The sequence below is a fragment of the Lujinxingia litoralis genome (genome assembly GCF_003260125.1).
Classification (GTDB): Bacteria; Myxococcota_A; Bradymonadia; order Bradymonadales; family Bradymonadaceae; genus Lujinxingia; species Lujinxingia litoralis.
This window is the reverse complement of the sequence record NZ_QHKO01000001.1, coordinates 229,203-286,873: the sequence shown is the minus strand read 5'-3', so window position 1 is coordinate 286,873 and position 57,671 is coordinate 229,203. Positions and strand designations below refer to the sequence as shown.

Sequence of the window (57,671 nt, the reverse complement as noted above, 5' to 3'; positions counted from 1 at the left end):
GCCCGGCTGGCACCCGTCGAAGGCGAGCGGGTGGCAGCAGGCCTGCGAAGAGATCAGCGCGCGGGCGCTTAACGACTGAAACCACACACGCGGGAGCTTCGAATGGACGAGCGCGCAAGCTGGGATGACTATTTCATGGCAATCGCCGCTCAGGTGGCGACCCGCGCGACCTGCGATCGCAAACACGTGGGCGCGGTGATCGTACGCCAGCGCACGATTCTCTCAACCGGCTATAACGGCAGTGTGCGGGGCCTGGAGCACTGCGATGAAGTCGGCCATATGATGGAGGGAGGCCACTGCGTGCGAACCATTCATGCCGAGGCCAACGCGATCATTCAGGCCGCGCGCAATGGGGTGGCCATTGATGGCGCTGACATCTACATCACGGCGTCTCCCTGCTGGCAGTGTTTTAAAATGATCGTCAACGCCGGGATCCGTCGCATCATCTTTGGCGAGTTCTACCGGGACGCTCGGATCTACAAGGTTGCCAGCACCCTGGGCATTGAGCTTCTGCAGCTCGGTGAGGGCCAAAAAGGGGCCGACGAAAAAAAAGTACCGGCAGAGTAAGAAAACCTGTTGACAGTAATTTTTAATCGCCCTATAAGTCTCCTTGTCAGCGGGGAACACCCCCCAAGGCCAAAGCAAGCGAAGGTAGCTCAGTAGGTAGAGCACGGCCCTGAAAAGGCCGGTGTCGGCGGTTCGAGCCCGCCCCTTCGCATCAAAGTTTAAATGCATATCAAGCCCGACCTCGATGAGGTCGGGCTTGATGCGTTAGGGCTTCTTGTTTGCGTGGCTTCGGCCGGCTTGCGCACATCCCACCCTTCGGGTAGAACGGTTCGCCGGATTAATAAGCGCACCAGAACTGCGCTTCGTCGCACCCGGGTACATGCCCTACGACGCGTGGCGATAAGACGGTGACGCCGACATAGAACAACTCGCAGTAAGGAATGATGCAATGACATACGGCTTGAGTTCGGAGCGACGCCGGTCCAAGCGCCTGGCGCGCTTGTCCTGGGCGACCTTAATGGGGCTTGCTGGTGTGACCCTTCTCGGGGCCACGGGCTGCGATACCGTGGCTCGGATCAGCTTCTCGGAGCGTCGCTTCAACAGCGTGCAGCCCATCAGCTTCAATGAAGCGGGCGGTCAGTGCGGCGGTCTTTCGGGGCAGGCCAGTCTGGGCTTTGTGCTCCTGGCCAACGACTCCACGCCGATCAAGCCTGATGATGACGTCTCCTTGCAGGCGGTAAACCTGGACCGAGAGACGGTGAGCTTTAGCACCGGGTCGGTCTTCTCGATGCCTGACCGGGTATGCGCCGGCACTGCCGAGTGTCCGGACTCGTTTGTGTGCTCCGTGGCGGACCAGGGCGGCACGGATTTCGGGAACCGGTGCCATCTTAGCACCACGGTGGAGACAGCGGGGGCACCAACCTTCGTAGGCCAGGATGAGTCCAGCCATGCTCTCGGGGTGCTCGTGTCTCGCGCGGGGTCCTGGCGTGGCTTTTTGCCTCGCGACGTGGGTGAACTGGTCCAGGTCGATGCAGAAGCTCAGCAGATCGCCGGTCCGGATATTGGTCCGAACCGCGCCCGCGCGACTGACTATAATGGTCGTCGCCACAGCGCGCTTAGCGCAGTGTTGAGCAGCTGGAATACGGTCGCTCAGATGGTACGCGAGGATGGGCGCCAGAGCTTCTTCGGGCTCTGGTCTTATGGTGGATCCAGCGCCTCGGTGTTCTCGCACGTGGATGAGGTCTCCGCGGGTAAGCTCTGGACGACGAGCAGCCCTCAGGCGCAGTCGGCGTATAAAAACCTCACGGATGCGAGCACCACCGAGGGCAACCGTAACTTCCTCTACGGCGGGATTCTCGAAGTCCTGGAGCAGGGCTTTAGCGATGCGGCTCTCGCTGACGTGGAGTCCCGCACGCTGGTGGTGATCACCGACAACCCGGACTCCTTCCAAACGAGCAGCAACAGCGCCGAGCAGGTGATCGCGCGGGCCGAGCAGATGGGGGTCTCCCTGGTGTTCGTGCACATCGACCCCGCAATCGACGCGAACCTCCTGCGTGACGACCACGTGTACTATCAGGGCAAAGAAGAGTGCGCGTCTAACGACGACTGCCGCAACTTCGAGGAGTGCCGCCAGGTCCAGTATTTCCGTGCCTCCGGTGGAGCGCCGGACTCTATCCAGTACCCGGGCGATGACAAGCTCGACGCGACCTATTGCATGCCGGCGCGCGATGAGAGCGGTCGGGTGGGGCCGATTGCCGAGTTCCAGAACATCGCCTGCAGCACCGGCGGCGCGTACCGCTACCTTCCGTCCTCCGGGATCCCGATTGTGCGCGACGCCATGAGCTATCTGCCCGCTTATATGGAGGCCGGCTGGACGGTTGATGTGGCGGTGGGAGCAGTGGAATCCGAGCTGCTCTTCCCCGGGGAGGCCTTCCGCCTGCAGACGGTGATGAGCGTGGATGTTGGCGGGACCAACGACTCGTACGATTTCGGTCAGAAGGGCAGCGTCTCGGGTGTGAACGGAGACCCCGCTTCGACCGATACGCGCGCGACCTTCTTTGTGCCCTGAGTCAGGCAGGCGACCCCTTGAAGATTGATAGTTCGAACTACGCAGTTAGGAGATAGATCGGTGAATGCCAAGCGAATTCAAGCCCCCCTGTGGGCGATGGTGGTGGCGCTGACCGTGGGGCTCTTCGCGTCACCAGCCCTGGCTCAGGAGCCGTCGGCCGCGGCGCCCGAGGAAGAGGCTTCCGGCGACGATGGTCTGCCCGAGGTTGACGAAGACGACCCGATGTACTGGGCGCAGATGCGTGATGTCTTCGTCATGCAGCAGCGCGCGTTTCTCAAAGAAGGGCGTTTTGCGTTGACCGTGTACGGCGGCGTCATCCCCAACAACATCTTTGAGCAGTATTTCCCCCTGGGATTGCGCGCGAACTACTTCCTGCTGGAGAACATCGGCCTGGAACTCGCGACCTCCTTTGCCTTGAAGCGCCCCACCGGCCTTCAGGAGACCCTGGAGGATGAAGCCGGTGCCGGGGCCGAGAGTGTGCTCATCGGCGATAGCCAGCTCTCTCATACCAACTTCGGTCTGGTCTGGAGCCCGGTCTACGGCAAACTCGCGTATTATAATGACCGCTTGATTTACCTGGACATGAACATCTACGGCGGCGCCGGCATGACCGTGGTTCAGACCCAGAGCGACTTCAACGCCGCCCCCTCCACGACGGTCAAGCCCGAGGGTGTGCTGGGGGCAGGTCTGGCGCTCTACCTGGGGGAACACGCCGCAGTGCGCGCGGACTACCGCCAGTTTATCTTCCAGAAGGTCAAGAGCGGGGTGGCGAAGCCCTCGGAGGTTTCGCTGGGCTTTAGCTGGTTCTTCTAAGGGTGCGCCTGGCGCGTACTGGGAGCCGCCCGCCGGTCGGGCGACGATGTTTACAGGTCTACAGAAGGTTCTTTCATGACGACCGCGAAGTATAAATGGAGCGCCGCTGCGGTGCTCATGGCTGCCGGGCTACTGCTGAGTGCGACGCCCGCCGTCGCGCAGCAGGGGCTGGACCAGGAACTCTCCGAGTACTGGACCAGCGACCGAGATCTGGAGGTGCTCACCGACCGCCTCTACCAGCGCGAGGGACGCATCGGGGCCGGTCTCTACGCCGGCCTGCTCTCCAGCGAGCCCTTCTTTTACTACATCCCGGTGGGAGCTCGCGTCAGCTACCACTTCAGTGACCAACTCGGTGTGGAAGTGGGCGGAGCGTTTATGGATGCTCCGGGCGTACTCAGCCATAACACCCAGTTGACCGACTTTCTCATCACCGACCGTGGTGAGGCGGCGTTTGACACCGGGCTTGATACCGAAGACCGCTTCCTGTGGCGGGCCAACGCCCTGGTGATGTGGAGCCCCTTCTACGGCAAACTCGCGCTCTTGCAGCGCAAGTTGGCACACTTTGACCTTAACGTCGCCGCGGGTCTGGGCGTCGGCGGGGTGGAGCGTCCGGACCTCGCGCGTGAAGAGCTCTCCAACGAGGTCACCATCGAAGCTGTCCTGGGAGCCGGGGCGCACTTCTTTGTGACGCCGGATCTGACCGTTCGCCTGGATGGGCGCGGTTATATCTATCGGGGCGCTGAGTTTACGGACAATCAGGACTCCTTCTTCGGTCAGATTCGTATGCCGGTGGAGTTTCTGGTGGGGGCCTCCTACCACTTCTAATGGATGACGCTCGGTCGCGCCGCAGGCAACACCGGTCAAATCGATAAACGCGCAAGCAGGAAGACAGTCTATGCAGGGACTCAATCGCAATACGCACAAGCGTGCAGGGGCAGGACAGGGTAGTCGGCGAGGTCGGTGGATCCGGCAGATCGTTGGCGCGCTGCTCTGCGTGACGCTCGTCTCCGGGCCGGCGGTCACCGCCTTTGCGTTGGATAAAAACCAGATCGTGCAGATGACGCGACTCGGTCTGGATGATCGCGCGATTATGGGGGCGATCGACTCCGCCGGCGAGGGCATCTCTCTGACGTCGGAGGATGTCGAGGAGCTGCGCAATCAGGGCGTCAGCGATCAGGTCATTGAGCACCTGCGTCGCCGCGGCATGATCCAGGGCGAAGAGACGCCGGTCGAAGAAGAGGGCGCCGGGCAAGAAGAGGAGGGCCCCATCGGTCCGGCTCCGGCACCTGCGCCCGCCGGTGGCGAGGACGACTGGGAGCGCGAGGAACGCGAGCGTCTGGAGGCCGAGCGCCAGGCCGAGATCGAGCGCCGCGCCAACGAGCTCAATGAGCAGCGCGAGGCCGAGGCCGAGCGCCAGGCAAAACTTGAGCGTGCCGCCGGTCAGCTTCCCCGTGCCGCGCAGCAGGTCCGCGACGGCAATAATATGGCCGGCGCCCGCATGTATCTGGAGTTCCTCTCCTACGGGCCTGAGGAAGGCTCGGAGAACTGGTACGAGGCGACCTTCGGCCTGGCCAAGGCGCTCTACCAGCAGGGGATTCTCTCAGGCGCGTCCACGCCGCTGCTGGAAGTGCTGATGGCCGGCGCCGACAAGCCCCACTTTGTCGAGGGCTTCCGGATGCTCGGTGAGCTCAGCCGCCGCATCGGCTACAAGCCGCCGATTCTCGAAGAACTCACGCGCTTTTACGTGGGCGACAAGAACGAGAAGTTCCAGGCTGAATTCAACTACTACATGGGCAAGTTCTTCTACGATTACAATCGTATGGATCTGGCCCTGGAGTACCTGGACCAGGTTCCCGCAAGCGCCAAAGATTACCCCGAGTCCCGCTACCTGGCCGGTGTCGCTCGCCTGGATCCGGCGGTCAACGACATCCCCGGGGCGCTTCGTAACTTCGAGGCCGCGATTCTCGCTGCCGAAGCGGCCCCCGGCGGCAACGAAGACATCCTGGAGATGGGGTATCTGGCTCTGGCGCGGGTGTTCTTTGAGGTTGGCTTCTTCGACGTCGCGCTCTTTTACTACCAGAAGCTCCCCTCGCAGTCTTCGCGTCACGCCGACGCGGTCTTTGAGTCTGCGTGGAGCTACTTCATGAAGAACGATTTCAAGCGTGCGCTGGGAACCTTCCACACGCTGCAGAGCCCCTATTACTCGCAGCGCTACTACCCGGATCTCTATATCCTGGAGTCGACGGTCTATCTGAACCTGTGCATGTTCCCCAAGAGTCAGCGTGCGCTGGGTGAGTTCCGCGCTCGCTACCTCGATCAGCGCCCGCTGTTGCAGAGCTATCTGGAGAACACCTTTGAGCCGGAAGCTTACTGGCAGCTGATGGAAGACGCCTACACCCCGGGCAAGTCCGCGCCGATTCCGGAGCTCTTCACCAACGCCGTGCTCGAGAGTCTTCCCTTCTACAACGTGCACCGCGTGGTGCGTTCGCTGGAGGCCGAGCGCAATGCGCTCAAGGCCAATATCTCTGCGCTCGGAGAGTTCGGGCAGCAGGTCCTGGAGCGAGTTGAAGAGCAACTCGAACTCAAGATCCAGGAAGGGGGCATTATCGTCCAGCAGCGGTTGACCGCTGTGGATCAGGAGCTGGAAAACTGGGAATTGCGCTCGCTGCAGATCGAGTTTGATATCGATAGCGAGGAGCGCCAGCAGCTCCAACAGCGTCTTCAGAATCCGGACTACGAGGCCCCCGAGGTCGCCGAAGCCGGGACGACGCTGATGGTCGTAGCCGATGACTGGCAGCCCTGGCCTTTCGAGGGCGAGTATTGGCTCGATGAGGTCGCGAGTTTCCGCAGCCAGATGCGCACGGAGTGCATTGAACAATGAAAAACCTTCAGACCACCCGATCGATTTTCGGAGCGCTGATCGTGGCGCTTCTCGTCAGCCCTGCCGCCGAAGTGTGGGCGCAGGATATCAGTGCCCAGGAGCGCGAGCGCGCAACCACCGACGATATTCTCGACTCGGCATCGCGCCGCCTTGATGAGCAGGCCGCCACCGAGAGCGAGCGCCAGGTCGAGTCCGATCTGGAGGCCGAAACGGACGTGACCCTCGACCAGGTCGAGGACGAGCAGCGTACGATGTCCGTGGAGGAGATCGAGGCGCTCAAGCGGCGTCTGGAGGCTCAGAACCGGCGGATGATCACTCAGCTCGACGAGATCATTGCCCGTTCTCCCTACTCCGATCAGAAGCCCGACTGGATGTTCCAGAAGGCGGAGCTGCTCTGGGAGTTGCGCAACATGGAGTACGTGCGCGCTCGCACCGAGTACAACGCCTGTCTGGATGCGGTCTACGAAGGGACGCTCGACGAGAGCGAGTGCCCGGAGCCGATGCCGGATTACGCCGAAGCGCAGACGATTTACGAAGATATTCTGCGCGAGTACCCGGACTACAATCGCCTGGATGAGGTGATTTTCCGCCTGGGAAGCGGGCTGATCGAGGCCAATCAGGGCGCCCAGGCCGTCGGCTACCTCCAGCGCCTGGTCACCAACTACCCCAACTCGCGTTATCTCCCGGATGCCTACCTGGCGCTGGGTGAGTTCTTCTTCGACCAGAAGCAAGCTGGCGTGGCGAAGATGAACTACGAGAAGGTGCTGCAGTACGAACAGTACCGCAACTACGACTACGCGCTCTACAAGCTCGCCTGGTCGCACTTCAACAACGGCGAACATCGCGAGAGTGCCGATACCTTTAAGCAGGTCATCGCGCGTGCCGATTCGGCGGCCTGGAACTTCCTGCAGACTCAGGCCAGCAACGACTTGATGCTGGCTCTGGCCGAGATCGAAGAGGGCTGGATCGAGGCGCGGGATTACTTCCTTGAAATCCGCGACATCGATTACACCTACGAGCAGATCAGCCGTATGGCGGGCTACCTGGAACTCCAGGGTAAGGATGCCGACGCGCTGGCGGCCTATGAGTGGTTCCTGGCAGAGCGCCCGGACCACCCCTCGGTGCCCGACTGGATGGACGCGATTGTGCGTTCGTTGCGTCGTAATGACTTTGCGGCCTACGAGGCGCGGGTTCAGCAGTACGTGGCCTACCTCAACCCCAACGGCACCTGGTACCGCAACAACGCCGAGGAGGAGCGCGCGCGCTCCAACGCCGATCTGCTTGTCGAAGGTAACCTGGCGCGTCTGGCCAACCACTACCACCGTCAGGCCCAGCGTGGCGGTCCGCGTGAGGACTACGCCACCGCGGCCGATTACTACCAGCAGTTTATCGACCGCTTCCCGGATCACCCGGCATCGTTCGATATGACTTTCTTCCTGGGTGAGATTTACCTCTACAACCTGGAAGACTTCGAGCGCGCGGCGCTGCAGTACCAGCTGGTGGTCGATCTCTATAAGAACGACAACGTGCCGGAAGAGGCCAAGCCCGAAGAGGTCGAGGCCCTGGTTCGCGACGCGGCCTACGCGGTGGTGAGTTCGTACAACGAGCTGGTGAAGACCAATCACCCGGACTCAATCCTGGTGGAGATGGCCGCTCGTGCCGGAGAGTCCCCGGAGGCCACGTCGCAGACAATGACCTCGGCGACCGATGCTGGAGAAACTCCCCCAATTCCCCGTACTGACTTGCTCAAGTACGAAGAAGGGTTTGTGCACGCGAGTGACCAGTTCTCGGAGATGTACCCCACCGAGGACGTGACTCCCACGGTCGACTACGTGGCTGCCGAGGTCTACAAGAGCCGCGGTCACTACGATAACTGCATCCCGCGTTACGAGAGCATCATTGAGAACGCGCCTCGCCACACCTATGCCAGCTACGCCGGTAACAGCCTCCTGGAGGCCAACTACCGTCTGCAGCGCTGGAACGAAGTGGAGAAGTGGGCGCGTCACTTGCTTGAGAACGAGATCTTCGATGTCACTCCGCGTGATAACCTCACGCAGTCCATCGCGTTTGCCATCAACGAGAAGGCGATCGACCTGAAGGAAGAGGGTAAAGTCGAAGAGGCTGCCACCGAGATGCTGCGCCTTGCCGGCGAGTTCCCGCAGTCGGAGTTCGCCTCGGGCGCGGTGTTTAACGCGGCGGCGATTTACGAGGGTGGCGGCGAGGTGAATCGCGCCGTGGAGCTTTACCAGCGCGTGGTTGACACCTACCCGGCGTCGGAAGAGGCGCCGAACGCTCTCTACGTCATGGGCTTGATCTTCGAATCTCGCGCAGACCTGGCTCAGGCCGCGACCTACTTCGCTCGCCTCGGCGAGGAGAACTACCGCAGCTTCGAGAAGGCCGGGGATGCGGTGTACAACGCCGCGGTCCTTCGTGCCGCGATGGAACAGTGGGACGACGCGATCGCGACCTATGAGTCGTACCTGGAGTACTTCGGTGAGACGGTCGAGGCCGACGAGGTCAACACCATCGAGCTGGAGATGGCCTACCTGGAGAAGAATCGCGAGAACTGGGAAGGCGCTCGTACCCGTTTTGAGAACTTCCTCAAGAAAGACGGCGTCAAGGGTGCTGAAATCGTCGAGGTGAACCTCGAACTGGGCCTCCTGGCCGAGCGTATGCAGCCGCGTGACTGGGAGAAGGTCGCCGACGGCTACTTTGCGGCCTCGGTGAGCACCTGGCAGGAACTGGATGACGAGCAGAAGCTTGCCAGCCGTGCCTTTGCTGCGCAGGCGCGCTTCCATCAGGGCGAGGCGGTCTTCCGCAAGTTTGTGGATGTGAAGCTCTCCTTCCCGGTGTCGCGTCTGACGCGACTGGCTCAGGAGAAAGCGACCTTCCAGCAGGAAGCCGAGCAGATCTTCGGTGAGGTTATCGCCATGCAGAGCCCGCGCTGGGTGGCTGCGGCGGCCTACCGCATCGGTCAGAGCTACAAGGACTTTGCCGAAGGGCTCTTCGCGCTGCCCCTGCCCGAAGGCCTGACCCCGGATCAGGAGTTTGAATACGAACTCTCGGTGGAAGACCTGGCGTTCCCGCTTCAGGAGCGTGCGCTTACCGCGTTCAACCGGGCTCTGGAACTCGCGCTTCAGTACGAGGCGTATAACGAGTGGAGCCGACTCTCCGCGCAGGAAATCAGCGCGTTGGAGCGGGAAGCCTACCCGATCACCGGGCAGGACGGTGTGAGCGTGGAGCATAATCGCACCGAGTTCTTTGCTCCGGCTCCGGTCACCGACATGTCGGTGGTGGCAGAGCGGGGCGCAAAACGCCTGGAGCGTCGCCCGAAACCCGAGCCGGCGCCGGCGCTCGATGAAAATGGCCAGCCTGTGGAATCTGCTCCGGAGGCCCCGGCCACCGAGCAAGGCGCTACTCCGGCCTCCTAAGCGAGCAAGACCATCGACGAAGACGCTTCGAGCGTTGTGCGAGGATAGACTATGAAGAACACACTCACTGACCTGACACGGCGCCCCCTGATGGGGGTTCTGGCGGCCGCGATTGCGGTGTCGCTGAGCGCGGGCTGTAGCTCGGCGCCCAAGACCGTCGACGAAGCGCCGGTTGAGGTTCCCGAGAAGACCGAGCAGGAGAAGATCTCGGAGGCGACCGGTATCTCGCTGGAGGCGCTGGCGGCGTTTGAAGAGGGTAAGGCTGCCATTGAGGCGGGTGCCACCGAGCGGGAAAGCGCCATTGCGGCGCTTGAGCGTGCGGTAGAGCTGGAGCCCACCTTTGCCGAGGCCCACTACAATCTGGGGCTCCTCTACGGTGAAATCGACCGTAGCGATGATGCCGTGAAGCACATTCAGACGGCCCGTGAGCTCGACCCGGACGTGTTTGAGTACACCGTGGCTTTGGCCAAGGCGTACGCCGAAAACGAAGAGTACGACGCCGCTCAAGAGCTCTTCTCCGAGGTCGTGGCCCGCGACCCGAACAACCTGGTGGCCAAGAATAACATGGCGGTCATTGCGCTTCGCCGTGGGGAAGAAGACCTGGCGCTGCGGTACGTTGAAGAGATCCTGCGTGAGGATACCGCCAACGTCGGCGCGCTCAACACGCTGGGGTTGGTTTACATGGAGCGCGAGAACCTCTCGCTGGCGAAGTATTCGCTGCGAAAAGCGCTTAAAGAAGACGAGAGCAACGTCGACGTGCTCAACAACCTGGGCCTGGTGTACATCCAGGAAGATAACGTGCCCCTGGCGGTAGACTCGTTCAGCAAAGCGATCGAGGCCGACGAGGACTACCTGGAGAGCCGACTGAACCTGGCGGCAATCCTGCTTGAGTACCTCGATTATGAGCGCGCCAACGCACACTTTACCCATGCTGTGCGGATTGCGCCGCATCATTGCGTGGCCAACCTGGGTAAGGGCGCCTCGGCGTTTGCCGTCGGTGAGCACGAAGAGGCCAATGAGCGCTATAAGTACTACCTGAAGGAGTGCGACAGCGATCATCTCTCCAGTCTGGAGCGGCTGGCTCAGCTTAACGAGACCTACCTGCAGCGTCCCGAAGAGGCCATCGCGTACTACGAGCGTCTGGTGGAGCTGGAAGATGACGTGAACAAGGTGGCCAACTACGAGGCCTCCATTAGCTTCATGCGCTCCCAGCTCGAGCAGTCTCAGCAGGCTCAGCCCGAAGAGGCGCCGGCGCCGGAAGAGGGTGCGGAGTGATAAGGGGTAGGGGGGCGTCGCTTTGACGCGGCGTCCTTTGCTGGCTACTCTGCAGGCAGGTGGTGCGTGTAACGCGCATGCGATGAACGAGGAGAATACGATGAAAAAAGCACTCTTTGGCCTGGTGATGGCCGCTTCGATGGTGCTGGCCGGTCAGGCCTTTGCCCAGGATGAAGGCGGCGATGAGCCCCGTTCGAAGTTCTACGACTTCGAGAATATGCTGGTTGAAGGTGAGTTTCGCTCGCCGGATCTGATGAACATGGAAGGACGTGGTCAGGCGCAGTTCCAGAGGCTGCTCAACCTCAAGACCAGCTTCCTTCCGAAGATCCAGGAAAGCACCGAGGAAGAGACGCTTCAGTAGGCGTCGCGGCTCGTTGCCGAAGCAGCACCTTTTTAGAGAGAAGGCCCCGGCCCCGCAGCTCCTGTGTGGGCGCGGGGTTTTTCTTTTCTTGGGTTGGGGAGGCGTGGCGCGTCGGTTCGGTCGGAGGGGCCACCGACGCCCGGGACCGGAGGGCGGGTAGGCAGAGAGCCAGGCGATGCAGAAGAGCGCGGGGAGTACCGAGAGGGCCGAGAGCGGGGGGGAGGAAGGGCTGACAGGCGCCGTTTTGACGCAGCGCGTCGAGGTCGCTACGCTTCAGGTCGATCGTGCATGCAGCACGCATCGGGTTAACGAGGATGACATGATGAAAAGAGCGCTTGTTGGTCTGGTGTTAGCAGCTTCGATGGCGTGGTCTGGTCAGGCTTTTGCCCAGAATGCAGATGGCGACGAACTCCGTTCAAAGTTCTACAATTTCGAAGAGATGCTGGTTGAAGGTGGGTTTCGCTCGCCGGATCTGGTGATGACGGAAGCGCATCATCGTGTGCAGTTCCCGCATCTTCGGAACCTTAAGACGGGCTTTCTGCCGAAGATTCGGGAGAGCCGCGCAGACGAGACGCTGCAGTAGGCGTCCATGCTCTCTGGCGGCGGGGTCGCTAGAAAGAATGCCCCGGCCCCTGCAGAATCTGCGTCGGACGCGGGGCATTTCTTTTCTGGAGGTGGGGATGCGTAAAGAGTTGTTTCGGCCGGAGGGGGCGCCTGGCTCCGATGGTCGGAGCGGGCGGGCTGAGGGCGTAGTTATGCGGGGATCGGGGTGGGCTGTGAGGGCCGACAACAGATTGACGCTTCGTTGAGCGCTTTGCTAGGTTGGAGACTGCTGACCGGTACTCCTAATATGATGTTGATGATCTGGACGGCCTACCGCCTGGCGGAGGCGTTGGAGAATCACGCTGATGGAGGCCGCGGGGTGGTCGTTGCAATCAAGCCCCGCGTCGGTCGGATGAGAGTTCCAGAGCGCAGATCGCTCTACCAGGGTGTTCAACCTCGCATTGAGGGTGACACAGAGCACGTCGAGTCCACGCCGGCCGCATCTCTGGCGGCATTTAAATAGGCAACGCGAAGGAGCGGTTCTCTGATGAAGATCGTTTGCGACAACTGTGGCGCGAAGTATTCCATCGCGGACGACAAGGTCCAGGGCAAGGTCTTTAAGATCCGGTGCAAGAAGTGCAGTGAGGTTATCGTGGTCCAGGGGACGACGGAGCCTCAGGAAGAGTCCAGCCCGGCATTCGGTTCGGCGTACGGCAACACCGGGGGAGCCTCGGAGTGGTATGTCGTGGTGGAGGGGGAACGTGTGGGGCCGATCACTCCGGAGGAGGTAGAGGCCTACTTTACTGCCGGCCAGGTGCATCCGGACACCTTTGCCTGGCGCGATGGACTTGATGACTGGGTGATGTTGAGCACGCTCAACGAGTTTGCCCACCTGATGCAGGATGCGGCCGGGCCCCATGAAGCGACGATGATCGCCTCGGCTCACAGTCCGCAGCCTTCCGATGACCTCGACCAAACGGCGATGATGAGTTCCAGCGAGTTGCAGAAAGGCGCAGCATTTGAAAGCAATCAGGCTTCGGTAGAGAGCGGGGGGTACGACCAACCTTCACTCGAGAGTTACTCGGACGGCGGGTACGGCAGCGGGAGCTACGATCAGGGCGAGGGCTACGACGGTGGAGGTTACGACGCCGGCGGCTATGAGGGCGGCGGGTACGACGATGGATTTGGCGGTGGTGAAGGCGGCATGTTTGCAGCCTTTGACTCCACGCCGCCCGAAGACGACTACAACGCCGGCTACGGTGCCGAGGAGCCGGCGCAGCCGGCGGCCGCCAGTGGTGGCGAGGGCATGGTGGGGGCGCGCAACGAAAACAGTGTGCTCTTCAGCCTGAGCAGCGTGGACCAGGTCAAGGCGGTGAGTAAGCCGGCGGAGGGCGCGGCGCAGGGCAATGACAAGTCGGGATTGATCGACATTCAGGCGCTCGCCAGCTCGCACTCGGCCATGAAGGGTAATAGCGGCAGTGGCGAGGAGTTTTCGCCGGGCACGATGAGCATGCCGGCGTTGATGCCGATGGGCAGTCATCGCAAGCAAAACAAAGGGTTGCTTATCGGTGTGATCGCCGGGGCTGCGGTGTTGGTCGTGGCGCTGGTGGCGGTTGTGGTGGTGCTGCTGGGCGATCGCGGCAATGAGCAGCCGGCGCAGCCGGCGGTGGCTCAGGCCCCGGCTGCGGCGCCCGCCGCCGAGGCCGCGCCCACGGCGGAGGAGCAGAAGGAAGCCGAGGAGGCGAAAGCCGCCGCGGCCGCCGCTCTGGCTGCTGCCGAAGGTGGCGACTCCGAAGAAGCGAAAGCTGAGGAAGAGAGCGAGAAAGAAGAAGCGAAGGAAGAAGCGCGGGCTGAGGCGCCGAAGAAGACTTCCAGGTCCACGTCGCGCACGCGTGAGCGCAGTGAGTCGACGCGCACCGCGTCGCGTACCGAGACGAAGAAGTCCTCGGGCAGCAGCGGTAGCGGTGTCGACTCGATCATCGGTCAGCTGGATCGCTCCGGAAGCACCTCGGGCAGCAGCGGTGGAAGCGCGCCGGCGCCGGCCAGCAACGTTCCCGATAGTCTGTCGCGCTCGCAGGTCGCCGGGACCATTCGCAAGTACAACTCGCAGATTGCGGCCTGCTCGCGGGACTCCAACTCCGGTGGGTTGAGTGGTACGGCGCGGGTGCGCTTTACCGTGCAGCCGAGCGGCTCGGTGTCGGGCGCCAGCGTGCAGGGGGCCCCGATGGCCGGCACCGACCTGGGTGGTTGCATCGAGCGTGTGGTCAACTCGATGCGCTTCCCCGAGTCGAAGAGCGAGCTGCCGATTACCTATCCCTTCGTGATGCGCTGATTCGCGACACGAAGCGTACGACCTGAAAAGCCCCGGTGAGCCTGAGCGCTCACCGGGGCTTTTTGTTCGTCAGGCGTCTGGGAGGGGCGGGGGCTCAGTCGCCGGGGTCGATCTCGGTGGCCAGGAGGCGCTCCAGGCGGTCTTCTTCCAGGGTCACGGCGATGGTGGCACCGCTGGCGATCGTGACCATGCCCGGTGCGCTGCCCCGGGGCTTTCGGACATGGCGAGCGTCGGTGTAGGTCACGTCGATGAGCGAGTCCTTGCGGCCGCGGGAGAAGTGAGCGGCCAGGGTGGCGGCGTCGATGAGCGTCTCGCTGTCGAGGGTCTGATCGCGCTCGCGTCGCACGATCACATGGGCGCCGGACCAGTCACGCGCGTGGAGCCAGAGGTCGCGCCCGCGGGCCACCCGGGTGGTGAGGGCGTCGTTATGCTTGGCGCCGCGCCCCACCAGGATGACCGCGCCTTTATGGGAGCGAAACTCGCGGTAGGGCGGGCGTGGCGCGTGTGCGCGGCGCGCCGCGCGCTGGCGCCGCGTGCGCTTGAGGAGTTGAGAGGCGCGCAACTCCTGCTCAAAGGCTTGGAGTTGGTGGAGGTCGGCGTCGCTCAGCTCTTGCAGGGTCTGCCGGGCGTCTTCCACCTCTTCCAGCGCCTCTTCGCTTTGCAGAAAGCGCGTCTCCACGTCGTCACGGGCCTCTTTGTAGCGGCGGTGCTGGTGGAAGTAGCGATCGATGTTCCACTGCAGGTCGTGGGCCGGATCGAGGGGAATTGAGATCTCCGGCATCCCCTCTTGATAGTAGTCCGGGACGCGCACCTGTGTGGCGCCGCGTTTGACCCGACCGTAGGCGCTTTGCAGGAGCTCACCGAAGATCTGATAGCGGGCCGAGGCCTCGATGCGCCCCAGGTCCTCCTCGATGTTTTTGAGGCGCCGGCGCAGGGTCCGCGCCCGGGAACGAAGATCGCTCTGGAGGCGGCGGTAGAGGTCGGTGCGGTGTTGCTGCGCCAGCGTGTCGTCGATGTGGGCGCTGAGCCAGGTGGAGCGGGAGCCATCGCCCTCCCGGGCCACAAGCTCGGGATGAGCCTGGGGGCCGCGTTCCGGCGGCGGTGGTGGCGCGTTGTAGTGCGCGCCCGGGCGCAGATCGCGCTCGCCAAGGCTGCGCCCGTGGGCCATGCCGACGATGCGCTCCTGGTCCACCACAAAGACGTTGGGGTGATGGCCTACAAGCTCGCACACCAGGGAAATCTCCCGGCGAAGCGCCCGTTCATCGTCGGGTTGGGGCTCCCAGGTCGGGTCGATGGCCGAGAGGGTAAAGGTGATGATTCGGTCCCGGGCGTCCAGGTCGATCGCTTGAATCCAGGCGCCGTGCAGCCATTTGCGAAGCTGCATCACAAAGGCCTGGGGCGGTCCCGAAACGCGTGGGCGCTCGGCGACCAGGTGCAGACGGGTGTCTTCGGGGGCCACGCTGACCAGGATGTTGTAGGTGTGGCCCGGGCTGCGCACCTGAAGGATGGCGCGGCGGGGGCCGGCGTCGAAGACTTTCTGGATGACGCCGGGCACGGCCAATGTGCGGATCTCATCGACGATGAGCTGAAGATCGGCGTGGGAGAGGTTCATGGCTGCTCCGAGCGCGGTGCGAAAACTTGGGGGGCTTTCGGCCCCGTGTTAGGCTCGCCGCGTTTGGTAGAGCCCCAAAAGTGGCGAGCACAAAAGAGTGGGAGAGCGAGACGATGAGGGCAAGTCCTATGATGCGTGTGATCTGGCTGCTGGTGCTGGCGGCGATGTGCAGCGTGAGCGTTGGATGCGCCGCCGGCAAGGCCAGGGCCGAGGCCGACCAGATTCAGAAAGATGCCCAGTTTCATTACGACATGGGCGCCGGGTACTTCGAGGCCAACGAGGTGACTCACGCTATTCGCGAGCTCACCCGGGCGCTGGAGCTGAACCCGGACCACACCCAGGCCAACTACCTGCTCGGCATCATCTACATGGGTCGACGCGATTATCGGCGAGCGGTGAACCACTTCAAAGAGGTGCTGCGCGTGGAGCCGAGCTTCCACTTCGCGCGCAATAATCTGGGGACGGTCTACCTGGCGATGGAGCGCTGGGAAGAAGCCGAGGCGGAGTTTCTGACCCTGATTGATGAGACGCTCTACACCACCCCGGAGCTCGCCCACAACAACCTGGGCTGGGCCTATTACAATCAGCGTCGTTTCGCCGAAGCGCTGGAGCACTTCCGGATGGCGGCCTTCCTGGCGCCGCAGATGTGTCTGGCTGACAACAACCAGGGGCTCGTTTACGAGGCGATGGGCAACGCGATGGAGGCGGTGCGTTACTACCGACTGGCCATTGAAAAATGCCCGGAGAACTACCAGGAGCCGCACTTCAACCTGGGCAAGATCCTGCAGGAGGCCGGCGACCGGCGCGCGCGGGCCCATTTCCAGCGTTGCGTGGAGATTCAGCCACGCAACGATCTGGCCGAGCGCTGCCGTCAGTACTTAAACGTGGGGTACTGAGTCGGGCGACCGCGGATGGGGAAGACTTCCTGATCGGGGATCTCGCGGCCGGTGTGGGTGCCCCGGGGGCTTAAGGCGTCGATGGCGCGCTCCAGCTCGTCGTCCCATCGGAGCGCCGCGCTCTGGAGGGCGTCGCGGGCCTGGGCCAGCGTGCGCGGGCCGATGATCACCGAGTCGACCAGGGGGTTGGCCAGTGTCCAGGCGGTGGCGAGCTGGCTTAAGGGGACGTCGCGTTGCTCGGCCAAAGGGCGGAGCTCCTCGACGAGCTCCAGCGATTCGGCGCGCCACTCGGCCTGGCTCAGGCGCACATCGCCCCGGGCGCGGCGCGAGCCCTCGGGGGGCGCGGCGCCGGCTCGGTACTTCCCGGTGAGCACGCCGCGGGCCAGCGAGGAGTAGGTGACCACGCCCATGCCGTAATGCTCGGCCATGGGGATGAGCTCGCGCTCAATGTCGCGGTTGAGGATGTTGTAGAGGGGCTGCACCACGTCGATGGGCTGCCAGCCGTGGGCCCGGGCCAGCCCCACGCGGTCGGCGACCTCCCAGGCCTGATGGTTGGAGACGCCGGCGTAGCGGACCTTGCCGCTGCGCACGAGATCTTCGAGGGCGCGCAGCGTCTCTTCGGGGCGCGTCTGAGGGTCGGTGAAGTGCAGGTAGTAGATGTCGATGTAGTCGGTGTTGAGGCGGCGCAGCGAGGCCTCGCAGGCGGCGATCAGGTGGCGCGCGGAGAGTCCGCGGTCGTTGGGGCGCTCGCTCATCGGGCGGCAGGCTTTGGTGGCCAGCACGATCTGATCGCGGCGCCCGGCCATCAGTTCACCGACCATCGCTTCGGAGCCGCCGCGGCTGTACATGTCGGCGGTGTCCCAGAAGTAGACGCCGTGGTCCAGGCAGAGGTCGGCGATGCTTTTGGCCTCGGGCAGCCCGGTGCGGTCGGCAAACATCATGGTGCCCAGGCAGATGCGGGAGACGTTGAGGCCGGTCTGGCCCAGGCGGCGAGTGGCGATGGGGGGGAGTTGGGTCATGATGAGATTCGGGGAGCTCGAGGAGAGGGGGGTTAGAGGGGGAATTCGTCGCGGACGCTGCGGCGCATCAGGTGTTCAAAGAGGCCCGGACTCAGGCGGTGGAGCCAGTAGGCCAGGTGGGCCGTGGAGCCGATCAGCGCCAGGCGGCGACGGTGCAGTGTGGATTCCACGATGGTGCGGGCCACTCGGGAGGCCGCGAGTTCCGGGGCGTTGTCCCGGGCGTGTTGGCGAAAGGCGGTCTTGATGTAGGCCGGGCAGGCCAGGGTGACCGAGACCTGTTGACTGGCGAGCTCCGTGCGTAGCGAGGTGAAGAACCCGTGGAGGCCGTGCTTGCTGGCCGCGTAGGCCGTGCGCCCGGTCAGCGGGGCAAAGCCCGCCACGCTGGAGATGGCACAGATACGACCTTTTGAGGCTTTGAGCCAGGGCAGCGCGGCTTCGGTGATGCGTACCGCGCCCATCAGGTTGACGTCGAGCAGGCGCTGGACCTCGTCGGTGGAGCCGGCGTCGAAGCGTTGGCGCGAGGGAATCGCGGCGTTGTTGTAGAGGATGTCCAGGTTGCCAAAGGTCGCTGTGGTCCGGGTCAGGGCCTGGTGGCAGTCCTCGGCCCGGCGCAGATCGGCGCGCAGGGCGATGGCCTCGGCGCCCAGCGCGCGGGCCATCCTCAGCGCCCGCTCCAGCGCCACCGGGTCGTGGTCCAAGAGGGCCAGGCGGTCGCCTCGCTGCGCGTGCACGCGGGCCAGCTCGTAGCCCAGGCCGCCGCCGGCGCCAGTGAGGAGCACGGTGTGAGGCCCGGAGGCCTCCCGGGCCTGACGGTAGCGCTCGAAGGCCTCCTCGGTGGTCAGGCTTGGGGTGAAGCCGAACTCGCATTTGAGGCGCGTGTTATCGAGGACCGGGCGGTGTTTGAGAAAGAGGACCTGCTCCGGGCCGTAAGGGCCGATGCCCCGGCGGTGGAGCTCTCCGAGGGCGCGTTTGACCAGGCGCTCAGGCAGGGGGAGGTAGCGCCGACCCAGGCGGTGGGCGATGGCTTCCAGGCTCAGCGTGCCGTCGCCGGTGAGATTGTAGATGCCGGTCTCTCCGGTGGCGATGCCCCGGCGGATGGCCGCCACCACATCGACGTCGGCCACGATGCAAAAGGGGGAGTCCGCGCCGCGGATGCCCGGGACCAGCGCCTGCTCAAAGAGGCCGGTGATCTGGTTGTCGGTCCGGGGACCGAGCACAGTGGAGACCCGAAAAATAAGCTGGCCTACCTCGGGATGGCGCGCGCGGGCGCGCGCCAGGTCTTCTTCGACCAGGCGCTTGTGGTGCGCGTAGGCAAAGACCTTGTTCCCACGCAGGGGGGCGCTCTCTTTGAGCGCCGGCGGGTTATCCGGGTGGTAGCCGTAGGCCGCGCCGCTGGAGGTGTAGATAAACTGGCGGACCCCGGCCGCGGCACAGGCCTGGATGACGTTGCGCGTGCCCAGGACGTCGACCTCGTACTGAAATGCTCGGGATTCGCCGGGCGGCGGGGTGACGATCGCGGCCAGATGCACCACCACGCGCGGGGTATGGGCGAGGAAGAGGGCCTGGAGGGCGTCGGCATCGCGGATGTCCTGGCGAACCTCGATCAGGCGCGAGTCGGGAGGCAGGTCGCTGGCCAGGGGGTGGATGTCGGTGGCGATGATGCGCTCAAAGCCGTCGGCATCGCTAAACAGGGTGCGCAGCAGGGCGTCGCCGATAAAGCCGGCGGCACCGGTGATGAGGATCGTGTCGGCGGCGGGGGCGTTTGTGGTGGTCATAGGCAGCGTCATTCCATCGTGCGGGAACAAGAGTGAGCTCGGGCGTGGGGGCCGCCCGAACTCAGCGGGGTGAGATGGGAGAGGTGGGGGAGAGGGCCGGGGGGCGACGGGACCACAGGGCGGCCATAAAGAGTCCGGCCACCAGGTGCCAGATGCCCCACCAGGCGGCGACCACGGCCATGCCGCCCAGGCCGGCAAAGAAGCCAAAGACCAACACCAGCCCCAGCCCGGAGTTTTGAATCGCCACCTCGATGGCCAGCGCGCGGGTATCGCGCGGGGGCAGGCGCGCCAGGAGCCCGGCGGTGTAGCCGATCCCCCAGGCCAGGGCGTTGTGCAGGGCTACCGGGAGAAAAATAACTCCGATCACCGCGATGAAGGCGGCCATGTTGGCGCGAAACGCCACCAGGATCAGTAGCGCAAAGAGCCCCAGCGCCAGGACCTTGAAGGGGCGTTCGGCGCGCCTGGCGAGGTGGGGGGCGTAGCGGCGGAGCAGCATCCCGGCGACCAGGGGCAGGCCGAGCAACACCAGGATATTGCGCAGCATGTCGGTCGGCTCCAGGCTCAGCTCGCGGAGAATGGCCCGGGTCTCGGGGGAGCGCGAGCCCCAGAAGCTCACGTTGAGCGGCGTCATGATCAGGGCCGCGCTGGTGGAGAGCGCCGTCACCGAGACCGAGAGCGCGGTGTTGGCGCGGCTTACGTGGGCGATGAAGTTGGAGACGTTTCCGCCCGGGCAGGACGACACCAGGATCATGCCCAGCTTCACGCTGGCCGGCAGATCGAGGAGCAGGGTCAGCCCCCAGGTCGCGGCCGGCAACACGCCAAACTGCGCGAGCATCCCCACCAGCGGGGCTCTCGGGTGGCGCAGCACGTAGCGGAAATCTTCGACGCGCAGCGAGAGCGCGACCCCGAACATGATCAGCCCCAGGATGAGGTTGAGCGCCAGCAGACTGGCGGGATCGAAGTGGAGATCGATCGCGTCGATGCTCTCGCGCATGGGACACCCCGGGCGGATCAGCACAGAGGGAGAGGGGGCTTGACGTTCTTAACCGTTAGGTTAGTGTTTTAGCCACTCCACCCCACAGACGTCAACGCGAGGATGAACCATGAGCGAGCCCGGAGCGAAGCTGCAGGAGATCACCCACCAGGAGCGCGGCGCCCAGACGATGTTGGCCCCGGATCTCCCGCAGGCTCGCCGCGGGGAGTTGGTGGACCGCGGGCAGCGCGTCTGCGTCATCGGCGCCGGGCCGGCGGGGCTGGCCACCGCCCGGGCGCTGGCTCGAAACGGGGTGCTCTACGATCACTTTGAGCGCGCGCAGGACGTGGGCGGGGTCTGGGACATCGATTCGCCCTTCAGCAATATGTATGAGTCGGCGCACCTGATTTCGTCGAAGAATTCCACGCAGTTCGACGACTTTCCGCTTGGCGAGGAGGTGGCCGACTACCCCTGTCATCGCACGGTGCTGGCGTATTTTCGGGAGTTCGCCCGGCGTTTCGGGCTCTACGAGCGTATTCGCTTCGGGGTGAGCGTGGCCGAGGTGGAGCGCGAGGGCGGGGGCTGGCGGGTCACCCTGGAGAATGGCGAGGCGTTTAAGTACGACGCGGTCTGCATCGCCAACGGGCACCTCAACGACCCCAACTGGCCGGAGTTTCCCGGGGAGTTTGAGGGCGAACTCTTTCACTCCTGCGACTACCGCAGCCCGGAGGTCTTTGAGGACAAGCGGGTGTTGATCGTGGGGGCGGGCAACAGCGGGTGCGACATCGCGATCGACGCGGTGCACCGGGCCCGGAGCGTCGATCTCTCCATGCGCCGCGGCTACCACATCGTGCCCAAGTACATCCTGGGGGTGCCGGCGGCCGATTTCGGGTCGGGCTCCGGCAAGCTCAAGTTGCCGATGTGGCTGAAGCAGCGGGTGGACACGGTGCTGCTGCGGCGGATCGCCCCGGACCCGCGCAAGTACGGGATTCCCGAGCCCGATCACAAGCTCTACGAGAGTCACCCCATTGTGAACTCCCAGCTCCTCTACCACCTGGGCCACGGTGATGTGGCCGTGCGCACCAACGTGGCGCGCTTCGAGGGCCAGCGGGTGCATTTTGTCGACGGGACGAGCCAGGAGTACGACGTGGTGGTCATGGCCACCGGCTACCGGCTGACCTTTCCCTTTTTAGACAAGAAATACCTGCCCTGGGGCTCGGGCAAGGCGCCCCGGCTCTACCTGAACATCTTCCATCCGCAGGAGGACGATCTCTTTGTGATGGGGTTGATCGAGAGCGACGGGGGGGGCTGGCAGATTCGCGACTGGCAGGCCGAGGCGGTGGCGCGCTTTCTGGTGGCGCAGCGCGAGGAGCCCGGCCGTGCCGAGGCCTTTCGCCGGCTCAAGCGGGGGCCGGGGCCGGATACCAGCGGCGGGGTCGACTTCTCGAAATTTGAGCGGATGGCCTACTACGTGCGCAACGCGGTGTACCGCGAGCGGATCCAGGAGCTGGTGGCCTGGTTTGAGAAGCCCCCGGCGTAGGCCCCCGTGGCGAGCCTTGAGCGGGCCGGGGGGTTAGTGCTGGGCGCGCTCTTCCAGCGCGTTGAGGAGCACATCGACCAGCCAGTGCAGGTGGGCCCGGCGCTCGTCGACGTTGGCCTGGCTCAAGGGATCACCGCCCCACATCGGCGCGAGCACCGAGGCGTAGGTGAAGTGATGCAGCACCGAGCCGGCGACGGTCTCAAAGAGGTTGCGCCGGGAGAGGGGCCCCTCGTCGGTGGCGAGCTCGTCTAGGACCTCGGAGACCCATTCAAACATCGGTTGCAGGCCGCGCTGGACGGTGGGGATATGCTCGCTGTGATCGGTGGCCGCCACATGCTGGACCAGGCGCGGCCAGGCGCGGTGATGGGCGATGAAGTCGACATAGGCGTCGATCATGGTGTGCAGGCGCTCGCGCATCGGGCCCGGGGTCGTCCAGGCCTCGCGCAGCGCTTCGGTGTGGCTCTCAAAGTAGCCCAGGAGCACCGTCTCAAAGAGCTCGTCTTTGCTGTTGAAGTGGTAAAAGATCAGGGCCTTGTTGACCTCGGCGCGCTCGGCGATGTCACGTACGCTGACGCGGTCAAAGCCGTAGGTGCCAAAGAGCTCTTCGGCGGCCAGAAGAATGCGATCACGTCCTTCGGACATGGGGACTCCAAGAGCATGTGGCGAGGCGAAGAGGCCTCAACTCAGGGGGTGGAGGTCGGCGCTGAGCTCGACCACGAAGGTAAGTTCGGGGCGGTTCTGCAGCGCGCCCATCGGGGCGCGATAAGGCTTGAGCCCCAGGTCGGCGTGGGTGAGTTCGACCTGGCCGCGGGCCTCAATGCGGGTTTGATCCACGTGGAGGTCCAGGGGGAAGTCAAACGCGTGTTGATGGCCGCGGATGGTCAGGCTGGCCAGGAGCGTGGCCGGGGAGCCGGGCTGCACGCCGCGGCAGGCAAAGCTGAGCCGGGGAAAGCGGCCGGCGTCGAGCTGCCCTTTGGAGAGCATGTTGTCGGCGGTGGCGCGGCGGTCTTTGTCGCTGACCGGAGCGCCGAGGCCTACGCGGCTGCGGTCCGGGGCGTCATCGACGACGAGGCGATCGGCGGCAAAGTGCAGCTCGAAGCTCATCGCCTCCAGCGGCGCGGTGCTCAGCTCCAGGCGCGAGGCCTCGGGAAGCGCACGAACGACGTGATCGTGGCCCAGGCGCGAGAGCACTCGGCTGGAGTCGTTGCGGACGATGACCGCGGCAAAAAAGGACGAGGGATTGAGCTCGATGTAGCCATTCATAGGGCGCTCACGAGGTCAGGTAGGAGGGGGAAGACTCCCCTCTGTGCTATACCATCGCCCCAGAGGGGGCCAGCTCAAATCAGGGCCCTCCCTCCCCCGAGTGTGGGGGAGAGAGGAGCCCCGGGGAGAGAGGGGGGCTTATTCGGCGGCGGCGTCGACGGTGTCGTAGCGGGTGGCGCGGCGCTGGAGCTGGGCGCGGCCCTCGGTGGAGATCAGCGTGCCGGTGGCGCCGCGGCCCAGGTTGGCGGCGTTGCCCTCGTCGGTGTCGATGTGCATCTCCAGGCGGTAGCTGTCTTTGACCCGCACGAGCACGTCGCCAAAGGTCAGGTCGCGATCGCCGCCGGTGATGGCGACCTCGACCACGTCGCGGTCGTGCACGCCGAAGTGCGCGGCGTCGTCCGGGGTCATGTGAATATGGCGCCAGGCGCAGATCACGCCCTGTTCCAGTTTGAGCTCCCCGGCCGGTCCCACCAGCAGGATGCCCGGGCTGTTGGCCACGTCGCCGGAGGCGCGCACCGGGGCGTCGATGCCCAGGGCGAACTCATCGGTGCGCGAGATCTCCAGCTGGTTGAGCGAGCGTGTCGGCCCCAGGATGCGCACCGCCGGGAACTCGTTTTTGGGGCCGACCACGCGCAGGGTCTCCTCGGCGGCGAACTGCCCGGGCTGGGAGAGGTCGTTGCGCGGGGTGAGCTGGTAGCCCGGGCCAAAGAGGGTCTCGACGGCCTCCTGCGTCAGGTGAATATGGCGCGCGGAGACGGCCACCGGGATCGGGCGCTGGGCCCGGGCGACCGCGTCGCTCTTGAGCACGATGAGCGAGGTGGCCTCGGCGATGGCCCGGCTCTCGTCGGTGCGGGCCACCAGCAGGTGGGTGCGGGAGTGGGGGGTGGAGATGCGCTCGACCGCCGGGCCTGAGGGCAGGCGCAGCTCGCGGTTGCGGTCCTCGTCATGGCGCGCCCCGAGAAAGTCCAGGCGCTGGGCGATGCGGTGGCGCATCAGCGCGCTGTTCTCGCCAATGCCGGCGGTGAACACGATGGCGTCGACCCCGCCCATGATCGCGGCGTAAGCCCCGATGTACTTGCGTACCCGGTGGGCGAAGACCTGGATGGCCAGGCGGCAGTGCTCGTCGCCTTCGGCGGCGCGGGCCTCGATGTCGCGCAGGTCGTTGCCGATGCCCGAGAGCCCGGCCAGCCCGCTTTTGTGGTTGAGGAGGTGATCGAGCTCCTCGGCGCTGTAGTCGTACTCCCGCATCAGGTGGAAGAGCAGGCCCGGGTCGATGTCGCCGCTGCGGGTGCCCATGACCAGGCCCTCCAGGGGGGTGAGGCCCATGGAGGTCTCGATGGAGCGACCGAATTCCACGGCGCACACGCTGGCGCCGTTGCCCAGGTGGCAGGTGATCAGGCGCAGGTCGCGCATGTCGGCATCGAGGTAGTTGGCGGCCTGGCGGGCCACGTAGGCGTGACTGATGCCGTGAAACCCGAAGCGCCGCAGCCCCGGGTCCTCGGCCAGCTCGTGAGGCAGGGCGTAGACCCGGGCGCGGCGAGGCAGGGTGGCGTGGAAGGCGGTGTCAAAGACGGCCACGTGCGGCAGGGAGGGGAGCAGGGCGCGGGCGGCGCGGATGCCCGCCAGGTTGGCCGGGTTATGCAGGGGGGCCAGGGCGCTGAGCTCCTCGATGGCCGCCTCCACCTGGTCGTCGATGAGGACCGGGCGCGTGAAGCGGGCGCCGCCGTGCACCACGCGGTGGCCGATGGCGGTGATGGCCTCCGGGTCGCTCAGGCGCTGGAGCAGGCGGGTCAGCGAGATCTCCAGCGCTTCTTTATGTCCGACCTCGCCCGGAAGTGGGGTGGGCTCCTCGTCTTCAAAGCGCAGGGTCGCCGCCTCACTCCCCACGCGGTCGATCACCATCTTTGCCACATACTCGCCGGTGGCGTGCTCGCGGACATCGGCCTTGAGCGATGAGCTGCCGCAGTTGATGACCAGGATCTGCATGGGAGGACTCCTTAAGAAGCGTTGGGGGCCCGGAGGGCGTTGAGCGAAGGACCGGGGGACGATGGCGCGCACCATTCCACACCCCGGAGCGGGGGCGCAAGGAAAGGGCCGGGCGTCGCCCGGGCCGCATATCGGTGCGTAGGGCGGTACAGGCGCGATTCCTGGCCAAGAAAGGGTGGTGTACGGCGGTACAGGTGCGATTCCCGGTCAAGAAAGGGTGGTGTACGGCGGTACAGGTGCGATTCCCGGTCAAGAAAGGGTGGTGTACGGCGGTACAGGTGCGATTCCTGGCCAGGAAAGGGTGGTGTACGGCGGTACAGGTGCGATTCCTGGTCAAGAAAGGGTGATGTACGGCGGTACAGGTGTAATTCCTGGCCAGGAAAGGGTGATGTACGGCGGTACAGGGCGTTTCTTTCTGGCGAGGAGGACCTGTACGGGCGTCGGGGGCGTTTCGTGCCGGGGAGGCGGCTGGCGAGGGGGCTTGATTGACACTTCCGGGGGCGGAAAGCTAGGTTTCGCGCACGGATGAAGGCATTCACGGGCTCATTGAAGGGCCCTAAGCCCGGCGGTCGGGCGCTTTACCTTACGCGTGTGCGAACCCTGGAGGTCGGCGATGGGAATCATTCTTGTTCTGCTCGGTGTGTTTTTGGTCGGAGTTGTGGGGCTGGTGCTCTTCGGGGTGGGGATTTACAACCGCCTGGTGACGCTGCGGAATCGCTTTCGCAACGCGTTCTCGCAGATCGATGTGCAGCTCAAGCGGCGCTACGATCTGATCCCCAACCTGGTGGAGACGGCCAAGTCCTTTATGGCCCATGAGCGCGAGACGCTGGAGGCGGTGATCGCCGCGCGCAACGGGGCGCAGGCCGCCAGCCAGAAGGCCGCGCAGAACCCGGGCGATCCGCAGGCGATTCAGGGGCTGGTCGGGGCCGAGGCGGCGCTGACCGGGTCGCTGGGCAAGCTCTTCGCGCTCTCGGAGGCCTACCCGGACCTGAAGTCCGATAAGACGATGACCAACCTGATGGAGGAGCTGACCTCCACGGAGAACCGGGTGGCTTTTGCCCGTCAGGCGTTCAACGACGCGGTGACCAGCTACAACACCGCGCGGGAGAGTTTTCCGGCGGTGCTTTTCGCGGCGACGATGGGCTTTCAGGCCGCGATGCTCTTCGAGGTGCAGAACCCGGTGGAGCGTGAGGCGGTGCGGGTGAGCTTTAGCTGAGCCGCCTTCAGGCGCCGGGCCAGGGGCGCGCGGGTCGGTGAGGGCCGCGCGCGCCGCAGTCAGACATCGCGTAACGCAGGCGGTCATCGATGGATTTCTTTGCGCAGCAGGATACAGCGAAGCGTAACACGAGCTATCTGGTGGGGCTTTTTGCGTTGGCGGTGGTGGCGCTGACGGCGGTCACCTACGTGCCGCTGATGGCGGTGAAGCTCTACCTCTTCTCGGGCAACGCGGTGGATGCCAACCTGACCCTGGTCGGCGGCGGGCAGTACGCCGGGGCGCCGGTGGCGCTGCTGGACTGGGGGGTGGTGGGGTGGTCGCTGGTGATGACCCTGGTGGTGGTGGGCTGCGGCAGTTTTTACAAGATCTCGGAGCTCAACGCCGGGGGCAGCGTGGTGGCCGAGGAGCTGGGCGGGGAGGAGGTGGACGCGGCGGCGGCCGATCCCTTGCGGCGCCGGCTCTACAACGTGGTCGAGGAGATGGCGCTGGCCTCGGGGCTGGCGGTGCCGCGGGTGTACGTGTTGCCCGATGAGCAGGGGATCAACGCGTTTGCCGCGGGCTACACGATCAACGACGCGGCCGTCGCCGTGACGCAAGGGGCGCTGGAGACGCTGACGCGGGACGAGCTGCAGGCGGTGATCGCGCATGAATTTTCGCACATTCTCAACGGGGATATGCGCCTGAACGTGCGCCTGATCGGGGTGGTGCACGGGATTTTAATCATCTCGATCGCCGGGCGCGTGCTGGTGGAGGCGGCGCTGCGCTCCGGGCGCCGCACTCGCAAGGATGGGGGCGCCACCGCGGCGCTGCTGGTGGTGGGCGGAGTGATGGCGGTGGGGGGCTGGCTCGGGGTGATGTTCGGGCGGATGATCAAGAGCGCGGTGTCGCGTCAGCGGGAGTTTCTGGCCGATGCCGCCGCGGTGCAGTTTACCCGCAACCCGGTGGGGCTGGCCGGGGCGCTCAAGAAAATCGCGGCCCATCAGGCCGGCTCCGCGCTGGTATCGCCGCGGGCCGAAGAGGTGAGCCATATGTGCTTTGGCGCGGTGAGCAAGAGCTTTAAGGCCTCGCTGCAAGGGATCTTTGACTCTCACCCGCCGATCGAGGCGCGGATCCGGCGCTGGGATCCCGGCTTTCATCCCTCGGATCTCCATGAGTTGGGGGCGGCGCTGGCCGCGGTTGAGGCCCGGCAGGTGTCGCTGGCCGGGGCGGGCAGTGCGGCGGCGGGCGTGATGATGATGGCCGCCGCTGGCGAGGTCGGGGTGGTGCCGGCGGCGGCCGGCGGCTCAGCGCCGGCGGCGGCACCCGGCGCGGCGATGGCGCCCCGGCCCACCGGGGAGACCCCGCGGGTCGGAGGCAACGACTGGGCGGCCGGGGAGCGCGAGCTCTCCTATGCGATCGGGGCCGACGAGGTGGTAGCGATGATCGGCAACCCGGGCCCGGAGCGCCTGGTGTACTGCGCCTCGTTGCTCACCGAGCTGCCGCAGCCGGTGATGCAGGCCCGCGCCGAGGTGCTGGGCGCGACCTCGCTGGTGTACGCGATGTTGATGGACCCGACACCGGTGGGGCGCCGCCCCCAGATCGACTTTTTGCGTCAGGAGGCCTCCCCCGGGGTGGAGCGCGAGGTGCAGCGGCTCTGGGGGCATGTGCGGGCGCTGGAGGCGGAGTTTCGTCTGCCGGTGATCGACCTGCTCTTGCCCACGCTGCGGCGGATGACCCCGGGGCAGTACGAGGTGTTTAAGCGTCTGGTCGGCGGGCTGATCTTTGCCGATGGCCAGGTCACGCTCTTTGAGTTTGTGGTGCAGAAGGTGTTGATGCACCGCCTGGAGGTGGCGCTGGGGCGTCCGGCGCGGCAGGGGGTGGACTTTGCCTCGTTTAACGGGCTGGCCCCGGATATCGAGCTCTTGCTGAGCACGCTGGCCGCGATCGGGCACGAGCATGAGAGCGAGGCCGCCGCGGCGTTTCGGGCCGGGGTCGACGTGCTCCCTCCCCAGATTCAGGGGCGGATGCGCTACGGGTGGCGGGGTCCGGTGAATTATCCGCAGCTTGGCGAGGTGCTCGATCGTCTCTCCCGCTCCTCGCTGGGGATCAAGCGCACGATGATCAACGCCTGTTCGCACTGCGTGCTGGGCGATGGCCGGGTGACGGTGGAGGAGATCGAGTTGTTGCGCGCGCTCTGCGATGTGCTCGACCTTCCCCTGCCGCCCCTGGTGCCCCGGGCCACGCGTCGGATGGCCTGAGCGCCGGGTGGCGAGGCCGGGTCGGGCCGGTTGATTGGGAGGAGGTGCTGTTTAGGTTCGCTCCCGAAACATCAGCCCGTAGACACCAAGACACCGAGGAGTAGTCATGAGCGTCGAGACATCCACCCTGCTTGATGGACTCAACGTGGACCTGGCCCACGAGTATCAAGCCATCGTGATGTACAACACCTACGCGGCGGCGGTGACCGGCATCCATCGCAAGGAGCTGCAGGCCTTTTTTCTGGAAGAGGTCGCCGACGAGTTTGAGCACGCGAAGTTTTTAGCCGACAAGATCACCGCGCTCGGCGGTACTCCGGTCACGAGCCCCGCCGAGGTGCGCTTTACCACCGATCCGCGGGAGATGCTGGAGAGCGTGGTCAAGGCCGAGAGCGAGACGGTCGATCGCTACGTGTATCGGATGAAACAGGCCCAGGAGTATGGCGACTATGGTCTGGCGTCGACCCTGGACGCGATGATCGCCGATGAGACGCGCCATAAAGAAGAGAGCGAGAAGCTGCTGCGCGGTCAGTGGGGCTAAAGGTCCTCAATGCCCCCTCCTCCGGTGGGGGGAGGCCGAACAGGCGCGCTACACCAACGCCGCCGACCCTCACAGGGGTCGGCGGCGTTGTCGCTCTGGTCTGTGGATCGAGGGGCGTTTTAAGTCGCGGCGGGGGGGGCGGTGGCGCTCTGCGGGGCGCGCTCGATGAGTGCAGTGTGGATCGCGTCGAATTCCGCCGGGGGGAGCTGCCAGGGGTGGGGCGGGCAGTCGATTCGGGGGACCCGGGAGGCCTGCCAGACTTCGGGTTCCGGGTCGAAGGTCATCAGGTGGACCGGCGCGTGGTAGGGCGGGTCGACGGTCAGGAGCCAGCCGAAGGTGAGGTCTTCGGCGGATTCCCAGCGGTGGAGCTCCACCCGGCGCAGCTCGTCGAGGGGCCAGGAGGTGCGATCGAGGATCAGGCGGTGCTCGGTGACGCGCAGGTCGGCTTCTTCTTCGACTTCGCCGCGGCAGATCACGTGAAAGCGGTTCCCCTGCCACATGGGGCGCCAGCGCCGGGCCAGGGGAAGGATCACCATCAGTCCCAGGGCGGCGTAGGCGGCCGGGAGCGCCCAGGGGTGGCTCTCGATGGGGTTGTCAGTCACGCCGGCCAGCGCCAGCACGCAGAGGAGGAAGAGCCCGCCGACGAAGATGCCGGGAGGGCCCAGGGTGGCGGCGATTTCACCAGCGGTGAGCACCTGCCAGCCTTCGCGCACCCGGTAGCAGCGCACGCGCACCCGATCTTCGGGAGGCGGCGAGGGCGCCGCGGAGTCCTCAAGGATCGAGGGGATGGGTTCGGGCGCGTCGTCGAAGTCGGGCTCGGGTTCCGGTTCCGGTTCCGGTTCCGGTTCCGGTTCGGGTTGCGCGTCGAGCACCGGCGCGGGTTCCGGTTCCGCTTCTTCGGTGTCGGGCTCCCCGGGTTCGCTCTCGGCGGTCGGGAGCGCTTCGGCGGGGGCCGGGGCTTCCGGGGTTGAGACATCGGGAGCTGTGACGTCGCGGGCGGGCTCGGTGGGGCCGGGCAGATCGAGGGGCTCCTGGCCGGGCGGGGGCAGCCGGGAGGTGGGGCCGGCGTCGTCGAGGGGGAGCGTGTCGATGCGGGTCGGCTCGTCGGCCGGGAGCCTGTCAGCCGGGGGGGGGGCGGCCGGGAGTTTGGCGGCCACAGGCGGGGCGCTCTCGTTCGGGACGGGGGCGGGGGCGCTTTCCCGGTCGGAGGCCAGGGGCAGCGTGGGGGAGGCCGTTTCGATGGCGAGTGCCCCGGTCTGGGGAGTGTCGTCGGGGGCCGGGGCTTCCGGGGTCGGTGCACGCTGGGCGGCGGTGGCGAGCACGTCGGCGCCGAGGAGGCCTTCGCGGGCCCGGGCGCAGAGTTCGGCCAGCTCGTCGAGGCCTTCCAAAGTGGTGTCGATGCCCTCGCGATGCAGGATCAGCAGGTCGTCCCAGACGCCCTGGAGCTCGTTGACCCGTCGGCGCTGGTCTTCCCAGAGCTCGGCGATTTCGGCCTGGGCGGCGCGGCCCCGGTCGAGGTCGCCCTCGGAGATCATCGACTCCAGGGCTTCGACGTCGGCCTCACGCTGGCTTTCGAGATCAAAGACGATGGCCTCCAGCAGGCGCTCCAGGGCCAGGGGACCCTCGTCGGCGGTCTGGCGCGCGGCCTGGCGGGCCTGTTGGATCAGGGCGTCGAGGGCGTCGAGGGCCTCGGCGGTGGACTCGCCATCGTGCTTTGCGGGCTCCTCGGCGTGGGGGGCCGGGAACCAGGAATGGATGAAGGTCTCGACCTCGGCGGCGGCCATGGCGACGGCGCGGGGGCCGATCAGCGTGCCGCTCAGGGGTTCGGGCGCGCGCAGCTTAAAGGGGGAGCGCAGCTCGGCGGCGGGCAGGGCCAGCCAGAGCGGAATGTGGCGCGAGACGCGCTTGAGACGGCCCTCGAAGTCGGTCAGGGCTCGGGCCAGCTCCGCGCGAAGATCGTCGAGATCATCGTCGAGCCCCATGCGCGTGCGGCGCAGAATATCGAGGCGTCTAAGAGCATCGTCGGTCAGGTGAGCCATGGACAACTTGCAGGGGTAAGGTCGGTGAGCTGGCGAGGTTCCCGGGTCAGGAGGGCGGAGTGTGCCACCGGGGGCTTAAGGCTGGCAAGGGCGCAGGTGCCCGGGCGCCGGGGGCGTTGGGTCGACGCCCGGTCAGGCGTTTGCGGAGTAGTAGTGAACGTTGACCAGGAGCACCATCATGTTGGCCGCGGCGTGGAAGATGACCGGGGCGATGATCGAGCCGCTGCGTTCGCGCATCCAGCCAAAGAGGAGCGAGGGGAAGAAGACCGCGGCGCGGGTGACCAGGATCGCGCCGCCCACCGGCACCAGCAAGTGGCCCAGGGCAAAGAGGGCGCTGGTGAGCCAGTTGGCCAGGGTGAGCCCGAGGAAGCGGCGGGGGTGGCCCTCGGCGTGGGTGAGGAGCTGGCCCAGGCGAGTCTGGAGGTAGCCGCGGTAGAAGTACTCTTCGGGGAGGGCGACGAGGAGGAGGTGGGTCAGGGCCCAGAGGAGGATCCAGGCGTAGCCCCGCTTAAGGGTCAGGGGCTCGCCGGGGGCCGTGTTGCCGGCGCCGGAGGTGATCGGGGCGTCGTAGGTCAGGGTGAGCGTGTGCAGGGGTTGCACCTGGCCCTCGGGGGTGCGCGGGGGGAGGGTGTAGCGCGCCAGGGGGGCGGTGGGGGTAAGCTCCCAGGTGTGGTTCTGGTCGGTGACGTGGAGGTTGGTGCGGCCCAGGCTCTGCCAGTGGACCGGTGCGTCGGCGTGGGCGTTGAGCGAGAGCGCGCCCGGCGCGTCTTCGGGGCTGGAGAGCTCCACGTGGATCGCGCGCCGGGCGGTCCAGACCCGGGCGCCGGGGGCGGTGAGTTCCGGGGGGCGCGTCTGGAGCGCGGGGGACCACTGGCGGTAGTTCTCCAGGGCCGGGACAAAGTCGCGGTCGAGGACCTGGCGCTCCCAAACGTGGTTGCCCAGGGCGAAGAGCGGGAAGATGAGCGCGGTGACGGCCAGGCCAAAAAGCACCTGGGAGGCCGGGATGGTGTCCAGATCCACGCCAAAGCGCTTCGGGTCGGCGTCGATGCGCTTGAAGACGAGGTGGGCCAGTCCGAAGAAGACCAGGCCCACCGCGGCCACGAGGTTGGCGGCCAGCCAGGGGATCGCCCCGCTGAGCAGGCTGAGCAGCGCGATGATGACCAGCGCCAGGGCAAAGACCCCCAGGGGCTCTCGCCAGCGTGGGGTGGAGGGTTCAGTCATGAGCGCCAGCCTGGGCGCCGTCGGCCGGGGTGATCTCGCGTACCGCGCGCACGCTGCGGGTGAAGATGCGCGGACCTTCGGCGCTCAGTGCCAGCGAGCCCAGGGGGCCCAGGGCGGCCCAGTTGGCGGAGGCGTCGGCCGGGTTGAGGGAGGCGACCATCGGCGGGGCGTCGCTGCGGCGCACCATCACCAAAAGCTCCTGAGCGGAGCTGGCCAGCGAGGGGTTGTCGGGGCCGACGGCCAGGTTCAGGCGTTGTTTGCCGGTGGCGGTCTCCAGGGCGTAGAGGTGCTCGTCGAGCTTGAAGACCAGAAGGCCGAGATCTTCAAAGGTCTCTCCGGAGCGGGGCTGAGGCCGCCCGGGCAGCGGGAGTTGCCAGTCGAGCTGAAGCGTCTCCAGGTTCCAGGCGCTGAGCACCGGGTCGCCCTCGCCAGGCACAAAGAACACGTGGGTGGAGGTGTGGGCATAGAAGGCCGTGCGTCCGCCGCGTCCTTCCAATTTGCGGTGGCGCATCTCCACGCCGGAAAAGGGGTAGCGCAGGGTGATCCCGTTGATGTCCACGCCTACCAGGGCGGCGCCCACGCCTACCGGCGCGATGCCGGACCAGAAGTTCATGGTGCCCTCAAAGATGGGCTCTCCGGAGTCCTGGTGCGCGCAGAGCGCCTGGGTGCCCCCCTGCCAGCGGGTGCCGGCGCAGATAAAGCGCCCGTCGACCCGGGTGAGAAAGGAGCCCCGGAAGTTCGCGTTGAAGTTCTTTCCCTGATGCTGCCGGGAGAGGGTCCGGTGCCAGAGGAGTTCGCCAGCCCCGTTGTAGGCGCTCAGGCGCAGGTCGGTGGCCGAGCCGGTCTCCGGGCGCGGGAGGGCGTAGGCGACCAGGCGCAGCTCGGGATCTGCGAGTTCGAGCCAGGCTTCGGGCTCGCAGCCAAAGAGGGCCGGGTGCGCCTGGTCGGCCTCCACCGGCCAGGCGCCCGGGTTGCCTTCGGGCTCAAAGAGTTCGTGGCAGCGGGGGTAGATGGTGGGTTTGCCGATGGAGATGGCCTGCATCGGCAGGCCTTCGGGCTGGCGCAGGTCGATGACTTCGGGGGGCGCCCAGGCGACGCCGACGGGGGTGTCGGCGGCGGCCTGAACCTCTCCGGCGGCGCTTTTTTCGGCGAGCTCGGGGGAGGCGTTGTTCTGGCAGGCGCTGAGGGGGCCGGCGCAGAGGAGGGTCAGGGCGGCAAGGGCCAGATGTCGAGTCGACAGGTTCATAGGTGTGTCCAGGGGTGCCAGGTCGTCTGCGGGTGTTCGAGCCAGGGGCGAAAGAGCGGGTCCTGGCGCAGGCAGCCGGAGTGGCCGACGATGATCAATTTCTTGCGCGCCCGGGTCAACGTGACGTTGAGGCGGCGCGGGTCACTGAGGAAGTCTCCGGGGCGCTCGCTTTTGACCAGGCTGGCGATGATGACGTCGCGCTCGCTGCCCTGGAAGCGCTCCACGGTGTCGATGTCGATGCTGTGCTCGGTGGGGGGCAACTCGGCACTGGCGAGCAGGGAGCGCAGCAGGTGCACCTGGGCGCGAAATGGCGAGATGACGCCCACGGAGAGTTCCGGGGCGTGGGTGGCGAGCTCGCCCAGGAGTGCGAGTAGGGCGTGGGCTTCCGCGAGGTTGGTGCGGGCGTTTTCGACCCCGCGCACATCGACAAAGCTCACCGGGGCGTCGGTGGTCAGGGCGTCGAGGCGGTAGGGGCCGGCGGGCATGCGGCGATCTTCGACCTGGGGGGCCGCGCTGAGCTTGCCCTGGTAGAAGGTTTCGGCCGGGAAGCTCATGATCGCGCGGTTCATGCGGTACTGGACCTGGAGCATGTGGACGGGGAGTCCGGCGGTGGCCAGGCGCTCAAAGAGGCTGCGGTCGAGCCCGGCCAGCCCGGCCTGGCGCAGGGTGTCGCTGAGCTCAAAGGGGCTCTTCTCCGAGGCGATGAAGCTCGAGAGGGCGCGCTCGCTGGAGACGATGGGCGGGAGCTGGGCGTGGTCGCCCACCAGCACGAAGCGCCGTGCCAGGGAGATGGGGCCGAGCGCCAGGGGTTCGGTGAGCTGGCTGGCCTCGTCGACGATCGTCACGTCGAAGGCCGGTTTGCCCAGGCGGCGTTCCAAAAAGGCGATCAGCGGGGCGCGCAGCGCGCTATGGGTGGTGGTGGCGATGATGGGGGGCTCTTCGGCGCGGCTGCCCAGACGGTTGAGGCTGGCGTGGGCGGCGGCCAGGTCGTCGGCAAAGTAGTCGGCCGGGTGCAGGCCGCGGGCCTCCAGGGCGCGGACGACCGCCGGGCTGCGCGAGGCCGAGCCCACGCGCAGAAAGCGTGGGGGGCGCCCCCGAAGGTCGCCGGCTTCGAGGAGCTTGATGAGCATCGTGTCGACGGCGGTGTGCGTGAGCGCGGCCAGGAGGACGCGCTGGTCGCGCTCGGCAAACTCCAGCGTCAGGTGGGCGATGACGGTGGTCTTGCCGGTGCCGGGCGGGCCCTGAATCAGGGCGCCCAGCGGGGCGCTGATCGCGGCCTCGATGGCCTGGCGTTGGGGGGCGTTGAGCTGGTCGAGGGTGGCCGGATGCAGGGAGGGGCGTCGTTCGGCGCCGGTCATCAGGGGAGCGGCGCCCGGGGTCTGCGGGCGGACCAGGACCTGGAGGAGCTCGTCGCGTTGGGAGCGGAGCACGCGGTAGAGGGCCTGGTGCGCGCTGCGGTAGCCCAGGCGCGCCGGCGGCTGGTCGGCGATGTAGCCCGGGCCGGCCAGGGCGTCGGGGAAGTGGGCCCCGCGCAGGCGCAGCTCCAGGGTGTCGCCGTCGACGCTCAGGCAGCGCCCGCGCAGGATGTGCGAGGCGTCGATGTCGCCACGGTGGATCAGGAGGCTGTCGCCGGGGGAGAAGATCTGCAGGTGTTTGCCGCGCAGGCGCGCGCGCTCGGGGTGGCCCTCGACGGCTTCCAGGTGCAGTTCCGGGGCGCAGAGGCCGGCCTCGACGCGCTCGCTCAAGCGCTGGGGCTCGAAGATGGCTCCCAGCGCGGCGTGGTCGCTCCAGCGCTCCATGGTGACCAGGCGGCTCATATGGGCGTGGTAGGCGCGGGCCTGGCGCACCAGTTGGGGATCGGTGTGGGGCCAGGAGAGCACGCCGTAGTCGGGTTGGGGCGCCAGCCCCAGAAGCTCCGACTGCATCTTGCAGCGGTCGCGGCGGAAGCGGCAGTCGCCCTGGCGGCAGAGCGCGGGCTCTTCCATGTAGTAGGGGGCGCGGTAGTCGAAGGCCGGGTCGACCTGGGCGCGGTAATGGGCCACCAGATCGTTGCGGGCGCGCAGGATGCGGCGCTCGCGCTCGATGTCATCAAGCGAGGTCTGGCGCATCGTGCCGTCGCGGGAGTAGAGCAGGTGCCCGGTCATCGGGAGCCCTTCGGCCCTGGCGAGTTCCTCCCATAGCAGGGCGTAGCTGCGGACCTGGCCGATGTGGTCATCCCAGGGTTTGCCGCTTTTGAGCTCGATGATCTGGACGCCTTCCTGCGGGCTCTCGACGACCAGGTCGATGCGTCCCTCCAGGCCGTAGCGCGAGGAGAAGCGCGTGGCCTCGACGTGGCGCCCGCTCCAGCCGACGCGGGTGGCCGTGGGTTCGTCGCCGAGCTGGCGGGTGCGCGGGGCGGTGAGGCGACGGATGTTATCAAAGTGCTCGCGGGCGTGGACCTCCAGGCTGGCCAGGGTGGCGTCGTCGACGCCGGCGGCCAGCAGGTCCAGGCGCAGGCCGGGCAGGCGCCGGGCCAGGGAGGTGTCGAAGTCCAGGGCTTCGGCGCCGGTGAGGTCTTCGAGCATCCCGTGGATCAGGTTTCCAAAGGCCAGGTGATGGGTGAGCTCGCCGGGGTCGCGGGCGTCGACGAGCACGCGCTGGGGGCAGCCCTGAGCCTTGAGCACATCGCTGACCGAGACCGGCCACTGGGGCTCCACGACCGGCAGGGTGTCGGGACCGGCGGTCAGAAAGCGGCGGCCGCGGGAGTCGGCCACCGGGGCGGCGTCGATGAGGTTGAGGCGCGCGCCCTCCCAGAGGTTGCGGGCGCTGGTGTAGACCTCGGAGTGATGGCGAGCGTAGAAGAACACGCCGACCGAGCCGGATTCGCCGTGGTCCAATGTGAAGCGCAGGCCCGGTCCCTGGCGCGGATGTTCAAAGTGGTCGAGGCCGCGTACCACACCGCCGATGATGCTGACCGGCGCGTCGTTCTCCAGGGGGGTGAAGGCCGGCGCGTCGAGGCCCTCGGAGCTGCGAAAGCGCAGGCCCGCCAGAAGCTCGTCAATGCTCTGAGGGCGGCGCGCGGGGTCGGGGCTGATCGCGCGCTCCAAAATGCCGATGGCAAAGGAGGGGATGGTCTCAAAGTTGGGGCGCGCGGCGCGGGCCTCGTCGGCGGGCATGGTCAGGCGGAGCAACACGCGGGCCAGGGACTCGATGTCGGCCAGCGGGGAGGGCTGGCGGTCGCCGGTGTGCTGCACGACCCACTCTCCGGTGCCCACGGCGCTGAGGCGCGAGGTGGCCGGGTCGAAGAAGACGCGGGCCGGGGAGAGCGCGCCGTGAAAGGTGCCGCGTCGGTGGGCGGACTTCAGCGCCAGGGCCATCGGCGTGAGCGCATCCACGGCCGCCCCAAAGGTCAGGCGATCTTGGCCGAGGGCGGCCAGGGGCTCGCCGCCGGGGTAGGGGGCGCTCAGGTAGAGGAAGTCGTCTTGCTTCCACCAGCGCTGCGGCGCGGCCAGTTGGGGATGATGGGTGGAGGCGGCGTGGCGCAGGGCCATGCCGACCTTCAGTAGGCCGCCGCTCCACGGGTGGCGCCATACGAGGGCTGGGGGGGCTTCTCCGGGGGCGTCGAGGAGCCAGAGCGGGCCGGAGGGGAGGTCCCAGCGGGGAGGTTGATCGAGGGAGGGCGTCTGAGCGGAAGCAGTGAGCATGGTTGCCGAAGTGGGGGGCCTGTGGAGCGGGCGTCGCGGCCGGCCACTCTACTGAGGCCCCCCCGGGCCAGCAAGGCAGATGCTCAGTCTTCGGCTTCGACCGCCGGGTAGAGCACGATGGTGGTGGGGGCGTGGCGTACCACGCCGCGGGCCACCCCGCCTAAGAACCACTCGGCCACCCGGGAGCGCCCGGTGCATCCGAGAAAGAGCAGGTTGGCGGTGTGTTCCTCGGCCGCGGCCAGCACCTCGTGGGAGGGGTAGCCGGGGCGGACTTCGGTGGTGAGTTGGGTGCCGAGGTCGAGCTCTTCGGCAAGGCGGTCGAGCTGGGCCTGGGCGCTGGACTGGGTTTCTTCGAGGTGGGCCACCAGAGCGGCCGGGTAGGCCGCTGGCTCGACCAGGGAAGGGGTGGACCGCGGCAGCTCCACGACGTTTAACAGGGTGAGCGCGCCGCCCTGGCGGCGCACCATGTCGGCGGCCAGCTCCACGGCGCCGGTGGCCGAGGCGCTGAAGTCGGTGGGGGCCAGCGCGCGCACATCGCCCTCCCAGGCAAATCCGTCGGGGTGTACCAGCGCCAGCGCACAGGGGGGGCGGTGGGCCAGGCGCTCGGCGGTGGAGCCCAGAATTAGCCGGGAGAGCTGGCCGCGGCCCGAGACGCCGACCACCAGCCAATCGGCCTGGTAGAGCTGCGCGGCGTGGACCAGCGCGCCCGAGGGAGAGCCGATCTGGATGTTGACCTCCACCTCGATTCCCTGAGTGTCGATGGGCTCCAGCCACTGCCGAAACTCGTCCTGGAGCTGAGCTGGAGCATCTTTATCGGCGTTTCCCGAGGCCACCCGCAGAAGCGAGAGTTCTTCGGGGCTGATCGCGTGCACTCCCATCAGGCGCACCGGGCGACCGTCTTGTTGGTGAAGGCGAGCCAGGCGAGCCGCCCAGCGGGCGGCGGGGATCGCGTGTTCGGAGAGGTCGCTGCCAAAGAGGATGGTGGTCATCGGATACTCCAGTCATTCAGAAAGCCAGAAAGCGTTGGTGGGAGATGGCTCCCTATATAGTGGGGGATATCGACCGGGAGGCAAGGGGGCTGGTTTTGCTTTACATCGCGTTGCGCCCGTCGGTAGCGTCGGCCCGGCGATCACGCGCAACCCTTTGAGGCGATATGATTCACGAGAGTATGTTCTCCCAGCAGCCCGTTTACCCGGCAGTATTTATCGGTCGCAGCGCCACGGAGCTCGCGCGTCGGTACAGCGATCGCTTTAAGCGCCTGTCGCAGGCGGGCTTTGAAATCCACGTGATGGCGGCAGACGATGGAGGCTTTGCGCTGCTGGAGCGTCAGGGCGTTAAGTGCAAGCCCATTCCGGTGGCCAGCGCGCGTAACGCGCCGGGGTTGATGGGCGCCTATTTTATCATCCAGGCTCATCTGCTGGAGCTGCGTCCGGTGCTCTTGCACGTGTGCTCGCATCGCCTGGCCTGGATCGGTGTGTTTGCGGCTCGGCAGGCCGAGGTGCCGGCGATTTTTGCGACGATGGAGTACCACTGGCTCGAAGAGGAGCCGGTGCATCTGCCCCTGGGGCCGCTGGCGCTCTTGCGGGCCAGCGCCAAGGTGCGTCGGGCCGAAGATCGGATCAACGACGTGGTGGGGTATCCCTGGCGGCGGATGATGCTGCAGGCCTACGAGCACCTGGGAGAAGACGTGGATCGCTACGTGGTGACCACCCAGTTTGATTTCCGGTTGCTGCAGGATCTCAAGGTCGTGGCGCCCTCGCGTCTGGAGGTGGCGATGGGGGGGGCCGGCGTCGATGTGACGCGTTACCACCCGGCCGAGGATCGCGAAGCGGCCCGCGCCAGGGGGCGTGAGGCGTTGGGCCTGCCGACCCACTGGCGGCAGGTCGTGGGCTTTGTGGGGCCGGTGTCACGTCGTCACGGCGCCGATGACCTGGTGGCGACGGTCAAAGCGCTGCGGCGATCGCACCCCTCGCTGGGCTGGGTCATCGCGCCGCGCGGCACCCTTGCCGACGGGCAGGCGCGCCGGCTGCGCCGGCTCGCGGATCGCGGCTGGGTGAAGCTGGTCAACGGCGATCGCAAGACCGACGCAGCCTTCTATCACGCGCTGGATGCGCTGGCGTTTCTGGGCACCGCGTCCACGCCCCCGGACGCGTTGCTGGAGGCCGGGGCGTGTGGGGTCGCCGCGGTCGCGTACGACACCCCGGCGACGCGCTCGATCGTTGTCTCCGGGCAGAGCGGGGAGCTGGTGCTGGAGGGCGATCAAACCACGTTTGCCACCGTACTGGGCGCGCGCCTGGGGGCCCCGAAGTTGCTGGCAAGCCAGGGCGATCGGGCCCGCGCCAGAATCGAAGAGCTCTTTACCCGCGAGGCAGCGGACACCCAGATGTTAGAGCTCTACGACGCGGTGTTGGGCGCCAAACTCACCGGGCGCTGAGCAAGAGCCGACGCTCAGGGCGCTTCAAACTCAAAATGGAGGGTGGGCGTGGGGGCTTTGAGCGTCTGCGTCTGTTCGATGTTGGCATTGAGACGCGCGCCGACCCTCACCGGGAACTCATCCTCGGGGAGGCGAAGCTCAACGGGGCTAAAGCCTACCGAACGTCCCTCCACCAGCACCCGGAGCGCGGGTGGCGAGGTGGTCACCCGTATAAGATGGGTGGAGGCCTGGGAGGCGGCGGGCTCCAGCGGGGCGGCTTCGGCCGGGGAGGGATGCTCGCCGGGAGCCAGGAGCAAGAATGCCGCTGCCCCCACAAGCGCGGTCGCGATGAGGCCCAGGCCCAGCAGCGGCGGGCGACTTGCCGCGGGGCGTGGCGGTGTGGGGTGAGCCCGTGGCGAGGGGGCGGCCGGCGTCGGGGAGCTCGTGCGGGTGGCAGAGGCTGTTACGGCCGGCGTCGGGGCGACCTCCACCGCGTCTGGAATGTCGCTGAAGGCTTCCGGGGGAAGCTCGTCGAGGCCGGGCTCGGAGGGCTCGGGCTCGGCCGGCGCGTCCCGGGGAAGGGGCGTGGGCCGGCGAGGCTCGGAGGAGGGCAGTGTTTGAGGGTCGACGTCGCCAAAGTTGAGTTCGTCGCCAAAGAGGCTGTCGACGTCGGCGTCTTCCGAGAGGAAATCCAGGGGCGATTGGAGGTCGGCGTCGAGAGAAAACGCGCCGACCGGCGAACTCAGCACGCTGGCGTCTTCGGCATCCAGGGCTTCGGGCGGGCTCGCCAGGGCCACGTCGGCGGCCTCTTCGGCCGTTGAGGGCTCGGGGCCGACAATAAAGGGATCGGAGGGCGCATCGGGTTCGCCTTCACTCTCGCCAGCGTCATACGCCTGAGAGGGCTCCGGCTCCGGCTCCGGTGGTAGCGCCGGCGGCTCCTGCAGAAAGTGGGACGTCTGCTGGTCAAGGATATCACTGGCGATGGCGGCGTTTGGAAGGCGCCGGGGCTGCTCTTTGGCCACCAGCATGTCGAGAAACTGACGGAAGCTCGCGCCGGCCTCGACCGTATAGGGCAGGGCCGCGGCCTCGGTGGAGAGTTGGCGCGCGATCAAGGCGATGCGGCTCTCCTCCGGGTAGGCCGGGGTGCCGGTGAGCATCTCCATGGCGAGGAGCCCCGCCGCGTAGAGATCGGCGGCCGGGGTGACCCGGCGTTCGCTCAAGATCTCGGGGGCCATGTAACGCACCACTCGCCGCGAGAGCTTCGACTCCTCAAAGGGCTCCTCACCACTGGCAAGCTCGTAGAGCCGCCAGATCTGGAAGTCGACCACGTGCAGCGTCGGCGGCCCGTTGTGGCCAGGGGTAATCCGGATCTTGGAGGGGCGCAGAAGCCCGTGGGTGAGGTTCATCTGATGGGCGTTGTCCAGCGCCTCGCAGAGTTGCTGGAGCAAACCGAGGGTGGCCTCAAGCGAGAGCCTGCCCACATGCTGGAGATAGTCATTCAGGCTCCAGCCCCGGGCCCATTGCGTGATGATGTAGGGACATCCGCCGACGCTTCCGTGCGCGTAGGGGGTGGCGATGGTGTCGGTGTTGAGCGCGCGTAGCTCGGCGGCCAGGTGGGCGAAAGCATTGGAATCGGCCGGTCCCTGGTCGCGACAGGCAAAGATCCGAATGGCCACCGGACGGTCGCCCAGGTGCAGATCGCTGGCGCGAAATACCGGTCCCCAGCGTCCATCGTGCACCCGAGCTTCGAGGCGATAGCGATCGTCGATAAGGTCGCCAATCTTTACGCGAGGTTGAACAACCATGGTGCTTCCGGCAACGTCTGGGGTATGTGGGGAGAGTGTCCGGGCGGAGCTTAACAAGGGTTTACAGTTCCGACAAGAATACTCGCCCCTGGGAGAGCCTTGCATCATGTGGGTTCTGGACGACTTACCGGTATGAGAGCGCATGAGCGACACCACGGAAACATCCTCGAGCTCCTTAAGCCTCGCTGAGGTGCGGCGGGCGCTTGAGCTTGAGGTTCGTATTGATGATTTTGGTTTCACCGGCGAAGGGTATGTGCGTCTGCAAGACGGCTGGCTCTCGGTTCATGGGGCCCTTCCCGGGGAGTGGGTTCGAGTGCGATTGCAGCCCGATCAGCGCGAGGGGGCTCGCCGGCTCTACGCCGATCTGGTGGAGGTGCTGGAGCCTTCGCCGGTGCGTCGAGATCCGCTCTGTGAGCGCGATGCGAGCTGCCGCGGTTGCCAACTTCGCCATCTGAGCGTCGATGAAGAGCTTCGCTTTAAGGTGCGCGGGATTCAGGAGGTCGTGGAGAAGTTCGGTGGCGTGCCGCCTGGGGAGCAGCCCGAGGTGGAGATTCTCACCCCGCAGCCGACCGCACGCGGCGACGCGTATCGCTACCGCACCTCGCTGAGCTTTCGTCGGGTGGGCGATCGCGTGGAGTTGGGGCTCTACAGTCCGGCCTCCGAAGCACTGATTTCGATGTCCGATTGCCCGGCGCTGACCGCGCAGACCCAGCGGGTGGTGGCGACGGTGGAGCGCTCGTTGCAGGGGCTGAACACCTTGCCCTGGGACGCTCATATGGCCCGGGAGGTCTCGGCCCAGGTGGAAGGGTTTGAGGTGGCGCCCGGGGTCGAGCAGATCCGTGTGGTGGTCCCCAATCACGGGGTGGGGCTGGTGGAGGTGCGGCTCACCGAGGCACGCGATCAGGAGCATTTCGAAGCCCAGTGTCACTCCGAAGCGCTGGCCGGATGGTTGGCTCGCCTGAGCGAATACTTGCCTCCGCAGGTGGGGCTGGCCGTGGGAAGTGGGAGCTTTCGGGCGTATCTGAAAGAGCCCACCCGCGTGCGCATTCCCCTGGGGCGGCTGCAGATGGAGGTGGGCTACGACGACTGGATTCATGCCACGCTGGCCCCGGCCGAGGTGCTCTACGAGGCGCTTGAACACTGGCTGGAGCCGACCCGCGCCGAGCGTTTTCTGGATGTGGGTTGCGGCATCGGCACCATCGCGCTGATGCTGGCCTCCCGGGTCGCGGAGGCGGTGGGGCTGGATCAGAATCAGGCCTCGATCGAGTCGGCCGAGATCAACGCGGTGGGCCAGGGCATCGACAATGCGCACTTTGTGGCGGGAGGCTGGGAGACGGGATTGCGTCGACTGGCGGCGGCTGGCGAGCGTTTTGAGCTGGCAACCATCAACCCGATGCGTGAGCCGGTCGGTCGTCGGGCGCTGGCCTACCTGAACCCGCTGGGCGTGGAGCGTCTGGTGTACCTGGGGCCTTCGCCGGCCGCGGCGGCCCGGGACCTGGGAGCGCTGCGGGAGATGGGATGGGAGATCGACCGACTGGCGGCGGCCAACCTGCACCCGGCGACCTACCACACGATGCTGGTCGCGCGCCTGCGCCGGGAGGTTTGACGGCTCAGGCTGCCGGCGGTCACCAGAGCAAAAAAGCCCCGCGCATCAGGCGCGGGGCTTTTTTGTGGTTGGTGGCGAGGTGCCCACCGATCTCAATCTTCGAGGTGCGGGCGGTAGTACTGCTCGCGGATCGTTTCCACGGCGAAGTGCAGGAACTTGTCGATGGCCTCTTCGGGCACATCTTCGATGGCGCCTTCGATCTGTCCGTAGTGGTTGATCGGGGCGTTCTTGATCTGGACGCCTTCCAGGCCGCTGACGAAGGTGTTGGCGCGCGCGCGCAGATCGTCGGAGAGATCTTTGTTGGGGTGGGGCTTGATATGAAGGAAGACCTCGCCCTTGGTGTTGAGGTCCATGACGGCGTACTTAAGCGAGCCGTAGCGGATGTTGAAGCCGCCGACCTTTCCCCCGCCCGGGGTGGCGTCGCAGCCCAGCTGGCGAGCCTTGATGATGGTCTTCATCATCGCTTCGCGCCGTTGCTCGCCACCAAGTTCCTGGGCTTTGGAGAGAATTTCGAGAGTATCCAAGTGTCCTCCTCAACTGCTGTGGGCCCGGACGATCCGGGCACCGAGAGGCGGTGACGCGGGGAGCATCGCGGGGAAACCATAAAATATCGGGGCGCCGGGATGAAAAGGACCAGGCCGGGACGCCAGAGATGTATGCGAGGATCGGTCCGATCCTTCACCGGACATACCGTAAAAACGCCGCGAAACGATCCCCTATTTCAGCGCGATGATCAAGGCGGGAGTTTTGGCCCGGGAGGTCAGCTATCCGATCGACCCGAGGTGATTAGGCTTGGAGCCAGCAGGTAGCATGGCCGTTTGTGCGGCCTGGTGATCAGGCACTCCGCAGGCCGGGGAGCCGAGGAACTGACCACAAGGGGGGGAGCTGTGAGCAAGCATGCTGGGGTGAAAGCGCAGCCGGCCGTCGGTCTGATAGGGGTGCGACCACGCACTGTGGAGTCGTTAAGAGCGATGCTTCAGGCCGGAGGCTTCCGGGTGCGCGGAGTTTTGCGGGGAGCGGTGCACGAGGCGTTGGTGGCACTGGCGAGGGAGTGCCCGGTGGTCGTCGAAGCGCTCGAAGAATCGGAGTTGGTCGAGGCGCTGGAAGCCACGGTGAGGCAGGGGCTTGGCGAGCGCGTGGTGGTGATCACCGACGCACGCGAGGTGCGGCTTCGGGTGCGGCTGATCGAGGCGGGCGTGGCGCAGGTCGTTGCCCGGCCGCTCTCCAGTGCCGAGTTGATCGCCCGGGTGGCCCGGGTGCGTCGCCTGGATTCGCCCGCGGGGCTCCAGGGGGCGCTGAAGGTCGTGGGGCTCAGTGATGTACTCATGCTCCTGCACCAGCAGCGCGCCAGCGGCGAGCTGCACGTGAGGGGGCAGACACTGCAGGCGTGTATCTGGATGGAACGCGGGGCGTTACTGGGGGCCCGCGCCTCGCAGGGCCTCTGGGGAGAGAAGGCGCTATTTCGAGCTTTGAGGGTATTTGACGAAGAGGAGGGCTTCTTTGACTTTCGTGACCCACGGATCAAGCGTGGCAATCTGGGGCTGGCTCACTTCGAAGTGTTGCCGGCGTTGATGCTTCGCGGGGCCCAGCATGCCGACGAGTTTCGAGCGCTGCGTGCCAGTCTGCCCGATGGGCCGTTGAGAGCGAGCGATGGCCTGACTTATAGTGAGCGCTGCGCCGAGGTCTTTTCGATTCTCGCTCGGGACCCGGAGCGCGTCTGGAGCGTCGATGCGTTGATCGACGCCAGTTCACTTTTGGATCTGGAGGTGGCCCGTCAGATCCACGAGGCCTTCAAACGCCAAGAGGTATGTTGTGTCCAACCCCCTCGCCACGATCCTGCAGGATGTTGATCTGCGGACTCAGCGCACTCTGGTGCTCGGTGCAACCGGGCAGCTGGGGCGGCACCTGGTACGCGAACTCAGCGACCGCGGCTGGCCCACGCGGGCCCTGCGCCGGTGGCAGTCCGAGCCCTTGTCGCCTGCGCTCGTCGGGGTCGAGGAGGTCGTGGGAGATATTTTCGATCCGGTGGCGTTGGCGCAGGCACTCTCCGGAGTCAATTACGTGTTCTACTGCGTGGCGCCCGACGCCGACACGGAGCCGGGCACGATCATGGGGCGGGCGGTGGAGGGCATTCGCCGGGTGTTTGAGGCCGGACGTGGCGCCGGCGTCGATCGCTTTGTTGTCGTGAGCTGCGCGGCCACCGTCGCCCGCGTACCTCCGGGGAGCTACGCCGATGAGCGGGGGCACTACCTTCCCGGTTCCGGAAACGATCTCTTCCTGGAGAGCAAGTACGCCGTGGAGCAAGAGTGCTACCGCTACTTCGCCGATGGCATGGACATCGTGATGTTGCTGCCCACGCTTCTGGTGGGGCCGGGGATCGATCTGACACCCTTTGCGGCGCTTGAGGTGCCCGAGGGGCAGGGGCTCAACTGTGTCGACGTGCGTCAGGTCGCGTTTGCCGCGGCGCAGGCGCTGCGATACGGGCGTAGCGGGGAGCGCTACATCATCGGCGGAAAGAACGCTACGGCCGGTGAACTCTTTGAGGGCTGGCGCCCGAAACGCCGCGGGCGCCGGCCTCGCCGGGGGCCGCGAGATCAGGCGATTGTGGTCCGAGGGCAGTGGTACAGCAGCGCCCGAGCACATCATGACCTCCATCTGGGGGAGCGCGCCTCGCCGCCGGATGCCACGGTGGATCAGGACCTTCAGGTTTGAGCATCAGGGCGACTGAGGGGGACCTCGTCCGATCTCAATGCGGCGCCGACCTGCGCGTTTGGCGCGAAGCAGGCGCGCGTCGGCCACGCTGAGCAGCGCCTCGGCGTCGCCACCATCGTCGGGATAGGCGGCCAGGCCAGCGCTAAAACTCACCGAAAAAGCGCGTCCCGATTCTCCCTCAAACTGCATCGCGCATAGCTCGTCATGGACCCGCTGGAGCGCCCGGGCCGAGGTGTCGATGGCCTCGTCGACCAGCACGACGACAAACTCCTCACCGCCCCAGCGTGCCCGCAGATCTTCGATGCGAAAGCGGTCCTGAAGCAGACGCCCCAGCGTGGCCAGTACGCGATCGCCGGCGGGATGGCCGTGGTGGTCGTTGACCCGTTTGAAGTGATCGACATCCAGGATAGCAAAGACCAGTCGCCGGTGGTGCCGGGTGACCTCGGCCATGCGCGCGGCGAGTTGCTCCAGGAAGGCGCGACGCGTCAGGAGGCCGGTGAGCACGTCGCGATCGGCGCGCTCTCGGGCCTGGCGCGCACGCGTCATTCGCACGTTGAGACGCGCCAGTAACTCGTTTCGCGAGAGGTTGCTTAAAATGAAGTCATCGGCGCCGGCCTCATACGCTGCCAGACGCGCCGACGAGGAGGCAGTGGAGCTAAAGAGCACGATGGGGAGGTCTTGCCAGCGCGGCACCGCTCGCAGGGAGCGGCACAGATCGAAGGGAGAGATTCCCGGGAGCTCGGCGTTCATCAGCAGAAGATCGGGGCGGTGCCGCTCCAGCTCATCAAAGATCGACGAGGCGTCGGGGCGATAATGCACCGCCACATCTTGCTCGCCGAGGTGGCGAGCCACTTCTGAGGCGAAATCACCCTCGGGATCCAGGATGAGCGCACACGACTGATGGGCGCGGCGGCTGATGGCCAGGCGTTGAGCAATCTGCGAGAAGCTCACCGCGCTGACAGGTTTGGCCACGATCTGTGAAGCCCCCGCCCAGAGGCCGTGGACGCGATCCAGCGAGGTCTCCTCAGGACAGGCCAGCGCCAGTGGCAGATGCTTGAGCTCTGAGGCCTCTTGAAGTCGGCGGATGTCCTCGGCCTGGCGAGCCCGTGACATCGAGGGCTGCAGGGTGAGCAAGACGCCGGCGAGCAGCGGTGTCTGCACCTTGTAGCAGGCCTCGTCGACTGTGGTCGCGCTTCGTAGAGGGATCATGAACTGCTCGGCAAAACGCTCCACCCGCTTGAGGTAGGCTTCATCGGAATCGATGACGACCACGGTTAGCGCGCGCCCCTCGCCAGCTGAATTCAGCGCCGAGGGAGGCGTCGCAAGCTGGGCTTCGCGCACGCGCTGACGCACTCGCGCAAAGAGCGTGGGAAGTCGGTGGAGTATGTCGGGCCGGGAGGCTGGCTCCGATGCCGTATGAAGTGTGCGAAGCGGCTTGCTAAGCGCGGCGAGCGCGTCGCTGACGGGGGTTAACTCAAAGTGCCGTGCGGCGTCTTCCATCGGGGCGATGGCCTGTCTTAGTGAGCGCGCGGGGAGGCGGCCGGCCATCAGTTCTTCAAGGAGGTGGCGCAGATAGGCGGTCTCGATATCGAGAGTGGCGATGAAGTCCTGACGTCGCGCGCCTTCTTCGAGCACCACCACGGATTCTTCGGAGAGGCTGCCGTAGGGAGAGGGGGAGGCATGGAGGTGGCGCTGAATGGTCAGTGCGAGCTCGGCGTCGGGCGTGCCGGGCGGCAGCCAAAGATCAGCGCTCGGGCTTTCTCCCAGGGTGAGTACAAGGGGGGGAGGCTCGGTGAGACGCCAGCGTGCGAGCACCTCGGCGTGCCCCTGCTCCAGCGCATCGGCGTCGATGACCAGCGCCTGGACAGAGCGCAAGTCGTGTTCCAGCGCGTCTGGAGGGCTCGGCGCTCGGAGCAGAGCGCAGGTATGGAGGTCGCCGAGCGCGTCTTGAAGCCGCGTGGCTCGCTCCTCATCCTTCAGGACGATTAGCACCTGCCTCAACATCTCGTGGGACTCTCGCGTGTGTCTGCGCCGACAAAGGCGGCGCAGACAGGGGGCCGATGAGCGTTAACTTCTAAAAGCTAAGCGGCCTTCACGCCTATTCCAACGATAAGGAGGGGTCAGCTCATCAATCGCGCCCGGACGCGTGAACTCACCGCGTCGAGCACCGTGACCACCGCCAGCAAAAAGAGCAGGGCCGTGGCCGCGCGGTCGTACTGGAAGTTGTTGATGTAGGTGTAGAGGTAGAACCCGATACCGCCGGCACCGACCACCCCGAGGATGGAGGCTGCGCGCACGTTGTACTCCAGCATGTAGAGGGTGTAGCCGAGCATCAGCGGGAGCACCTGGGGGAAGACCCCGAAGCGAAACCGCTGCAGCGGCGTGGCCCCGACGGTGCGCAGAGCTTGGAGGGGGCGCGGATCGATCGATTCGATCCCCTCGTAGTAGAACTTGCCCAGGTAGCCGGCCGCGTAAAAGGTCAGCGCCAGGATGCCCGGGAAGGGGCCCAGACCGACGATCGCCACGAAAAACAACCCCCAGATGATGCTGGGTATGGTGCGCAGGAGGTTGAGCACCAGGCGCGCCACCACCTGAAAGGGGCGCGCCGAGATGTTGCGGGCGGCCAGCGTGGCGATAGGCAGGGAGACGATGGCGGCCAGGGTGGTGCCGATCAGCGCCATCTGCACTGTCTCCAGCAGGCTCCGGGCCACGTTGGCGCTGACCGAGAAGTCCGGCGGCAGCATGCGCGAGAGGAAGTTTGCGGCGTGGTCAAAGTTGCCAAAGATGCGGCTTACCGAAAAGTCCACGCCCATCGCCGACCAGATGTAGAGGCCGGCGATCAGTATGGCGAGCAACACGTAGAAGGAGCCTTTGCCCCACATCCCGTCGATGGGAAGCGGCGCCGGAGTAGCGGGGCGGGCTTCGTCATCGGTGGTGCGCGCAGCCGAGGCGGGGGCGAGTTCTGTGGGGCCGAGGGCGCCATCGGTAGGCTCGTCGATCGCCAAGGCTTCCAGTACTCGGCAGCCCTGCTCGGGAGGGCCATCGAAGACGAGTTCGCCGTGATGCATAACGAGCACGCGGTCGGCAAACTCGCGGGCCATGTTCAGGTCGTGAAGCACCATGATCACCGCACGTTGGTGATCACGGGTGCCCGAGCCGGCCAGGCGATCGATGGCCCGGCCGGCCCAGTGCACATCAAGACTGGCGATAGGTTCGTCGAGCAGCATCACCTGGGGGGACTGATGAAGCAGTCGCGCGATGGCCACGCGCTGCTGCTCCCCCCCGCTGAGGCGCGAACTGCGCGTGTGAATACGCTCGCCCAACCCGAGGTCGTCGAGGAGTTCGATGGCTCGGGAACGCTCGTCGGTGGGAAAGCGCACCATGCTGGCGGCCGAGGGCTGGTGGTAGAGTCGGCCGCAGAGCACGTTCTGAATCGCGCTGAGCTGCGGGACCAGTCCGTAGTTCTGGAAGACCAGCCCCACCTTCTCGTACATCGCCCGCGGGGCAGTTTGGCCGGCCGCGATGCGAAAACCAGCCAGCTCTACGCTGCCCGCACTGGGGGCGAGGAGCCCGCTGAGTACGCGCAGCAGCGAGGACTTTCCGCCCCCGCTGCGCCCGACGATTGCCACACGCTCACCGGCGGCCACCGAGAAGGTGATCCCTCGCAGCGCCTCCACGGGCTGCGAGGTGGTCGGATAGCTCAGGCAAAGATTTTCAACCCGTACAACACTCAACTCGGTCTTCCTGCGAATGGTGATGCCCGGCGGGCTCCAGAGTTAGAAGCGCGGCTCATAGCCGACCAGGTCGCGCATACGCTTGAGTTCGCTGACGTGCTCGTCGTGACCACGGGCGACGATGCGATCGGCGCCGTACACGCTCTCCAGCAGCTCGGCGTTCTCCGGCTCGTTGAGCTTGAGCAGCGCGTCGCGCACGTTGTCTTTGACCTCCTGGGGGAGGTCGCCGCGGATGGCAATGCCGTGGGTGGGCACCGGTCCCTGGCGTTCGATGACTTTGACTTTGGCGCGTTGGTCCTCGTCCAGATACTGCTGCAGGGCGTAGTCCGAGGCGGCGGCCGCGTCGACCTGACCATTGACCAGGGCCAGCAGAGCCTGCTGATAGCCGCCGGCGTAGATCACGTTGGAGAAGTACTCCGTCGGATCCTGATCGGCCTTGAGGTAGCCCTCATCAATGACCTTGCCCAGCGGAAAGAGGTAGCCTGAGGTGGAGGTCGGCGACGTAAACGCGATCGAGCGGCCCTTGAGGTCGGCTAGCGAATCGATGTCGCTGTCGGCCAGCGCGTACCACTGCGAGTAGTAATAGGGGTGACCGTCGCGCTCTTCGACGACCAGGAGCTCGGCGCCGGCGTTTTCGTGGGCCACCAGGTAGGGCAGGCCGCTGAAGTAGGCGACGTCGGCGTTCTCGGAGCGCAGCGCTTCGACGACGGCCGAGTAGTTGGTGGGAAGAAAGATCTCTACGTCGTAGCCGGTCTCTTTTTCGATGAACTCAGCAAACTTCTCGGCGTCGAGCTGCAGGCCTTCCGGATTCTCCTGGGGCTGGAAGGCAAAGGTCAGCTCTACCTCTTCGGCTCCTTCCTGCGCCGCTTCGGTCGCTTCGGTCGCTTCGGTGGCCTCGGTGGCTTCGGGCTCGGACTTCTCGCAGGCGCCCAGCGCCAGCGCCCCACCCAGTAGGGTCAGTAGCGCCGCGTGGCGAAGAGTTGCGGTGTGGCAGGACATCGACATGCTCCATGCAGAAGATTGATCATAGGGCCGGTACGCACTGCGTCGTGCCAGCGGAACGCCGCCATTGATTAAGACCACAGGCCTTAGCGTCAAGGGGAAATTGATAATTAATATCAATTAGGTGTGATCTGGCGTCGCTCTCAGAGGCCGCGAGGCCGGCCCTGGGGCCGGCCTCGCGACGTATCTTATGCATGGCCAGTGGCCCTCGAACCGAGGGCTTGGCTGCGTGATCAGGCGCGGCTGCGCTCGACCTGATCGCGTTCAATGGCTTCGAAGAGGGCGCGGAAGTTTCCGCCCCCAAAGCCCTTGTCGCCCTTGCGCTGAATCAGCTCAATGAAGAAGGGACCGGCTTCGGGCTGATTGTAGTAGAGCGCAGCTTCCTTCATGAAGATCTGCAGCAGGTACTTCTCGTCTTCGCCATCGATGAGGATGCCGTGCTTCTGGAGCACCTCGTAGTCTTCATCGATCTTCGAAACGCCTTGCTCGGCCATCCGTCCCGGAGCGGCTTGATAATAGCTCGGCGGGGTGTGGAGGAACTCGATGCCCTTGCTTTCCATCTCTTCGATGGACGCGATGATGTCGTCGAGGTTGAAGGCCGCGTGCTGCACACCGCCACCGCCGAAGTCTTCCAGGTACTTCTGGATCTGCGAGGCGTTGAAGAAGGGGCGCGCGGGCTCGTTGTTGGCGAACTTGATGCCGCCTTCCGGATCCCACATCACGATCGACTTAAGTCCGGAGCCCGACTGACGGGTGGGATCGATGTCGCTGGTGTGGAAGGCGATGTCCCAGAACTGCTCCATGCCCAGGACGTCACGGAACCAGTCGACCAGCGGCTTGAGCGTACGCACGTTGGAGGTGAGGTGATCGATGGTGGTGAAGTTAAAGCGGTTGTTGCCGCCGGTGTTCACGACCTCGAAGCCGGGGGCGTAGCCCTGATAGCCCTTCTTCTCGACAAAACCGTAGGTGGTGTTGCCCAGGGGCGTGGCGATCTCAAAGGAGCGACGGGTGCCGCCGTCGGCTTCATGGGTCTGAATCTCTTCGATGATCGTGGCGCCGCGCTCTTCCAGACGCTTGAAGGCTTCTTCGATATCGCGCACCGCGAAGTTCACCGTGCCGATGCCGGCGGTGTGGAACTTGCGATGGTAGGCCGCCCAGCTGTCCGGCCGCTGCGATTCGACACACTCAATGATGATGTCACCGGCCTGGTAAACCTCAGCCATATCACCGGTGGCATCTTCCCACGCAGGAGTCGAGCGAGCGATCAGCGTGAAGTCCAGCATATCGACGTAGAACTTGCGGCTGCGCTCCAGATCGAGCGTGACAAAACGAAGACCATCGTAGCCGGTGATGCCCAGGTTCTTAATTTGCGACATGTGCGCCTCCAGAGTGTGGGATAAGGGAGGCCGGGAGCGTTCGACTCTCAAGGGAGACGACACTCTCAACCTGCCGGTGGGGATGTGCTGACGATCGAACTAACCTAATGAGCGCACCCTGTAAAGCGAGTGCTTCAGGCGGGACGGTGCAATCCCCAGGGGGCCTAGTCTGGCGTCAATCAAAGTGCGGATCAAACCAGGTTTTATCATCGAAATGGCGGCGCAACGCCTGAAATATCTCCGCTGCCAGGTGAACCCCCCGGGCGTCAAAGCTCGTGGAGGTATCAAAGAAGCGTGAGGTCTCTCCTCGCTTCTGGTGGCGGTACTCCAGGGCGCGGGCCAGCATCTGGATTCGGTCGGCCACCTTGACGATACGTGCTTCCAGCGTCTGGCCCTGGCGGTACTCCTGAAAGGCCGAACGCCAGGAGGGCAGGGCCTCCAGAATGTGATCTGCCGCGCGATCTTCGGCCTGGTCGACCACATCCTTCCCAATGAGTTCCTTGACCGGCCGCGGGAGGTCGGTGAGCATCGCCTCGCCGAGGTCGTGAACCAGGGCAATGCGTAACACCCGCTCGACGTTGGCGCCCGGGGGAGGCTGATGGTCGGCAAGCCACAGAGCGATCAGTGTGACGCCGTGGATGTGAGCGGCGATGGATTCAGGGCGATCGACTCCGCAGATCTGCCAGCCGGTGCGCGGGAGCGATTCCAGGCGTTGGTCACGGCTGATAAGACGCAGAAGTTGTTCGACATCGGGGCTTGTCTGGGACATGTCAAGAGGGCCTGAGAAGGTCGGGCGAACGAGCAGCGCGGCAAACCACCCGGAACGAGCGTTGGTAGGAGTGCGATTAAAGAGGCTCTAGAGATTGAACAGCAGGAAGGCGATGACAAGCACAAACGCGGGTCGAGTAGCGTTGACCGGTGCCGACAATCTTGTAGGGGGGCAGGTCGCGCGGGCGCTTTGTGAGGAAGGCATCGGTGTGCGCGCGCTCGTCCCGCCCGAGGCCCCACGCTGGCACCTGAGCGATCTGGCGATCGACTGGCGAACGCTCCGCAACGATGAGGGCGAAGCGGGTTGGAGTGAGGCCTTGCACGGGGCCGGGGCCCTGATCGTGGCGGACACCCAACGCTGGTCGGGCCAGACGGGCCAGGCTGCGGAGGCGCGCCAGAGAAGCGTGGCCCGGCTTCGCCGAGTGCTCGACGCCGCACAGCGCGCACACATTCCGCGGGTCGTCGTGGTCTCCGGAGAGCAAACCCTGGCCGACGGTTCCGCCGAAGGGGCGGCTCGGCTTCCCGAGGATTTCGGGAGCCCTCAGACTCAGGGGCTGCTCGCGGTCGAGTCGGAACTCTACCGTTACGTCGCGCAGGGAATGAACGTGTGCCTGGTGGTTGCGGGCCTTCCGCTGGGGCCAGGGGATGTGCGCGGCGATCAGCTCGGCCTCTTTGCCCCCGATATGCCGATGCATGAAGGCGTGCTTCACCCCTGTGATGCCCGTGATCTTGCACAGGCGATCGTTGCGGCGGCCCGAAAAGGCAGGGCAGGGCGGCGTTATCCGGTGTTGGGCAAGCCTGTACCCCTGGAAAAACTCACGGAACTTCTAGACGCGCATGGCGGTTGCGCCCGTCCTGCTGCGTCGAAGCGACATTGGCCCCCGGACTGGGCACTGCGTGCGCTCCCGCTCCTCAGCGACCAGGCTGCCGGCGAGCTGGGCGTGCGTTCGCGCCCCCTGGCGTTAACGATTCGTGATACCGCCCGCTGGTACCGCCAGGCCGGCATGCTTCGGTACTGAAGATGGTCGGAGGTCCAACCTAAAGAGGCCGGGACGGATCGGAGACTTCTCCTCAATTCTGGCGGGCTTGAGCATGGTCTGATAGGTTCTCCTTTCTCACCGACGCCCCTGACGGGACCGGGACGCAACCCTTCGTGTTGCTGGAGTGTCCGTCTTTATGCGCTCGTCCCCTTGCCCTCGGCAGGGCGCCTGGTGTAGGAATATTCCGCACTGCAGATGTCAAGTCTAACCCGCAGGCGTACCTAGCGCCTGGCCACTTTATCAGGGCACTCGGCGAGGAGAGAAAGGAATGGCCAAAAAGAAACTACTCATCGCGGCGGTAATCGTCGGTATGTTTGCTGCCTTCTTGCTGTACCTTTACACAGCACAGATCGAGGAGGAAAAGGACGAGCTGCTGGCGAACCCGCGTGACGTGGTCGTGGCGGCTCGTGACATTCAGGCAGGGACGCTGCTGAGCCGCGAACTGGTCAACACCAAGTCGGTTCCCGGGCAGTTCCTTCCGGCCAACCCGCTTCTTAGCCAAGACCTGGATATCTATCTCGATATGCCGGTGAGCGAGTCCATTAAAGAGGGCTCGATGATTCTCACCAGCGACTTCGCGGTGGCCGAGGTCGCGCGGACCCTTTCGGCGCGTATTCCGGCTGGCGAGCGGGCGATGACCATCCCGGTCGACGCGATCTCCGGGGTTTCCGGCCTGCTGCGGCCTGGTGATCGGGTCGACATTCTGGGAACCTTCCCGGTGGGTAACGAAGATAACCTGATTCCGGAAGCCAGCGGTCAGGAGAGCATCGGATATGTCACGATGAACCTCTTGCAGAACGTGACTCTGCTGGCTGTCGGCCAGGAGATCTCGGACATTCCCTCCGGAGATAGCCGGGGCAACCGTGGTCAGTACAGCACGGTGACGCTCTCGCTGACCCCCAGTGAAGCCGAGCTGCTGGTGATCTCGCAGACCCGTGGCAAGCTGATGTTGTTGCTGCGTCATCGCGATGACATCGAAGCGGTGACCGTGACCAAGACGACCCTTCGCGAGGTGTTGGAGGAGCTGGAGGTCATCAACCGTAAGCGTCAGGTTCGCGTGCAGAAGCGGCCCAAGTGTGCTGCCGGCCAGAAGCTGACCAACGGTCGCTGCGAAGATACCATCGAGTTCCTGCGCTAAGCGGTGCGCGGTAGCGACATCTGAGTGAGATGCCAGGGCGACTTCCCCAGTTTTGGGAGTCGCCCTGACGTCTTTTTTGGGGCAAAAGGATGTCGCGCATAAGGGCGATGAGCCCGGGGTTTTTGATTGCGTTTTGCCGCGCATCAGGAGAAACTGCCGCTGTTATAAAGCCTAGTCGAACTGGCAGACCGACCTCGTTGTGCGGCTTGCTTAAGTGATTGCAATGGGATGCAGCTGTAAGGAGAACCATGAAGACGCTTTTTAGGTTAGGGGCGCTGTGGGCGGTCTTATGTGTGGTGGTACCCCTGTTGGTGGTGCCGCTGGAGGACGCGCATGCGCAGAATACGGTGGTGCCCGATATGGAGTTCACCATCGCCGTCGGGGAGACCCTGACGCTGGATGCCCGAGGAGTACGCCGCGTCTCGATTGGGCTGCCTGAGATCGCCGACGCACAGACCAGCAGCGATCAGCGCTTTCTGTTCATCAGCGGAAAGTCTGAGGGGGTGACCACGATCAACATCTTCGCCGGCTCCGGAAATGAGCAGCGAACGCTGTTGATTCGCGTCGTGGGTGTGAACCCGACCGCGCTGGCCGAAGAAGTTCGTTCGGTGCTGGGCGATCGTGCCGGGGTCGATATCCGGGTGGTGAAAGGGCGCGTCCTCATTGAGGGCGAAGTCTCCAGTGAGATCTTCCAGCGTAAGATCGATCGTCTCACCGAACTCTATCCCAATCAGGTGCTTAACTTCGCCACCTACCGTGAGGCCTTCGTGGAAGGCGCGCGCATGGTGGCGATCGACGTGTACTTTATCCAGTTGGCCACAACCAACCAGGACAACCTGGGCGTACGCTGGAACCAGTTCATCGGCATGAACCTCACCGGCGGCAGTGGCGATGTGCCTCTCTTCTACAACGCCAGCGAGCTGGGGCCGGGCGTGCTTCCGGCGGACTCCGTCCTCCCACCGCGTCCCATGGCGTTGACCGGGGGCAGCGGTCTGACGACCTATTCCTCGATCGTGGGTAACCTGAACTTCGCGCTCGACCTGCTGGTCGACAGCGGCATGATCAAAACCATCCAGCATGCCACGATGATCACCGAGGCCGGCACCGAAACCAATTATCTCTCCGGGGGCACGCTGCTGATTCCGATCTCGACGGATACCAGTATTGGTATCGCCGAGAAGGAGTACGGGTTGAAGATGAAGGTGACGCCGGTGCTCGACTTTGAGAACCGCGTTAAGCTTACCATCGAAATGGTCTACTCCGAGCTGGATTACGCCAACGGTGTTCAGGGGCTTCCGGCGCTGCGCAACAACGAGATCACCAGCACCGTCAATATGCAGGAAGGTCAGTCGGTTCTGGTCAGCTCTCAGGACAACGTGGTGTTCACCTCCAACGAGCGGGGCTTGTGGCTTCTGAGCCGTATCCCTATTCTCGGGTGGGCGTTTAAGAGCCGCAGCATGCTCAACCAGGAACTCAATAACGCTCTCTTCCTGACCCCCCGGGTGTACGAGCCCGGTACCGATTACCACCGTACCCTGGTGCAGGGCGTCTTCCAGGAACTGCTGGATGCCGGTGCTCAGGCTGAGGATCTGCCCGAACTCACCAACGCGCAGCCTCAGGGTGAATAAGAGGCCAGAAGTCCCATGAAGCAGATTCGCGTCCTTGATAACCGCGGCCAGGAATACCTCTTTCCGCTGGATAAACCGGTGATGGAGGTCAGTATTGGCCGCAGTCAGAACAACGACATTGTTCTGAACAGCAAAACGGTCAGCCGTCGCCATGCCATCATTAAGTTGATGGGAGAGCGGGTGATGCTGGTCAATCAGTCCGCTAACGGTGTTTTTGTTAATGGCGAGCGGGTTGAGCGCGTACGCGAACTGCGCCTGGGAGAGTTTGCAGCGATTGAGCCCTATCGCTTCTGCGTGGAGGCTACCGGACCCGGGGCGCAACCCTCTGTGGCGCCCCGGGGCTACGGGCCGGGTAATGGCCGTGCGAACCAGCCACCGGGAGGGCGCGCGGGAACTCCGGCGGCCATGTCCTCGGTGTCGGCAGCCACCGCGACGGCTGCGCTGCCGGAGCGTCGGCCGGTTGCACCCGCTCCCAAAAAGAAAAAGCCCGCGGAGACCGTTGAGGAGCTGCTGGGCGATCTCGCGCCGAATCCCGACTATCAAGAACAACGCGTGAGTCTGCGCGGCGAAGAAGTCGTGATTCACGAGAAGAAGGTGCGTCAGGCGTTCATCGGGTTTAAGTCGGAGCTGCACGATGAGCTCAAAGAACGCCTCGACCTGCATAGCTTTCAGATCACCGACTACAGCTCGCCGCGCGTGGTGCGTCAGGTCTCCGAGAAGCTCAAGGAGCTGATCGCCCGGCGTCAGCGGGAGATTCCCCGGCCCTACACCCCCGATCAGGTCTTTAAAGAGATGATGGATGAGGTCTGCGGTCTGGGGCCCATCGAAGACCTCGTAAAGCACCGGGGCGTCTCCGAAATTATGGTGGTCGATCGCGAGCATATCTATGCCGAACTCAACGGCAAGATTGTGCTTACAGACCGTATCTTCAACGACGAGAAGTCGATGATGACGGTCATTGAGCGTATCGTCATTCCGCGTGGTCGGCGCATCG

43 protein-coding genes and 1 tRNA gene (2 of these 44 cut by a window edge) are annotated in these 57,671 nt (G+C 65.6%); 25 read left to right on the top strand and 19 right to left on the bottom strand.

Annotated features, from left to right (window positions below; translation table 11 throughout):
- The 12 genes from DL240_RS01195 to DL240_RS20635 form a co-directional block, all read left to right on the top strand.
- Positions 1 to 79: the final stretch of a hypothetical protein gene (locus tag DL240_RS01195; RefSeq protein ID WP_111728027.1), read on the top strand. 524 nt of this gene lie to the left of the window's left edge; the window shows 79 of its 603 coding nt (coding positions 525-603); its start codon lies beyond the left edge, outside the window; the stop codon is at positions 77 to 79.
- Between the two features lie 23 nt (positions 80 to 102).
- The gene (locus tag DL240_RS01190; protein WP_111728026.1) at positions 103 to 567 is read left to right on the top strand and encodes a deoxycytidylate deaminase; all 465 of its coding nucleotides are present in this window, start codon (positions 103 to 105) and stop codon (positions 565 to 567) included.
- A 78-nt stretch (positions 568 to 645) separates the two neighbouring features.
- Positions 646 to 718 (top strand) — tRNA-Phe (locus DL240_RS01185).
- A gap of 237 nt (positions 719 to 955) precedes the next feature.
- Positions 956 to 2,575 (top strand): vWA domain-containing protein, encoded by a 1,620-nt coding sequence (locus DL240_RS01180; protein WP_111728025.1) that lies wholly within the window; start codon positions 956 to 958, stop codon positions 2,573 to 2,575.
- A 60-nt stretch (positions 2,576 to 2,635) separates the two neighbouring features.
- Entirely contained in the window at positions 2,636 to 3,388 is a 753-nt protein-coding gene (locus DL240_RS01175; RefSeq protein WP_111728024.1) for an outer membrane beta-barrel domain-containing protein, read from the top strand.
- A 75-nt stretch (positions 3,389 to 3,463) separates the two neighbouring features.
- Complete coding sequence (locus tag DL240_RS01170; RefSeq protein ID WP_111728023.1) at positions 3,464 to 4,213, top strand: outer membrane beta-barrel domain-containing protein; 750 nt, start codon at positions 3,464 to 3,466, stop codon at positions 4,211 to 4,213.
- Between the two features lie 70 nt (positions 4,214 to 4,283).
- Positions 4,284 to 6,269 (top strand): hypothetical protein, encoded by a 1,986-nt coding sequence (locus DL240_RS01165; protein ID WP_146618031.1) that lies wholly within the window; start codon positions 4,284 to 4,286, stop codon positions 6,267 to 6,269.
- Positions 6,266 to 9,700, top strand: a complete 3,435-nt coding sequence (locus tag DL240_RS01160) for a tetratricopeptide repeat protein (protein WP_111728021.1) — start codon at positions 6,266 to 6,268, stop codon at positions 9,698 to 9,700. The genes DL240_RS01165 and DL240_RS01160 overlap by 4 nt, the downstream gene beginning before the upstream one ends.
- Before the next feature lie 51 nt (positions 9,701 to 9,751).
- The gene (locus tag DL240_RS01155; RefSeq protein WP_111728020.1) at positions 9,752 to 10,975 is read left to right on the top strand and encodes a tetratricopeptide repeat protein; all 1,224 of its coding nucleotides are present in this window, start codon (positions 9,752 to 9,754) and stop codon (positions 10,973 to 10,975) included.
- 100 nt (positions 10,976 to 11,075) lie between these two features.
- A complete protein-coding gene (locus DL240_RS01150; RefSeq protein WP_111728019.1) occupies positions 11,076 to 11,336 on the top strand; it encodes a hypothetical protein in 261 nt (86 codons plus the stop codon).
- 175 nt (positions 11,337 to 11,511) lie between these two features.
- Entirely contained in the window at positions 11,512 to 11,919 is a 408-nt protein-coding gene (locus tag DL240_RS19870) for a hypothetical protein (RefSeq protein WP_111728018.1), read from the top strand.
- Positions 11,920 to 12,426: 507 nt separating this feature from the next.
- Positions 12,427 to 14,211, top strand: a complete 1,785-nt coding sequence (locus tag DL240_RS20635; protein WP_111728016.1) for a GYF domain-containing protein — start codon at positions 12,427 to 12,429, stop codon at positions 14,209 to 14,211.
- A 94-nt stretch (positions 14,212 to 14,305) separates the two neighbouring features.
- Here DL240_RS20635 and DL240_RS01130 read toward each other — a convergent pair whose 3' ends face one another.
- A complete protein-coding gene (locus DL240_RS01130) occupies positions 14,306 to 15,823 on the bottom strand; it encodes an NFACT RNA binding domain-containing protein (protein WP_111728015.1) in 1,518 nt (505 codons plus the stop codon).
- Positions 15,824 to 15,951: 128 nt separating this feature from the next.
- Between DL240_RS01130 and DL240_RS01125 the strand changes: the two genes are divergently transcribed.
- Positions 15,952 to 16,719, top strand: coding sequence for a tetratricopeptide repeat protein (locus tag DL240_RS01125; protein ID WP_158542271.1), 768 nt, complete (start codon positions 15,952 to 15,954; stop codon positions 16,717 to 16,719).
- Here the strand turns inward: DL240_RS01125 and DL240_RS01120 are convergent.
- The 3 genes from DL240_RS01120 to DL240_RS01110 all read right to left on the bottom strand — a co-directional run bounded on the left by DL240_RS01120 (position 16,695) and on the right by DL240_RS01110 (position 20,507).
- A complete protein-coding gene (locus DL240_RS01120) occupies positions 16,695 to 17,738 on the bottom strand; it encodes an aldo/keto reductase (RefSeq protein ID WP_111728013.1) in 1,044 nt (347 codons plus the stop codon). The two genes, DL240_RS01125 and DL240_RS01120, sit on opposite strands and share 25 nt — an antisense overlap.
- Before the next feature lie 32 nt (positions 17,739 to 17,770).
- A complete protein-coding gene (locus DL240_RS19865) occupies positions 17,771 to 19,513 on the bottom strand; it encodes an SDR family NAD(P)-dependent oxidoreductase (RefSeq protein WP_199589692.1) in 1,743 nt (580 codons plus the stop codon).
- 61 nt (positions 19,514 to 19,574) lie between these two features.
- Entirely contained in the window at positions 19,575 to 20,507 is a 933-nt protein-coding gene (locus tag DL240_RS01110) for a bile acid:sodium symporter family protein (protein ID WP_111728012.1), read from the bottom strand.
- A 109-nt stretch (positions 20,508 to 20,616) separates the two neighbouring features.
- Here DL240_RS01110 and DL240_RS01105 point away from each other — a divergent pair, with 109 nt between their 5' ends.
- Entirely contained in the window at positions 20,617 to 22,026 is a 1,410-nt protein-coding gene (locus DL240_RS01105; RefSeq protein ID WP_199589691.1) for a flavin-containing monooxygenase, read from the top strand.
- A 33-nt stretch (positions 22,027 to 22,059) separates the two neighbouring features.
- Here the strand turns inward: DL240_RS01105 and DL240_RS01100 are convergent, their stop codons facing one another.
- The 3 genes from DL240_RS01100 to DL240_RS01090 all read right to left on the bottom strand — a co-directional run bounded on the left by DL240_RS01100 (position 22,060) and on the right by DL240_RS01090 (position 25,275).
- The gene (locus tag DL240_RS01100; RefSeq protein WP_111728011.1) at positions 22,060 to 22,668 is read right to left on the bottom strand and encodes a TetR/AcrR family transcriptional regulator; all 609 of its coding nucleotides are present in this window, start codon (positions 22,666 to 22,668) and stop codon (positions 22,060 to 22,062) included.
- Positions 22,669 to 22,704: 36 nt separating this feature from the next.
- On the bottom strand, positions 22,705 to 23,289 hold the full coding sequence (locus DL240_RS01095) for a YceI family protein (RefSeq protein WP_111728010.1): 585 nt from the start codon (positions 23,287 to 23,289) through the stop codon (positions 22,705 to 22,707).
- A gap of 138 nt (positions 23,290 to 23,427) precedes the next feature.
- Positions 23,428 to 25,275 carry an acetate/propionate family kinase gene (locus tag DL240_RS01090; RefSeq protein WP_111728009.1) on the bottom strand — a complete coding sequence of 616 codons (1,848 nt, stop codon included), beginning with the start codon at positions 25,273 to 25,275 and terminating at the stop codon, positions 23,428 to 23,430.
- A 613-nt stretch (positions 25,276 to 25,888) separates the two neighbouring features.
- Here DL240_RS01090 and DL240_RS01085 point away from each other — a divergent pair.
- The 3 genes from DL240_RS01085 (at position 25,889) to DL240_RS01075 (ending at position 29,266) form a co-directional block, all read left to right on the top strand.
- Positions 25,889 to 26,491: a LemA family protein gene (locus tag DL240_RS01085; protein ID WP_111728008.1), complete on the top strand. Its 603-nt coding sequence runs from the start codon at positions 25,889 to 25,891 to the stop codon at positions 26,489 to 26,491.
- An 89-nt stretch (positions 26,492 to 26,580) separates the two neighbouring features.
- Positions 26,581 to 28,728 carry a M48 family metallopeptidase gene (locus DL240_RS01080; RefSeq protein ID WP_111728007.1) on the top strand — a complete coding sequence of 716 codons (2,148 nt, stop codon included), beginning with the start codon at positions 26,581 to 26,583 and terminating at the stop codon, positions 28,726 to 28,728.
- A 106-nt stretch (positions 28,729 to 28,834) separates the two neighbouring features.
- Positions 28,835 to 29,266: a ferritin-like domain-containing protein gene (locus DL240_RS01075; RefSeq protein ID WP_111728006.1), complete on the top strand. Its 432-nt coding sequence runs from the start codon at positions 28,835 to 28,837 to the stop codon at positions 29,264 to 29,266.
- Between the two features lie 119 nt (positions 29,267 to 29,385).
- Here the strand turns inward: DL240_RS01075 and DL240_RS01070 are convergent, their stop codons facing one another.
- The 5 genes from DL240_RS01070 to DL240_RS01050 all read right to left on the bottom strand — a co-directional run bounded on the left by DL240_RS01070 (position 29,386) and on the right by DL240_RS01050 (position 38,444).
- Positions 29,386 to 31,305, bottom strand: a complete 1,920-nt coding sequence (locus tag DL240_RS01070; RefSeq protein WP_111728005.1) for a hypothetical protein — start codon at positions 31,303 to 31,305, stop codon at positions 29,386 to 29,388.
- Between the two features lie 132 nt (positions 31,306 to 31,437).
- On the bottom strand, positions 31,438 to 32,526 hold the full coding sequence (mrtP, locus tag DL240_RS01065; protein ID WP_111728004.1) for a myxosortase MrtP: 1,089 nt from the start codon (positions 32,524 to 32,526) through the stop codon (positions 31,438 to 31,440).
- Entirely contained in the window at positions 32,519 to 33,772 is a 1,254-nt protein-coding gene (gene plbQ, locus DL240_RS01060) for a PLuB system PQQ-binding repeat protein (protein ID WP_111728003.1), read from the bottom strand. Before plbQ ends, mrtP begins: the two co-directional genes overlap by 8 nt.
- The gene (gene plbH / locus DL240_RS01055; protein WP_111728002.1) at positions 33,769 to 37,455 is read right to left on the bottom strand and encodes a PLuB system helicase-like protein; all 3,687 of its coding nucleotides are present in this window, start codon (positions 37,453 to 37,455) and stop codon (positions 33,769 to 33,771) included. The genes plbQ and plbH overlap by 4 nt, the downstream gene beginning before the upstream one ends.
- Before the next feature lie 83 nt (positions 37,456 to 37,538).
- Positions 37,539 to 38,444, bottom strand: a complete 906-nt coding sequence (locus tag DL240_RS01050) for a universal stress protein (RefSeq protein ID WP_111728001.1) — start codon at positions 38,442 to 38,444, stop codon at positions 37,539 to 37,541.
- Between the two features lie 164 nt (positions 38,445 to 38,608).
- On the opposite strand from DL240_RS01050, the gene DL240_RS01045 reads away from it, so the two are divergent.
- Positions 38,609 to 39,889, top strand: a complete 1,281-nt coding sequence (locus DL240_RS01045) for a glycosyltransferase (protein ID WP_111728000.1) — start codon at positions 38,609 to 38,611, stop codon at positions 39,887 to 39,889.
- 14 nt (positions 39,890 to 39,903) lie between these two features.
- Here the strand turns inward: DL240_RS01045 and DL240_RS01040 are convergent, their stop codons facing one another.
- Positions 39,904 to 41,673, bottom strand: coding sequence for a protein kinase domain-containing protein (locus tag DL240_RS01040; RefSeq protein WP_158542269.1), 1,770 nt, complete (start codon positions 41,671 to 41,673; stop codon positions 39,904 to 39,906).
- A gap of 142 nt (positions 41,674 to 41,815) precedes the next feature.
- Between DL240_RS01040 and DL240_RS01035 the strand changes: the two genes are divergently transcribed.
- On the top strand, positions 41,816 to 43,279 hold the full coding sequence (locus tag DL240_RS01035) for a class I SAM-dependent RNA methyltransferase (RefSeq protein ID WP_111727998.1): 1,464 nt from the start codon (positions 41,816 to 41,818) through the stop codon (positions 43,277 to 43,279).
- Positions 43,280 to 43,371: 92 nt separating this feature from the next.
- On the opposite strand, the gene DL240_RS01030 is transcribed toward DL240_RS01035, so the two are convergent.
- Complete coding sequence (locus DL240_RS01030; RefSeq protein ID WP_111727997.1) at positions 43,372 to 43,803, bottom strand: hypothetical protein; 432 nt, start codon at positions 43,801 to 43,803, stop codon at positions 43,372 to 43,374.
- Between the two features lie 447 nt (positions 43,804 to 44,250).
- Here DL240_RS01030 and DL240_RS01025 point away from each other — a divergent pair, with 447 nt between their 5' ends.
- Both DL240_RS01025 and DL240_RS01020 read left to right on the top strand, forming a co-directional pair.
- Entirely contained in the window at positions 44,251 to 45,129 is an 879-nt protein-coding gene (locus DL240_RS01025; protein ID WP_111727996.1) for a DUF4388 domain-containing protein, read from the top strand.
- Entirely contained in the window at positions 45,092 to 45,991 is a 900-nt protein-coding gene (locus DL240_RS01020) for an NAD-dependent epimerase/dehydratase family protein (protein ID WP_158542268.1), read from the top strand. The genes DL240_RS01025 and DL240_RS01020 overlap by 38 nt, the downstream gene beginning before the upstream one ends.
- Positions 45,992 to 45,994: 3 nt before the next feature.
- On the opposite strand, the gene DL240_RS01015 is transcribed toward DL240_RS01020, so the two are convergent.
- The 5 genes from DL240_RS01015 to DL240_RS00995 form a co-directional block, all read right to left on the bottom strand.
- Positions 45,995 to 47,995, bottom strand: coding sequence for a GGDEF domain-containing response regulator (locus DL240_RS01015; protein WP_111727994.1), 2,001 nt, complete (start codon positions 47,993 to 47,995; stop codon positions 45,995 to 45,997).
- A gap of 116 nt (positions 47,996 to 48,111) precedes the next feature.
- Entirely contained in the window at positions 48,112 to 49,725 is a 1,614-nt protein-coding gene (phnE, locus tag DL240_RS01010; protein WP_111727993.1) for a phosphonate ABC transporter, permease protein PhnE, read from the bottom strand.
- A gap of 42 nt (positions 49,726 to 49,767) precedes the next feature.
- Complete coding sequence (locus DL240_RS01005) at positions 49,768 to 50,724, bottom strand: phosphate/phosphite/phosphonate ABC transporter substrate-binding protein (RefSeq protein ID WP_158542267.1); 957 nt, start codon at positions 50,722 to 50,724, stop codon at positions 49,768 to 49,770.
- Between the two features lie 236 nt (positions 50,725 to 50,960).
- Entirely contained in the window at positions 50,961 to 52,103 is a 1,143-nt protein-coding gene (locus DL240_RS01000; RefSeq protein WP_199589690.1) for a 4-hydroxyphenylpyruvate dioxygenase family protein, read from the bottom strand.
- 175 nt (positions 52,104 to 52,278) lie between these two features.
- Complete coding sequence (locus DL240_RS00995) at positions 52,279 to 52,872, bottom strand: HD domain-containing protein (protein ID WP_111727991.1); 594 nt, start codon at positions 52,870 to 52,872, stop codon at positions 52,279 to 52,281.
- 112 nt (positions 52,873 to 52,984) lie between these two features.
- Here DL240_RS00995 and DL240_RS00990 point away from each other — a divergent pair, with 112 nt between their 5' ends.
- The 4 genes from DL240_RS00990 to DL240_RS00975 all read left to right on the top strand — a co-directional run.
- Positions 52,985 to 53,890, top strand: a complete 906-nt coding sequence (locus tag DL240_RS00990; protein WP_146618026.1) for a Rossmann-fold NAD(P)-binding domain-containing protein — start codon at positions 52,985 to 52,987, stop codon at positions 53,888 to 53,890.
- A gap of 289 nt (positions 53,891 to 54,179) precedes the next feature.
- Entirely contained in the window at positions 54,180 to 55,049 is an 870-nt protein-coding gene (gene cpaB / locus DL240_RS00985) for a Flp pilus assembly protein CpaB (protein ID WP_111727989.1), read from the top strand.
- Between the two features lie 248 nt (positions 55,050 to 55,297).
- Entirely contained in the window at positions 55,298 to 56,677 is a 1,380-nt protein-coding gene (locus DL240_RS00980) for a pilus assembly protein N-terminal domain-containing protein (RefSeq protein ID WP_111727988.1), read from the top strand.
- Positions 56,678 to 56,692: 15 nt separating this feature from the next.
- A protein-coding gene (locus tag DL240_RS00975) for a TadA family conjugal transfer-associated ATPase (protein ID WP_111727987.1) crosses the window boundary here: on the top strand, positions 56,693 to 57,671 show its 5' portion. The gene runs 869 nt beyond the window's last position; the window shows 979 of its 1,848 coding nt (coding positions 1-979); the start codon lies at positions 56,693 to 56,695; its stop codon lies off the right edge, out of view.

Excerpts from the sequence above, each read along its gene's own strand:
- DL240_RS01190 (WP_111728026.1), top strand. The coding sequence starts at position 103 with ATGGACGAGCGCGCAAGCTGGGATGACTATTTCATGGCAATCGCCGCT.
- DL240_RS01180 (WP_111728025.1), top strand. The coding sequence starts at position 956 with ATGACATACGGCTTGAGTTCGGAGCGACGCCGGTCCAAGCGCCTGGCG.
- DL240_RS01170 (WP_111728023.1), top strand. The coding sequence starts at position 3,464 with ATGACGACCGCGAAGTATAAATGGAGCGCCGCTGCGGTGCTCATGGCT.
- DL240_RS01165 (WP_146618031.1), top strand. The coding sequence starts at position 4,284 with ATGCAGGGACTCAATCGCAATACGCACAAGCGTGCAGGGGCAGGACAG.
- DL240_RS01160 (WP_111728021.1), top strand. The coding sequence starts at position 6,266 with ATGAAAAACCTTCAGACCACCCGATCGATTTTCGGAGCGCTGATCGTG.
- DL240_RS01155 (WP_111728020.1), top strand. The coding sequence starts at position 9,752 with ATGAAGAACACACTCACTGACCTGACACGGCGCCCCCTGATGGGGGTT.
- DL240_RS01150 (WP_111728019.1), top strand. The coding sequence starts at position 11,076 with ATGAAAAAAGCACTCTTTGGCCTGGTGATGGCCGCTTCGATGGTGCTG.
- DL240_RS19870 (WP_111728018.1), top strand. The coding sequence starts at position 11,512 with ATGCAGAAGAGCGCGGGGAGTACCGAGAGGGCCGAGAGCGGGGGGGAG.
- DL240_RS20635 (WP_111728016.1), top strand. The coding sequence starts at position 12,427 with ATGAAGATCGTTTGCGACAACTGTGGCGCGAAGTATTCCATCGCGGAC.
- DL240_RS01130 (WP_111728015.1), bottom strand. The coding sequence starts at position 15,823 with ATGAACCTCTCCCACGCCGATCTTCAGCTCATCGTCGATGAGATCCGC.
- DL240_RS01125 (WP_158542271.1), top strand. The coding sequence starts at position 15,952 with ATGATGCGTGTGATCTGGCTGCTGGTGCTGGCGGCGATGTGCAGCGTG.
- DL240_RS01120 (WP_111728013.1), bottom strand. The coding sequence starts at position 17,738 with ATGACCCAACTCCCCCCCATCGCCACTCGCCGCCTGGGCCAGACCGGC.
- DL240_RS19865 (WP_199589692.1), bottom strand. The coding sequence starts at position 19,513 with ATGACCACCACAAACGCCCCCGCCGCCGACACGATCCTCATCACCGGT.
- DL240_RS01110 (WP_111728012.1), bottom strand. The coding sequence starts at position 20,507 with ATGCGCGAGAGCATCGACGCGATCGATCTCCACTTCGATCCCGCCAGT.
- DL240_RS01105 (WP_199589691.1), top strand. The coding sequence starts at position 20,617 with ATGAGCGAGCCCGGAGCGAAGCTGCAGGAGATCACCCACCAGGAGCGC.
- DL240_RS01100 (WP_111728011.1), bottom strand. The coding sequence starts at position 22,668 with ATGTCCGAAGGACGTGATCGCATTCTTCTGGCCGCCGAAGAGCTCTTT.
- DL240_RS01095 (WP_111728010.1), bottom strand. The coding sequence starts at position 23,289 with ATGAATGGCTACATCGAGCTCAATCCCTCGTCCTTTTTTGCCGCGGTC.
- DL240_RS01090 (WP_111728009.1), bottom strand. The coding sequence starts at position 25,275 with ATGCAGATCCTGGTCATCAACTGCGGCAGCTCATCGCTCAAGGCCGAT.
- DL240_RS01085 (WP_111728008.1), top strand. The coding sequence starts at position 25,889 with ATGGGAATCATTCTTGTTCTGCTCGGTGTGTTTTTGGTCGGAGTTGTG.
- DL240_RS01080 (WP_111728007.1), top strand. The coding sequence starts at position 26,581 with ATGGATTTCTTTGCGCAGCAGGATACAGCGAAGCGTAACACGAGCTAT.
- DL240_RS01075 (WP_111728006.1), top strand. The coding sequence starts at position 28,835 with ATGAGCGTCGAGACATCCACCCTGCTTGATGGACTCAACGTGGACCTG.
- DL240_RS01070 (WP_111728005.1), bottom strand. The coding sequence starts at position 31,305 with ATGGCTCACCTGACCGACGATGCTCTTAGACGCCTCGATATTCTGCGC.
- mrtP (WP_111728004.1), bottom strand. The coding sequence starts at position 32,526 with ATGACTGAACCCTCCACCCCACGCTGGCGAGAGCCCCTGGGGGTCTTT.
- plbQ (WP_111728003.1), bottom strand. The coding sequence starts at position 33,772 with ATGAACCTGTCGACTCGACATCTGGCCCTTGCCGCCCTGACCCTCCTC.
- plbH (WP_111728002.1), bottom strand. The coding sequence starts at position 37,455 with ATGCTCACTGCTTCCGCTCAGACGCCCTCCCTCGATCAACCTCCCCGC.
- DL240_RS01050 (WP_111728001.1), bottom strand. The coding sequence starts at position 38,444 with ATGACCACCATCCTCTTTGGCAGCGACCTCTCCGAACACGCGATCCCC.
- DL240_RS01045 (WP_111728000.1), top strand. The coding sequence starts at position 38,609 with ATGATTCACGAGAGTATGTTCTCCCAGCAGCCCGTTTACCCGGCAGTA.
- DL240_RS01040 (WP_158542269.1), bottom strand. The coding sequence starts at position 41,673 with ATGGTTGTTCAACCTCGCGTAAAGATTGGCGACCTTATCGACGATCGC.
- DL240_RS01035 (WP_111727998.1), top strand. The coding sequence starts at position 41,816 with ATGAGCGACACCACGGAAACATCCTCGAGCTCCTTAAGCCTCGCTGAG.
- DL240_RS01025 (WP_111727996.1), top strand. The coding sequence starts at position 44,251 with ATGCTTCAGGCCGGAGGCTTCCGGGTGCGCGGAGTTTTGCGGGGAGCG.
- DL240_RS01015 (WP_111727994.1), bottom strand. The coding sequence starts at position 47,995 with ATGTTGAGGCAGGTGCTAATCGTCCTGAAGGATGAGGAGCGAGCCACG.
- DL240_RS01005 (WP_158542267.1), bottom strand. The coding sequence starts at position 50,724 with ATGTCCTGCCACACCGCAACTCTTCGCCACGCGGCGCTACTGACCCTA.
- DL240_RS01000 (WP_199589690.1), bottom strand. The coding sequence starts at position 52,103 with ATGTCGCAAATTAAGAACCTGGGCATCACCGGCTACGATGGTCTTCGT.
- DL240_RS00995 (WP_111727991.1), bottom strand. The coding sequence starts at position 52,872 with ATGTCCCAGACAAGCCCCGATGTCGAACAACTTCTGCGTCTTATCAGC.
- DL240_RS00990 (WP_146618026.1), top strand. The coding sequence starts at position 52,985 with ATGACAAGCACAAACGCGGGTCGAGTAGCGTTGACCGGTGCCGACAAT.
- cpaB (WP_111727989.1), top strand. The coding sequence starts at position 54,180 with ATGGCCAAAAAGAAACTACTCATCGCGGCGGTAATCGTCGGTATGTTT.
- DL240_RS00980 (WP_111727988.1), top strand. The coding sequence starts at position 55,298 with ATGAAGACGCTTTTTAGGTTAGGGGCGCTGTGGGCGGTCTTATGTGTG.